The 43,551-nt window shown below is 71.3% G+C and carries 37 protein-coding genes, 2 tRNA genes and 1 pseudogene (1 of these 40 only partly in view); 24 read left to right on the forward strand and 16 right to left on the reverse strand.

Translation table 11 applies throughout. The annotated features are described in order from the left end of the window. Positions 1-132 precede the first annotated feature (132 nt). The 3 genes from MFF64_RS23805 to MFF64_RS23815 form a co-directional block, all read right to left on the reverse strand. A complete protein-coding gene (locus MFF64_RS23805; RefSeq protein ID WP_238192588.1) occupies positions 133-672 on the reverse strand; it encodes a hypothetical protein in 540 nt (179 codons plus the stop codon). Between the two features lie 7 nt (positions 673-679). Further along, a complete protein-coding gene (locus MFF64_RS23810) occupies positions 680-982 on the reverse strand; it encodes a Pam3-gp28 family putative phage holin (RefSeq protein WP_099900233.1) in 303 nt (100 codons plus the stop codon). 74 nt (positions 983-1,056) lie between these two features. After that, entirely contained in the window at positions 1,057-1,632 is a 576-nt protein-coding gene (locus MFF64_RS23815) for a glycoside hydrolase family 108 protein (protein ID WP_099900235.1), read from the reverse strand. 392 nt (positions 1,633-2,024) lie between these two features. On the opposite strand from MFF64_RS23815, the pseudogene MFF64_RS38180 reads away from it, so the two are divergent. The 4 genes and pseudogenes from MFF64_RS38180 to MFF64_RS23840 all read left to right on the forward strand — a co-directional run bounded on the left by MFF64_RS38180 (position 2,025) and on the right by MFF64_RS23840 (position 6,493). Further along, a pseudogene (locus MFF64_RS38180) lies at positions 2,025-2,964 on the forward strand (PGN_0703 family putative restriction endonuclease). Between the two features lie 1,153 nt (positions 2,965-4,117). Continuing rightward, entirely contained in the window at positions 4,118-4,711 is a 594-nt protein-coding gene (locus MFF64_RS23830) for a carboxymuconolactone decarboxylase family protein (protein ID WP_238192591.1), read from the forward strand. Beyond that, on the forward strand, positions 4,708-5,769 hold the full coding sequence (locus tag MFF64_RS23835) for an MBL fold metallo-hydrolase (protein ID WP_238192592.1): 1,062 nt from the start codon (positions 4,708-4,710) through the stop codon (positions 5,767-5,769). Before MFF64_RS23830 ends, MFF64_RS23835 begins: the two co-directional genes overlap by 4 nt. A gap of 64 nt (positions 5,770-5,833) precedes the next feature. After that, complete coding sequence (locus MFF64_RS23840) at positions 5,834-6,493, forward strand: hypothetical protein (protein WP_238192593.1); 660 nt, start codon at positions 5,834-5,836, stop codon at positions 6,491-6,493. Between the two features lie 7 nt (positions 6,494-6,500). Here the strand turns inward: MFF64_RS23840 and MFF64_RS23845 are convergent, their stop codons facing one another. The 3 genes from MFF64_RS23845 to MFF64_RS23855 form a co-directional block, all read right to left on the reverse strand. Continuing rightward, entirely contained in the window at positions 6,501-7,124 is a 624-nt protein-coding gene (locus MFF64_RS23845) for a response regulator transcription factor (protein ID WP_238192594.1), read from the reverse strand. Between the two features lie 87 nt (positions 7,125-7,211). After that, positions 7,212-7,595 carry a response regulator gene (locus tag MFF64_RS23850; RefSeq protein ID WP_238192595.1) on the reverse strand — a complete coding sequence of 128 codons (384 nt, stop codon included), beginning with the start codon at positions 7,593-7,595 and terminating at the stop codon, positions 7,212-7,214. Then, a complete protein-coding gene (locus MFF64_RS23855; RefSeq protein ID WP_238192596.1) occupies positions 7,577-9,118 on the reverse strand; it encodes a sensor histidine kinase in 1,542 nt (513 codons plus the stop codon). The genes MFF64_RS23850 and MFF64_RS23855 overlap by 19 nt, the downstream gene beginning before the upstream one ends. A 191-nt stretch (positions 9,119-9,309) precedes the next feature. Between MFF64_RS23855 and MFF64_RS23860 the strand changes: the two genes are divergently transcribed. After that, a complete protein-coding gene (locus MFF64_RS23860) occupies positions 9,310-10,206 on the forward strand; it encodes a helix-turn-helix domain-containing protein (RefSeq protein WP_238192597.1) in 897 nt (298 codons plus the stop codon). A gap of 167 nt (positions 10,207-10,373) precedes the next feature. After that, positions 10,374-11,291, forward strand: a complete 918-nt coding sequence (locus MFF64_RS23865) for a helix-turn-helix domain-containing protein (protein WP_238192598.1) — start codon at positions 10,374-10,376, stop codon at positions 11,289-11,291. Positions 11,292-11,331: 40 nt separating this feature from the next. Here the strand turns inward: MFF64_RS23865 and MFF64_RS23870 are convergent, their stop codons facing one another. Then, positions 11,332-12,207, reverse strand: a complete 876-nt coding sequence (locus MFF64_RS23870) for a LysR family transcriptional regulator (protein WP_165795614.1) — start codon at positions 12,205-12,207, stop codon at positions 11,332-11,334. 120 nt (positions 12,208-12,327) lie between these two features. On the opposite strand from MFF64_RS23870, the gene MFF64_RS23875 reads away from it, so the two are divergent. From MFF64_RS23875 to MFF64_RS23900, 6 genes are all read left to right on the forward strand, one after another. Then, a complete protein-coding gene (locus MFF64_RS23875) occupies positions 12,328-13,512 on the forward strand; it encodes an MFS transporter (RefSeq protein WP_438823092.1) in 1,185 nt (394 codons plus the stop codon). An 89-nt stretch (positions 13,513-13,601) separates the two neighbouring features. Further along, complete coding sequence (locus MFF64_RS23880) at positions 13,602-14,930, forward strand: c-type cytochrome (RefSeq protein WP_099904370.1); 1,329 nt, start codon at positions 13,602-13,604, stop codon at positions 14,928-14,930. A gap of 7 nt (positions 14,931-14,937) precedes the next feature. Then, a complete protein-coding gene (locus tag MFF64_RS23885) occupies positions 14,938-15,423 on the forward strand; it encodes a (2Fe-2S)-binding protein (protein WP_099904372.1) in 486 nt (161 codons plus the stop codon). Beyond that, positions 15,420-17,633 (forward strand): xanthine dehydrogenase family protein molybdopterin-binding subunit, encoded by a 2,214-nt coding sequence (locus tag MFF64_RS23890; RefSeq protein WP_099904374.1) that lies wholly within the window; start codon positions 15,420-15,422, stop codon positions 17,631-17,633. The genes MFF64_RS23885 and MFF64_RS23890 overlap by 4 nt, the downstream gene beginning before the upstream one ends. A gap of 19 nt (positions 17,634-17,652) precedes the next feature. Beyond that, a complete protein-coding gene (locus MFF64_RS23895; RefSeq protein ID WP_238192599.1) occupies positions 17,653-18,771 on the forward strand; it encodes an alkene reductase in 1,119 nt (372 codons plus the stop codon). Further along, on the forward strand, positions 18,701-19,501 hold the full coding sequence (locus MFF64_RS23900) for an alpha/beta fold hydrolase (RefSeq protein ID WP_273557170.1): 801 nt from the start codon (positions 18,701-18,703) through the stop codon (positions 19,499-19,501). Before MFF64_RS23895 ends, MFF64_RS23900 begins: the two co-directional genes overlap by 71 nt. 35 nt (positions 19,502-19,536) lie before the next feature. Here the strand turns inward: MFF64_RS23900 and MFF64_RS23905 are convergent, their stop codons facing one another. Beyond that, positions 19,537-20,736, reverse strand: coding sequence for an adenylate/guanylate cyclase domain-containing protein (locus MFF64_RS23905; protein ID WP_238192601.1), 1,200 nt, complete (start codon positions 20,734-20,736; stop codon positions 19,537-19,539). A 302-nt stretch (positions 20,737-21,038) separates the two neighbouring features. On the opposite strand from MFF64_RS23905, the gene MFF64_RS23910 reads away from it, so the two are divergent. The 7 genes from MFF64_RS23910 (at position 21,039) to MFF64_RS23940 (ending at position 27,957) form a co-directional block, all read left to right on the forward strand. Further along, positions 21,039-21,689: a hydrolase gene (locus MFF64_RS23910; protein WP_238192624.1), complete on the forward strand. Its 651-nt coding sequence runs from the start codon at positions 21,039-21,041 to the stop codon at positions 21,687-21,689. Positions 21,690-21,722: 33 nt separating this feature from the next. After that, a complete protein-coding gene (locus MFF64_RS23915) occupies positions 21,723-21,956 on the forward strand; it encodes a DUF1427 family protein (protein WP_238192602.1) in 234 nt (77 codons plus the stop codon). Between the two features lie 45 nt (positions 21,957-22,001). Next, positions 22,002-23,891 carry an amidohydrolase gene (locus tag MFF64_RS23920; protein WP_238192603.1) on the forward strand — a complete coding sequence of 630 codons (1,890 nt, stop codon included), beginning with the start codon at positions 22,002-22,004 and terminating at the stop codon, positions 23,889-23,891. A gap of 98 nt (positions 23,892-23,989) precedes the next feature. Next, on the forward strand, positions 23,990-24,889 hold the full coding sequence (locus MFF64_RS23925) for a glyoxalase (RefSeq protein ID WP_238192604.1): 900 nt from the start codon (positions 23,990-23,992) through the stop codon (positions 24,887-24,889). After that, positions 24,886-26,289 carry an alginate export family protein gene (locus tag MFF64_RS23930; protein ID WP_438823093.1) on the forward strand — a complete coding sequence of 468 codons (1,404 nt, stop codon included), beginning with the start codon at positions 24,886-24,888 and terminating at the stop codon, positions 26,287-26,289. Before MFF64_RS23925 ends, MFF64_RS23930 begins: the two co-directional genes overlap by 4 nt. A 31-nt stretch (positions 26,290-26,320) precedes the next feature. Beyond that, positions 26,321-26,989 (forward strand): YoaK family protein, encoded by a 669-nt coding sequence (locus MFF64_RS23935; RefSeq protein ID WP_238192605.1) that lies wholly within the window; start codon positions 26,321-26,323, stop codon positions 26,987-26,989. A gap of 104 nt (positions 26,990-27,093) precedes the next feature. Then, positions 27,094-27,957, forward strand: a complete 864-nt coding sequence (locus MFF64_RS23940) for an alpha/beta fold hydrolase (protein WP_238192606.1) — start codon at positions 27,094-27,096, stop codon at positions 27,955-27,957. Between the two features lie 850 nt (positions 27,958-28,807). Here MFF64_RS23940 and MFF64_RS23945 read toward each other — a convergent pair. From MFF64_RS23945 to MFF64_RS23965, 5 genes are all read right to left on the reverse strand, one after another. Next, on the reverse strand, positions 28,808-29,512 hold the full coding sequence (locus MFF64_RS23945) for a transposase (RefSeq protein ID WP_238192607.1): 705 nt from the start codon (positions 29,510-29,512) through the stop codon (positions 28,808-28,810). 235 nt (positions 29,513-29,747) lie between these two features. Further along, positions 29,748-30,818, reverse strand: coding sequence for a patatin-like phospholipase family protein (locus tag MFF64_RS23950; protein WP_099899633.1), 1,071 nt, complete (start codon positions 30,816-30,818; stop codon positions 29,748-29,750). Positions 30,819-30,942: 124 nt separating this feature from the next. Further along, positions 30,943-31,509, reverse strand: coding sequence for a histidine phosphatase family protein (locus MFF64_RS23955; protein ID WP_099899635.1), 567 nt, complete (start codon positions 31,507-31,509; stop codon positions 30,943-30,945). Between the two features lie 23 nt (positions 31,510-31,532). Then, positions 31,533-33,302: a hypothetical protein gene (locus MFF64_RS23960; protein WP_238192608.1), complete on the reverse strand. Its 1,770-nt coding sequence runs from the start codon at positions 33,300-33,302 to the stop codon at positions 31,533-31,535. 200 nt (positions 33,303-33,502) lie between these two features. Further along, positions 33,503-36,505, reverse strand: coding sequence for a response regulator (locus MFF64_RS23965; RefSeq protein ID WP_099899637.1), 3,003 nt, complete (start codon positions 36,503-36,505; stop codon positions 33,503-33,505). A 268-nt stretch (positions 36,506-36,773) separates the two neighbouring features. On the opposite strand from MFF64_RS23965, the gene MFF64_RS23970 reads away from it, so the two are divergent. Next, positions 36,774-37,775, forward strand: a complete 1,002-nt coding sequence (locus MFF64_RS23970) for an SDR family oxidoreductase (protein WP_099899639.1) — start codon at positions 36,774-36,776, stop codon at positions 37,773-37,775. 123 nt (positions 37,776-37,898) lie between these two features. On the opposite strand, the gene MFF64_RS23975 is transcribed toward MFF64_RS23970, so the two are convergent. Then, complete coding sequence (locus MFF64_RS23975; RefSeq protein WP_238192609.1) at positions 37,899-39,215, reverse strand: MFS transporter; 1,317 nt, start codon at positions 39,213-39,215, stop codon at positions 37,899-37,901. 8 nt (positions 39,216-39,223) lie between these two features. Next, positions 39,224-39,418: an Rmf/CrpP family protein gene (locus tag MFF64_RS23980; protein WP_099902222.1), complete on the reverse strand. Its 195-nt coding sequence runs from the start codon at positions 39,416-39,418 to the stop codon at positions 39,224-39,226. Positions 39,419-39,582: 164 nt separating this feature from the next. Between MFF64_RS23980 and MFF64_RS23985 the strand changes: the two genes are divergently transcribed. Beyond that, positions 39,583-40,893: a PLP-dependent transferase gene (locus MFF64_RS23985; protein WP_165795687.1), complete on the forward strand. Its 1,311-nt coding sequence runs from the start codon at positions 39,583-39,585 to the stop codon at positions 40,891-40,893. 6 nt (positions 40,894-40,899) lie between these two features. On the opposite strand, the gene MFF64_RS23990 is transcribed toward MFF64_RS23985, so the two are convergent. Further along, positions 40,900-41,229: a hypothetical protein gene (locus tag MFF64_RS23990; RefSeq protein ID WP_238192610.1), complete on the reverse strand. Its 330-nt coding sequence runs from the start codon at positions 41,227-41,229 to the stop codon at positions 40,900-40,902. 384 nt (positions 41,230-41,613) lie between these two features. On the opposite strand from MFF64_RS23990, the gene MFF64_RS23995 reads away from it, so the two are divergent. The 3 genes from MFF64_RS23995 to MFF64_RS24005 form a co-directional block, all read left to right on the forward strand. Beyond that, positions 41,614-43,185: a 2-isopropylmalate synthase gene (locus tag MFF64_RS23995; protein ID WP_099902077.1), complete on the forward strand. Its 1,572-nt coding sequence runs from the start codon at positions 41,614-41,616 to the stop codon at positions 43,183-43,185. 127 nt (positions 43,186-43,312) lie between these two features. Further along, positions 43,313-43,388, forward strand: a tRNA-Lys gene (locus MFF64_RS24000). 103 nt (positions 43,389-43,491) lie between these two features. Then, positions 43,492-43,551: transfer RNA gene (locus MFF64_RS24005), tRNA-Lys, on the forward strand; it runs 116 nt beyond the window's last position.

Here is a 43,551-nt window from a genome sequence, read left to right on the forward strand (position 1 = left end):
GGCGCATCAGCGCCGGCGCCCGTTCGGGCTTGCCTTGCACCTTCGAACGCGTCCGTTCGAAGGCGCGGCGGTATGAGAGGGACAAGGGCACCGGCCACCGCGGCGGTGATGCCGACGGCGATGGCAGGCCAGCTATCGAACGTTGCCAACGGGTCCGCCACGCGCCCGCCTCCTCTTCTCGGCTTCCTCCTCAGCGGCAGCGCGGCGCCTCTTCCGCAGCCCGAACGTGTCCTCCGCCGCCATGTCGGAGGCGGCCCGGCCGGAGGAGTGCAGCTCCGAGATGGCGTAGATGCTGAACAAGCCCAGTCCCAGGTTGAGCGGCGGCAGGGCGAGCGCGAACCCGATCGCGCAAGCAAGCCAGAAGAAGAATCCGCCTATGCACCCGAGCGTTCGGATCAGGGACGTCTCCCTCCCTCGACGACCATTGATGATGAGGGCTGCAATCTGCGCGGCCCCGACGGTAATCGAGATCGAGCCGGCCTGGCCTTCGGTCACGAGGCGAGCGATCACTCGCCATTGAGGGCCGACGAAGGTCGGCTCGGGATAGAGCAAGATGGCCCCGACCACGACCATGGTGGCAGAGTTCCACACCTCGGCCCACCGCGTCTGGCCATAGCGGACAGCGCGGCGGATCCGCTCGTTGATCGCCGGATCGGGATCGTAGACCTTCATGGCGGACCTACTGCGCCGTCACCTTGGGGCTCGGCACGGCATCCGCCAGCGGAGCGGCCGAGGGAGTGACAGTGATCCTGGAGACCTGCGGCAGCGATGCGGCCGCGTCCATCAGGCCCGCCGGACGACGCGCCCAGAGGCCGTAGGCGAAGCTGGCGATCGCCATGACGGCGCCGACGACGGCGGTCAGGGTGCTTGCGTCAGTCAGGTTTGAGATCTGCTCGGCGGTGAGCCAGCCCTTGGCGACGAGGATGCCGCCGACGAAGATGAGGAGCGCGCGGAAGGCGCTCGCGACCTGGATCGCGTTCATGGTGGTGTCCTGGTTGTGGGATCCGGCTGGCCCGGCCGGCGCGGGTGAACTGCCGCAAAATCTGCGGGGGTTGGTCAGGCCGCCAGCGACTTGCCGCAGGCCGGGCACTTGGCGGGCTCCATCGGAGCGCTGGGCTCGGCCGTCATGGCGAGCGCCGCCTTGCGGACATCTTCGACGCGCCGCGACCAGCCCTTACCGAACCGCGGCCATATCGACAGAGCCCGGAGGAACGCCAGCCGGCCGTCGCACAGGGCATCGATCAGGTCGGCCGGCTTATGTTTCGCGACTGCCGCCAGGGTAATCGGCCCCAGCGCGCCGTCGTCGGCGATCTTGAGGGCCCGCTGCAGCCCGATCACCGCCCGCTTCTTCCCGCTGTTCACCGCGAAGTCGAACAGCGCGTAGCCCAGGCCGGGCGGCAGTTCGTCGGTCCGGATAGCGTCCCAGTAGTTTCGGCGGTAGATCGGCGCCACGACCGCGACCGTCAGCGCCTTCACCTCCGCCTTCGTCGCCGGCCGGCCGAGCCACAGGCTCAGTGTGCAGATCGTCACCCCGAGGTTGGTGGCGCCGCCGGGGTCTCGCGGATCGTCGACCCAGCCCCCTTCGTGTTTCAGGACGAGCGTCAGCGCACGCTCGAACGTGCTCGCGGTCATGGGATCTCCGGGTTGTCAGGGGTGGGCAGGTCCGCAATGGTCCGGGGCCACTGCGCTGCAGCGGCCATCATGTGATCACAACCAATGGTTGTCCGCGGCGGACTAAGAGCTTATTACACGCTGGCCTAGTATTCTGCTCCGAGTTCGCAATCGTTCCGGTGTGAGTGCAGGCAGCGGTAGCGAGCGCATCGACACTCGTTGCCGCTTGGTGGTCAGCCGGCAGCGTCTCGATGGGCGCTCCGAGCTGACCTCCTCTGCCCTGAGGGACCCCGGATTGTCAGGATTTGGCGCGGGGGCCGGATCAGGTCGGGCGGTCAGCGCGGCGATCACTGTCGCTCGTAGGTGCCGGACAGCGTGATGGTGATCCCAGCGGCCTCGGTCCGATCGACCGCATGCCTCTCATCCCCGAGGCAGCCCGCCGCCGACACCGCGCCTTCGTCCCCGCCGACCACCGCTTCAAGGCCGCCGCCCGCTTCCTCCAAGCACTCTGGCGCGAAGACCGCGGCCTCGCGATCGGCACCCACGTCAACCCTCGCGAGCCGGGCGCGGCCTACGACGTCGACCGCTTGAAGACCAACCTGCTGTCCTCCCAGCCGCTGGCCTTCAACCTGTTCGGCCCGCTCGCGGGCGACTCGCAACTTGCCACCCGCTTCGTCACGGAGTTCCTACCTGGGACACTGACGGAGGTCACGGACGTGTTGTTCGAGCACAGCCCGGGCCGCGGCGACCCGCGCTTCACGGCCGACCGCACCGCCTACGACGTCGTCATGCGCGGCCGGAACGCGACCGGCGCACGAGGCCTGATCTGCATCGAGATCAAGTACAGCGAGCCCGGCCACGAGCCCGCGCCCCCACCCGCAGCACACACAGATCGCGCACGCCACCCCGGGCCTGTTCGTGGACCCGGACGCCCCGACCCTGACAGGCGGCGCCTGCCAGCAACTCTACCGACAGCACTGCCTCGCGAGCGCCATGCTCACAGCCGGGCTCGCGGACACGGTGACCCTGGCCTTCATCGCCCCCACCCATAACCAGTCCGCGCACACGGCAGCAGCGACCTACCGGCGCCACCTCACGAACCCGCAGACAGGCCCAATACCGTTCGTGCCCACGACACTGGAGCACGCATTCGCGGCCATCGCGACCGCCGGCCTCCCGGACCACGCCCGCGCCCTTCATCGACGTTACACCGACTTCTGGCTCGTCGACGGTGAACTCGACCTCGCCGCAGCAGCCGCGACGCAGAAGCCAAACGAGGGCATGACGGCACTCGACACCGACGCCGCCTATCGGCACCGGATGGCTTCATCGCGCAGCCGCAAGGCCGCCTGAACGCGCCAACAGCCAGCACTTCATCAACACAATAAATTCGGGCTCAGCGGCGAACCAGCCGCTGAGCCCGGGCTCGTTGTGAGACCCACCCGGCGAACAAGCACAGCCCGACCACCAAACATGAACACCTGATAGCCAGACGACAATCCTGCGAAGGGGGCCTATATCCAACCCGGCCGACGCAGTGTAAAATACAAGCTGCCGATCGACAGCGCCGCACTAGCGTCGGCGGCAGGCACTACTTATCTATTCTGCACTTCCGTGCCTACCAACAGCAGGCACTACTTCTCTGACACCCATACGCCCTCGCCCCGCAGCACTGGTGCGGCGTCCCACCCACCGGGCGCCACACAATGTTCACGCACCACCCCCATCCCGCACCCTTCGTCAGCTCTCTCACCACAAGCCGCCGAGTCGACGTCACGCCGCACGCGCTCGCACACGCGCTCGAGGCCGCAGTTCTGTCCATGCGCGCACCAGAGCGCGAGAGCCGACACCCGATCGCAATCGACCTCAACGTCGGCACTCAAGGTCGAGGCGCAGTCACCTTCTGCTGTCAAGAAACAGGCATCAGCGAACGTCGGCCTCTTCGAGCGCAACGCCGATCGTATTGGGAGCTAACAGTCGCAACGGAGGGTGACGGGCGCACTCACGGAGAGACTACAACTCCCGCCTTTGCGCTGACCGTGGCTATGACACCGCTCCTTCATCCAGGGCGATCCATCGCGACCCGCATCGGCATGTCCCTCCATCTCGTTCATGAACCTTGGTGGCCAGCCGACTTGACGGACACGCTCACGAGCCTCGCCAACACCTGGCATCGCTGCATCGCGGAACGCGCGCAATCGATGGCTTGAGCTAGCCGGGAGCAGTACGCGCGGCACCGACACCCGAGGCGGCACATCGCTGAAATCGCGCCCATCCACGCCCTGCCAAGTGCCTGAAACTTGGCACGTCTGACCACGCGACTTCTGCCGACATGCCGCCTCAGACGCACCCTACGACCTGTAGCTCGCCCCACACCGACGTCTCGGGCGTCTGGCATACATCAAAACGTCCAATCGAGCGCGATCTCGTACAAGTCAGCTCGGGGTAGCTCCGCTAGACAACGAGAACGGTCGCGCTCACGGCCGCTGACGAGAAGAGTCCACGGATGCGCCTCCCGCCGATCGCCCCCGCCGACCTTTCCCCGTTACAGCGGCCGCTCTACGACGCCATGAGGTCGGGCGTGAGCGCCAAGTACGACCTCTTCACCACCATGCGGACGGACGGCGCACTCCTCGGGCCCTGGAACGCGTGGCTGCACCAGCCCGAAGTCGGCGCGGCCTTCTGGACCGTCACCCAGGCCATGACCGCGTTCAAGATCTTGCCCGATGCGGTGCGGCAGGTCGCGATCCTGGCGGTCGGCGCGCGGTTCGGCGCGGCCTATGAGATCTACGCGCACGGAGCGGTCGCGCAGGCCCGCCACGCGATGAGCGACCAGCGCCTGTCGACACTGGCCGCGGGCGAGCGGCCGCCGGACCTCACGGACGAGGAGGCGACGGCGTTCGACGTCGCCCGCGCGCTCACCAGTGGCGGGATCCTGCCGGAGCCGACCTACTGGCGCGCCGTGGCGCTGTTCGGCCAGGCGGGCGCCAACGAACTGATCTACCTCGTCGGTCACTACTGCTTCGTCTCGGTAACCCTGAACGGCTTCGCGATCCCGGTTCCCGAGGAGGAACCGGCCGGTTCGGGAGAGCAGGCATGACCGGGCTTCGCCGCCAAGGCGCGTCGGCCGGCGGATTCCGGCGCCTCGGCGGCGCCTGCGCCCTGGCTCTCTGCCTGGTCTTGGCCGGACCGTCCGGCGGCCCGCGCGCGGCGGCGCCCCAAGTGGCAGAGCAGGCACCGGGCTTCTACCGCATGATGCTCGGGAGCTTCGAGTTGACGGCTCTCCTCGACGGCACCCACACGTTTCCGATCCCGACCGTGCTCCAGCGGCCCCGCGACGGCGGCCCACGCGCCCTCCTCTCCGAGGTCAGGCCGGGTGAGGCAGAGAGCCGGCTCGCGAGAGACTTCCTCGCCCTGCCCTTCGAGGGCTCGATCAATGCGTTTCTGATCAATACCGGCTCGCGGCTCGTCCTGATTGATGCGGGCGCGGGCGACCTCTATGGATCCTGCTGCGGCAGGCTCGTCGCGAACCTGCGCGCCGCCGGCTACGCGCCGGAGGCGGTCGACGAGGTGCTGCTGACCCACCTGCACGCCGATCACGTTGGCGGGGTCATGCACGACGGCAAGGCCGTCTTCCCGCATGCGACGATCCGGGTCAGCCGCCGCGACGCCGATTACTGGCTGGACCCGGCCAACGAGGCGGCGGCTCCACCCTTCCTGCTGCCGATGTTCCGGGGCGCCCAGGCCGCGCTCAAGCCCTACCGCGACGCCGGGCGGCTCATTCCCTTCGACGGCAAGGGCGAAGTCCTGCCGGGCTTCGTCGCGGTCGCGACCCCGGGCCACACGCCGGGGCACAGCTCCTACCGCGTGACGAGTGGAACTGAGACGCTGCTGGTCTGGGGCGACATCGTCCACGTGGCGCCGATCCAGTTCCCCGATCCGCAGGTCACGGTGACCTACGACACCGACGGCGCGGGCGCCGAGGCCCGGCGCGAGACGCTCTTCTCGGAGGCGGCCCGCACCGGCGCCTGGATCGGCGCCGCCCACATCTCCTTCCCGGGGCTCGGCCACATCCGGGCCGAGGACGGACGGTTCAGCTGGATCCCGGCCAACTACACCACCGTGTTCCATGCCCAACCGCCCGGAGACGCGCGGTGACGGTAGGCGAGTCCCCGCTCCCAGCATCGGTCCGGAGCCCCGGTTCGGTCGAGGAGGGACGGGCGTGACCGACCTCGCCTTCACGACGGTTCTGCTCTCCGCCGGGATCAGCATCGTCACCGGTTTCCTCGGCGCGCTGCTCAGCCAGGGCTGGGTCCGGCGCCAGGAGCGCCGCACCTACGGACTCGCCCTGCTGGCTGAGATCAAGTCAATCCAGCGCAGCCTGCTGCGCTACGAGGCACGCCTGAACCGGGCGGGGACCATCGTCGAGGGCCGGGAAGCCGCGGCCCTGCGCCTGTGGCGCCACGACCTCGCGGTCTTCGCCAACAACTCTGGGCGCATCGGGCTGTTCTCGTCGCGCACCGCGATCGAGCTCATCGAGTTCTACCACCAGGTCCGCTGGCTCGAGGAACGAGGAACCGAACTCGACGCCTCGATGGCACGGACGAACGGTCTGCCCGACTGGCTCGCCGGCCAGCGGGAGGCCATCCACCGCACCCGCTCCCGGACGCGGGCGCTCACACGGTCGCTGCGGCGGGAATTGCCGCCGACGCTCGCCGACGGCCTCCGAGGGCTGGGTCGCGGCGCAGGGCGGAGGCGCCGGGCCCGGGCTGCGGCGGGCAGTGTCCTTGCACGGGCAAGCGCTCGCGGAGATGGCCTCGACAGTTCCTGCCGGCCGAGTCATCACGGCCCTACTGCCGGGAGCCCGCGGGCCGCCGGATGAGGGCCGCTCAGCGCTGGCGCATCGCGTCGATGCCGAGCTCGCCCGCCATCCGCACGAGGTCGGCGAGCGACCGGGCTTCCATCTTCTCCATCACCCGCCGCTTATGCACCTTGGCGGTGATCTCCGAGACGCCGAGCTCGGCGGCGATCTGCTTGTTCATCAGGCCGCCGATCGCGAGGCCGAACACGTCGCGCTCGCGGCCCGTGAGGGAGGCGAGGCGGCCAGCGAGCGCCCCCCGGGCGGCCCCTGCCGCCAAGGACGCCGCGTCGAGGGCCAGCGCACGGTCGATGGCCGCGAGGATGTCGTCGTCCTCCGCGGGCTTCGTCAGGAACTCGACCGCGCCGCCCCGCATCGCCCGCACGGTCATCGGGATCGTGCCGTAGCCGGTCAGGAAGATGATCGGGATCGTGGTGCCCGACGCCTGGAACCGGGCCTGGACGTCGAGGCCATCGTCGTGCGTCAGCCGAACGTCCAGGAGGATGCAGGCCGGCCGCTCGACGTCGGGATTGGCGAGCAGGTGCGACGCGTCGGGGTGTCCGATGGCCTTGAGCCCGGCCGAGCCGCAGAGGCGGACGAGGGCCGTTCGCAGGGCCGCGTCGTCATCGACGATGTGAACAGTGCCGGTCTGCATCGGGATCGGGGTGAACGCGTCGCCGGCGGAGGGCCCGCCGATCGCGAACTCGCGCCGGAAGCGGAGCCGTCGGGGTCTAACACGAAATCAGGGCGTGTCGAACACGCGAGCGAGGCAGCGTTCCAGCTCCTCTGCCTCGAACGGCTTGGCGAGATACGCGAAGGCCCCGCAGGCGAGCGCGCGCCGGCGGTTCGCGTCGCTCGGATGGGCCGTGACGAGGATGACCCGCAGCCGGGGACGGTGCAGCCGCAACTGGCGCAGAAGGTCGAGGCCGGAGAGGCCCGGCATCTGCAGGTCGGTGACGACGCAGCCCGGTTCGACGGCACCGAGGGCGGCGAGCAGGTGGCCGCCGGTCTCGAACGGCATCGGGGCGTAGCCCAGGGACCCGACGAGCCGAGTCAGGGCAAGGCGGATCGCCGGGTCGTCGTCGACGATCGCGACGGAGCGGGGGGTCAGGCCGGAGACCGGCATGCGGTCGGAAGCCGGACGTGGAAGGCGGCCCCGCCACCCGGCGCGTCGTCGAGCCAGAGGTCGCCGCCATGGGCGTCGATGCAGCTGCGGCAGATCGCCAGTCCCATGCCCATGCCGCCGGGCTTCGTCGAGTGGAACGGCTCGAAGATGCGGGCCCGCTGCTCCGGGGGCACGCCCGGGCCGGTATCGCTCACCGTGACGCGCACCGCGCCGGGATCGCCCCGCACGGTGATCGCGACGTCACGGCGGCCGCTCGACCCCGCCATCGCCTGGGCGGCGTTGACGAGCAGGTTGACGAGCACCTGCTCGATCTGGACGAGGTCGCCGGTGACCGGCGGCAGGTCGGGATCGGCGGTGATGAGGACCGTGGCGCCGTTGGCGCGCAAGTCCCGCTCGGCAAGCAGCGTCGCCTCGCGCGCCACTTCGACGAGGTCGACGGGCGCGAGTGCGAGGGAGGCCGTTCCGAACAGCGAGCGGGTGCGGGCGACGACGTCGCGGGCCCGCCGTGCCTCGGAGACGACATCCTCCAGGGCAGCCGTCACCTCGGCGAGGTCCGGTTCCGGCCGCTTCAGCCAGCGTAAGGAAGCCTGGGCGTTGGCGGCGATCGCCGCGAGCGGCGTGTTGACCTCGTGGGCGATCGACGCGCTCACCGCCCCGACGGTGATCGAGCGGGCAGCCCGGGCGAGGTCGCCCTCGGCGGCAGCGAGCCGCGCCTGCGCCTGCTTGTAGGCCGTGATGTCGAGGGAGGTGATGAGGAGGTCGCAGAACTCGGCGCGCTCGCGCGGCAGCATGGCGGTGAACAGTACGTCGCTCTGCTGGCCGGCCGCCCGGACGATATGGGCCTCCGAGCGGAAGAAGCGGTCGCCGCGACCGAGCGCGACGAGCCATTGCACGAAGGTCTGGTCGGTCTCCGGCAGCAGCCGGTCGAGCGGGCCGACGAAGGCTGCCTTGTCCGGCGCGCCGGTCTCCTCCAGCGTGAAGGCGTTGACGTCCTTGATCAGCACCCGGCCGCAGAGCTCCCGCAGTTCGGAGGGCCGCGCCGCGAAGTAGCCCTCGATGTCGGTGACGCCGGCGAGGCGCAAGGCGGCAATGGCCTCGCCCACCGCGCTCCAGTCCTCGCGCCACATCGAGATCCCGGCGCGCTCGAAGATCGCGGAGAACTGCGCTTCGCTCGCCCGCAGGGCGCGCCGGAGCCGCGCGACGTGCAAGGTGCCGAGGAACGCAGCCAGGACGCCCGCGACGAGGAGGCCCGCCATCGCGACGGATGCCGGCGGCCCGGCGGCCAGACCCCACCCGACGAGGAGCACCGGGACCAGGACCGCCAGGACCGCCTTCGCGCCGTCCTCGACGAGGTCCGGCCAGCGGCGGCGGTGGGCCGAGAGCATCCAGGCCGGCAGCGCGTCGGCGGCGGGGGAGCCGTCATTGGCGGAGGCGAGGCTCGGCCATCGCGAGAAGACCTGCCCCAGGCTTCCCCGCCTGAAGCCTTCCTGCCCCGAGCCTCCCTGCCCCAAGCCTTGACTCATGCGGTCCTCCGCCCGGGGCCCGGTTCCTGGGCCTCCTCCGATGCCGCTTCGGCGACGTCCGACCATCGTCGGCGCGCGCCGGCCCTCTTGTGGCGGTCATGAGTGGCGAGGCTCTAGGCGAACCCGGCGCCCGTGTCGCCGATACGGGTGTATAATAGCGTAGCCGTGCCGCGGCTTGGACATTGTCGCGCATGGATCTGCATCGGCACGGCGCGTTCAAGTTTCCCAATGCGGGCCTCGTCGCCGCCTCGCAGGGGCGGGGCTGGTCGGGCGTCGCGGCGGAGCTGCGCTGCCATCCGCCCGGAGAGCTGCCGGCGATCGTGCCGACGCAGATGGAGATCACCATCGCGACGCGGCGCAGCCCCGGCGCCTATGTCAGCCGCAAGGGGGCGGGCCAACGCCAGCGCACCGCCGTGGAGGCGGGAACCGTGTGGTTCTGCCCGGTCGGCGTGGCCGAGGACGACATCGGCATTTCCGGCGCCCTGCACGACATCCTGCACGTCTACCTGCCGGTCGAGCGCTTCGCCCACATGGCGGACCTCTACGGCGACCCGCGCATCCGCGCCGACGCGGTCCGGTACCTCGCCGATGTCGACGACGACCTGGTGCGCCAGCTCGGCCTCGCGATCGGCCGCGAGCTCCAGGCCGAGACCTCCGCCGGCCGGATGCTGGTCGAAGCGGCCTCGCTGTCGCTGGTGGCGCGGGTGGCGCAGATGTACGGGCACGACCGCCCGGAGCGGTCCGAGCCTGAAGCCGGCTCGACCTGCCAGGCTCGGATCCGCCGGGTGACCGAGTTCATCCGCGACAACCTCGACCGCGACCTCACGGTCGCCGAGCTCGCCGAGGTCGCCTGCCTGAGTCCGTTCCACTTCTCGCGGCTGTTCAAGGCGGTCACCGGGAGCACGCCGCACAGCTTCGTCAGCGCCGCGCGGCTCGAGGAAGCCCGGCGTCTCCTGTCCAGGACCACGACACCGCTCGGCGAGATCGCCCATCGATCGGGCTTCTCCGGACAATCCGCATTCAATATTGCATTCAAGCGAGCAACCGGCTGCACGCCCGGGGACTTTCGGCGCCAGCAGAGCGCGTAACAGCAAGCACCGCAAATACCACAGCAGGAATCGAAAAGACGGTCGTTCTCGCCTCTGGGATCATGCACCCGTAGCCTCCGGGTGCTGGAATGATTCTCGATTACGCTTCCTCATCATCTCGCGAGCCCACGCTGCCGCCGCGGACCGGGCGCGCGTCGCCTGGCCGGATGTCGGGCCTGAACGGCACGCGCATGGCCGACCATATCGGGGTTCGCGCGAGCGGGACGCTGACGGCCGCGCACCGGACCGGCAGTTCCCTGGTCGTCACCCGCCTCCAGGGCCTGCTCGCGCCCGGCACCGAGACCCCGCCGCTCAAGCAGGAGGCGGCCTACAGCATCGTGGTGCAGGTGCGACCGTTGCAGCACCACGCCTTCACCGTAGGTGGGCGGCAGGTCCATGCCGGGGCCGTGCCGGCCGACGCCGTTAGCGTCGTGAGCCTCGCCGACTCTCCGCGCTCGGTGATGAGCGGCCCCCTCGACGCGGTCCAGTTCTACGTGCCGCATGCCTTCGTCGACGCCGTTGCGCGGGAGAACGACGTCCTGCCGCCCTCGTACCTTGCCTGGCCGCGGGCGGACCGGGACCCGGTCGCGGCAGGCCTCGTCGCCCTGCTGCTGCCGGCGCTGGCCGAGCCCGATCCGGCGCGGGCGATGTTCGTCGAGCACACCGCGATGGCCTTCCTCGCCCACGCGCTCGCGCGCTACGGCGACGGCGCCCCCGCTGCGATGCGGCCGGTCCGCAGCGGCCTCTCGCCGTGGCAGGAGCGCCGCGCCCGGGAGATCCTGCACGCCCGGTTCGCCACGGCCCTGACGATCGCCGAGGTCGCCGAAGCCTGCCGGTTGTCGCCGAGCTACTTCGCGGCGGCCTTCCGGCGCAGCACCGGCCAGTCGCCGCACCGCTACCTGTCGGACCTCCGCATCGCCGAGGCGAAGCGCCTGATGCGCGGCGCTGCGCTGCCGTTGGCCGAGGTGGCGCTGCTCTGCGGCTTCGGCGACCAGAGCTATTTCACGCGGGCCTTCTCGCAGGCGGTGGGTACCAGCCCCGGGCAGTGGCGGCGGATGAACCGGGAGGGGGGCGGCGCACATTAGGCGACGCGCGAGGCAGATTCCGCGATGCCGGTCGTGTCGCTCACGCCTCCAGACGCTCAGCGAGGAACCGGATGAACAGTCGCACCTTGGCCGGGACCATCCGGCGCGTCGGGTAGACCGCCCAGATCGCCAGCGGCTCCGGCTCGCCCTCGGCGAGCCGCACCTCCGCGAGAAGCCCGCGCGCGACCTCGTCGGCCACATCCCAGCGCGACAGCATCGCGATCCCGAGACCGCCGAGGCAGGCCTGGTGCAGCCCCTCGATGGTGTTGGCGGTGAAGCGGCCCTCCGCCCGGACCGACGCCTGCTGCCCGGCCTCTCCGAGCGCCCAGTGGCCGGCACCCGCCAGCGCCAGGCATTCGTGGGAGGCGAGATCGGCCGCCTGCATCGGAGTGCCGGCGGCGGCGAGGTAGCCCGGCGTCGCGAAGAGGCCGCGCGGGCTCGCCCCCAAGCGGCGCGCCACCAGGCTCGACTCGCTCAACCGGGCGATGCGGATCCCGAGGTCGAGCCCCTCCCCGACCAGGTCGATGACGCTGTCGGTGAGGACAAGATCGACCCGGACCTCCGGGTGGCACTGCATGAACGCGACGAGCGCCGGGGCGACGACCTTGCGGCCGAACGCCGTCGAGGCGGTGAGGCGCAGCCGCCCGGTCGCGCCGGCTTCAGCCGGACGCACGCTGGCAAGCGCCGCCTCGCGCTCCTCGAGCAGGGCCTGAGCATGGGCGAGGAAGACCTGCCCCTCGTCGGTCAGGGAGAGCGAGCGGGTCGTGCGGTGCAGGAGGCGCACCCCGAGCTCGCGCTCGAGGCCCGACAGGCTGCGGGTCGCGGCCATCGGGGTGATGTGCAGGCGCCGCGCCGCCGCCGCAAGGCTGCCGGCGCCGACCGCCTCGGTCAGGACGGAGAGAGCGAGAAAGTCCAAAATAACGCGCCACGTTACAATCGCATATCGTGCGACGCTACTACACCGTGCGGCGTGACGGAATAACTTGTCGGCGGACCGGCACCGGCGAACGGATCGGCCGGCCGATGGAGAAGGACCATGTCCGCTCAAGCCGCGGCCGAGAGGCCGGCGACTCATGTGACGCCCCGGGCGCGCACCTTCGCGATGGCGGCCGCCGCCGGCCTCGCGGTCGCCAATATCTACTACAACCAGCCGATGCTGGCGCTGATCGAGCGCGACCTGCCGGGCGAGGCGACGGCCTTGATCCCGACCGCGACGCAGCTCGGCTACGCGGCGGGGCTTTTCCTGCTCGTGCCCCTCGGAGACGTCGTCGAACGGCGCCGGCTCATCGTCGGCCAGTTCGGCGTGCTGGCGGCGGCGCTCGCCCTCGCCGCGGCGGCGCCGAGCGCGGGGCTCGTCGTGCTGGCCTCCCTGGCCGTCGGGCTATCGGCGACAGTGGCGCAGCAGATCGTACCCCTCGCCGCGCATCTTAGCCCGCCCGAGCGACGCGGCGCCACGGTCGGCACGATCCTGTCGGGGATTCTCACCGGCATCCTGCTCAGCCGCACGCTCGCCGGCTTCGTCGCCACCCATGCCGGCTGGCGCGAGATGTTCTGGCTCGGCGTGCCGCTCTCCCTCGCCGCCGGCGCCTTGATGGCGGCGACCCTGCCGCAGAGCCGGCCCGAGGCGACCCTGCGCTACGGGCAGCTGCTCGCCTCCCTCGCCGGGCTGTGGCGGGACTTTCCGGCGCTGAGGCTCGCCGCGGTCACGCAGGCCCTGATCTTCTCCGCCTTCACGGTGTTCTGGACCGTCCTGGCGTTCCGTCTCGCCGGCCCGCCTTACGGCTACGGCGCCGACATCGCGGGCCTGTTCGGGATCGTGGGCGCCGTCGGCATCGCCGCCGCGCCGCTCGCCGGGCGCGTCGCCGATCGCAGCGGCCCGGCACGAATCGTCGCGACCGGAGCGGTCCTGACGCTCGTCTCATGGGCGGTCCTCGGGCTCTCGCCTTCGCTCATCGCCCTCGTGGCCGGGGTGATCCTGCTCGATTTCGCCATGCAGGCGGCACTCGTCGCGAACCAGCACGTCGTCTTCGCCCTCAAGCCGGAGGCGAGAGCGCGACTCAACACGATCCTGATGGGCGCGATGTTCCTCGGCGGCTCCGCCGGCTCGGCGTCCGGCACTGCCGCCTGGCAGGCGGGCGGCTGGCCGGCGGTGGCGGGTCTGGGCCTCCTCCTCGGGGCTCTGGCGAGCGCGATCCAGGTCGTCGCGCTGCGGCGGCGCTGAGGAAGCGGGCGAATGTCCAAAAGCTTCCGCGATCCGACAAGCCCGGCCGCTCCGGACCGTGCTCCGATCCCCCGCCAGGAGGTGACGCCATGCGCACGAGACGCGTGATTGCCGGAATCGGGATTTTCGGCCTCGCCGCGGCCGGAGCGGCGCTCGCGCTCGCCTGGCAGCCCGAGATCGCGCCGGTCCCGCCACCGGCGCCCGCCTCCTTCGACCCGGCGCTGGTGCGGCGCGGGGCCGACCTCGCCCTGGTCGGCGATTGCCGCACCTGCCACACGGCGCCGAATGGTGCCGCCTTCACCGGCGGCCTGCCCCTGCCGACGCCGTTCGGGACGCTGTACTCGACCAACATCACCCCGGATCCGGAAACCGGGATCGGGCGCTGGTCCGAGGCCGCGTTCGCCCGCGCCCTGCGCAAGGGGGTCGACCGCGAGGGCCGCCACCTCTACCCGGCGTTCCCTTACGACCATTACAGCGCCACCAGCGACGACGACGTGCGGGCCCTCTACGCGTTCTTCATGACCCGCCCGGCAATCGCCGCGACGCCGCCGCCGAACGAACTCCCCTTCCCGCTCAACATCCGCCTGACGCTCGCCGGCTGGAAGCTGCTGTTCCTGCGTCCCCGGGACCTCGCGCCCGATCCGACGAAGGACGCGGTCTGGCATCGCGGCCGCTACCTGGTCGAAGGTCTCGGCCATTGCGGCGCCTGCCACTCGCCGCGCAATCTCCTGGGGGCCGAGGTCGTATCGCGCGCCTACGAGGGTGGCGAGGCCGAGGGCTGGCGGGCCTACGCGCTCGGCGCCGCCTCCCGCGCGCCGGTGCCGTGGGACGAGGCGGCGCTGACGCAGTACCTGCGCGAGGGCTTCCACCCGTTGCACGGCGTCGCCCGCGGGCCGATGGCGCCGGTGGTCGAGAACCTGGCCGAGGTGCCGCGGGAGGAGGTCGTGGCGATGGCGCGCTATCTCGCCTCCCTGGGCGCCGGCTCGGGCACGGCCACGCCACCTCTCGCCCCCTCCTCCGGTCCGGGCCAGGCGCCGCAATCGGCCGGAATACAGGCCGCGATCGAAGGGGCCGGCACCGACCTCTACGCGGCCACCTGCGCGGCCTGCCATGAGGGCGGGCGGCCGCCGCCCTTCGGCGGGGTCTCGCTGGCGCTCTCGACCGCGATCTCCGGCGAGAGCCCGCGCAACCTGGTCAACGTGATCCTGGAGGGCCTGCCGGCGCGGGGCGGAACGGGCCAGCCGATCATGCCGGGCTTCGGCGCGGTGCTGACCGACGCCCAGGTGGCGAGCCTCGCGGCCGGCTTGCGCCGGCGCTTCGGCGGCGGCGCCCCCTGGCCCGATCTCGAACCCGCGATCCGCGAGGCCCGGGCCGCCCGCCGCCTCGCGGCGCGCCCGGCGGCGTCGATGACGCGATGAGGCCAACATGACGAGCATGATCCTCAACGGCGAGCGGCGCGCGGTGCGCGCGGCGCCGGACACCCCCCTCCTCTACGTGCTGCGCGAGGAGTTCGGGCTCAACGCAGCCAAGTACGGCTGCGGGCTCGGCCAGTGCGGCGCCTGCACGGTGGTGATCGACGGCGAGGCGGTCTTCTCCTGCGTCACGCCGGTCATGCTGGCCGAGAACCGCCAGGTCACGACGCTCGAAGGGCTCGGCACGGCGGAGGCGCCGGGCCCGCTGCAGCGCGCCTTCATCGACGCGCAGGCGGCCCAGTGCGGCTACTGCATCCCCGGCATGATGATGCGGGCCCACGCCCTCCTCACGCGCGACCCGGATGCGTCCGACGCCGCGATCCGGGCCGAGCTCGAGCCGCATCTGTGCCGGTGCGGCACCCACATGCGCATCCTGCGTGCCATCCGCCGGGCGGCAGACGCGATGCGGCCGCGCTCGACCGCGGAGGCCGGACGATGACCCTGTCGCGACGCACGGTGCTCGCCGGCACCGGTGCCCTTGTGCTCGCCTTCTCCCTCGCGCCCGCGCGCGCCCAGACCGAGACCGGAAAGGGCGAGGGGCCGAGGAAGCGCGGCCTGCCCGGCAGCCTCGACGACACCCCGCGCCTCGATTCCTGGATCCGCGTCGGGCCCGACGGCGCGGTCACGGTCCTGACCGGCAAGGCCGAGCTCGGCCAGGGCTTGAAGACGGCGCTGCTCCAGATCGCCGCCGAGGAGCTGAAAGCTCCCCTCACCCGCCTGTCGCTCGTGACCGCCGATACCGGCCGCACCGCCGACGAGGGCTACACGGCGGCGAGCCACTCGGTCCAGGACTCCGGGACCGCGATCCGCCACGCCGCCGCCCAGGTCCGGGCCCTGCTGATCGCCGAGGCGGCCGGGCGGCTCGGCGTCCCGGCCGAGCGGCTGCGGGCCGAGGACGGGGCGGTCCTCGGGCCCGGCGGCGCCCGAATCGGCTACGGCGACCTCGTGACCGACGCGCTCCTCACCGCGGAGGCGCAAACCGCCTCGTCCCTCACGCCCGCGGCCGAGTACGCGGTGCTCGGGCGGCCGGTGCCCCGCATCGACATCCCCGCCAAGGTGACGGGCGGCGCGGCGTACATCCAGGACCTGCGCCCGCCCGGCCTGCTGCATGCCCGCGTCGTGCGGCCTCCGAGTTATGGCGCCGTCCTGATCGAGGTCGATGCGGCGGCGGTCGAGCGGCTCCCGGGCGTGGTGAAGGTCGTCCGCGACGGGACCTTCCTCGGCGTCGTCGCCGAGGGCGAGTGGACCGCGATCAAGGCGATGCGCCGGCTCGCCGCCTCCGCCCGCTGGCGTGAGACGGCGTCCCTGCCGGATGCCGCAGCCCTGCCGGACGCCCTGCGCGCGCTGCCGAGCCGGGATTCAACCATCCTGGAGCGGGGCGCGGCCGGCGGAGCCGGCACGGTCGTCGAGGGGACCTTCACTCGCCCCTACCTCGCCCACGGTTCGATCGGGCCCTCCTGCGCCATCGCGGAGTGGCAGGACGGCGGCGTGACGGTCTGGAGCCACAGCCAGGGCGTCTTCCCGTTGCGCCGGGCGCTCGCCGGTCTCCTGCACCTGCCCCACGACAAGGTGCGGTGCATCCACGCCGAGGGGGCGGGCTGCTACGGCCAGAACGGCGCCGACGACGCGGCGGCCGATGCCGCGCTCCTGGCGCGCGCGGTGCCGGGCCGCCCGGTCCGGGTGCAGTGGATGCGCGAGCAGGAGCATGCCTGGGAGCCGTTCGGGCCCGGGATGGTGGCGAGCGTGCGCGCCGCCGTCACGCCGGACGGGCGCGTCGCCGACTGGACGCACGAGGTCTGGAGCCCGTCGCACATGATGCGGCCAGGACCGCCCGGCGCGCTGCTCGCAGCCCGGGAGATCGCCGAGCCGTTCCCGCCGGCCCCACCCGTGGCCCTCGCCCAGCCAGAGGGCGGCGGCGACCGCAATGCGATCCCGCTCTACGCCTTTCCGAACGCGAGGGTGGTGCACCACTTCCTGCCCGAGATGCCGCTGCGCGGCTCGTCGATGCGCTCGCTCGGCGGCTATCTGAACGTGATGGCCATCGAGAGCACGGTGGACGATCTCGCCCGCGCCGCCGGCTGGGACCCGGTCGCCTTCCGGCTCCGGCACCTGACGGATGCGCGGGCCGGCGCCGTCGTCGAGGCGGCGGCAAAGCGTTTCGGCTGGGGGCGCGGGCCGGCACGGGCCGGCCGCGGCTTCGCCTTCGCTCGCTACAAGAACCTCGAGGCCTATTGCGCCGTCGCGGTCGAGGTCGCGGTGGACCGCGAGACCGGCCGGGTCGGGATCGAGCGGGTCGTCGCCGCGGTCGATACCGGTGAGGTCGTCAATCCCGACGGAGTCGCCAACCAGATCGAGGGCGGCATCCTCCAGGCGGCGAGCTGGACCCTGTTCGAGCGCGTCGCGTTCGATCGCACCCGCGTGACCTCCGTCGACTGGTCCGCCTACCCGATCCTGCGCTTCAGCGCGGTGCCGCGCAGCGTCGAGGTCCACATCGTGGCGCAACCGGACCAGCCGTTCCTCGGCGTCGCTGAGGCGGCCCAGGGGCCGGCCGGCGCCGCGCTCGCCAACGCGATCCGGGACGCGACCGGCTACCGCCTGCGCGACCTGCCGCTCACGGCGGGCCGGATCAAGGCCGCACTCGGCGCCTGACGACGGAAGGAAAGATGCGATGGCAGACTTGTTCGACCCCGTCCGCCTCGGCGGCTTCACGCTCGCGAACCGCATCGTCATGGCCCCGATGACGCGCTCGCGCGCCGACGCACAGGGCGTCATCAACGCCTCGGCCGCGCGGTACTACGCCACGCGGGCCGGTGCCGGATTGATCGTCTCCGAGGGCGTGAACGTCGAACCTATGTCGAACGCCTTCGACCGTGCGCCGGGCCTGTGGACGCGCGCCCAGGTCGACGGCTGGCGGCCGGTCGTCGAGGCGGTGCACGCGGAGGGCGGCCTCATCGTGGCGCAGCTCTGGCACGGCGGCCGGGCGAGCGCGCGAGGCCTGCTCGGCGGCCACGAGCCCCTGTCTCCGTCGGGCGTGAACGACGACCTCGGCGCGCTGCAGGTCTGGGGGCTTCTGGCCAACGGCGCCTATGTGCGGATCGCGGCGACGCATTCCCGTGCCATGACGGCGTCTGAGATTACCGCGACGGTCGAGGCCTACCGCGTCGCAGCCGTCCATGCCCGCGAGGCCGGTTTCGACGGCGTGGAGATCCACGGCGCCAACGGCTACCTGATACCGCAATTCCTCTCGCCTACAACCAACCGGCGCACCGACGCGTATGGCGGCGATGCGCAGGGGCGCGCGCTTTTCCTGCGGGAGGTGGTCGCGGCGGTGACGGACGAGTTGCCGCCGGATCGCGTCGGTCTCCGGCTCTCGCCCTTTGCCACCTACAACGACGTCCGCGATCCGGATCCCGCCGATACCTACGGCTCGTTGGCGTTCTGGCTCGCCGGGGCCGGCCTCGCCTACCTGCACCTCGCGGACACCAACGCCTGGACCGGGGCCCCCGACTACGACCGGATGCTGGCGCTGTTTCGCCCGCTCTACCCGGGCCCGCTGATCGTCAATGGCGGCCTCACCCCGGAGCGCGCCGCCGCGATCGTGGCGGAGGGCGAGGCCGACGCCGTCGCGTTCGGGCGCCCGTTCCTGGCCAATCCCGATCTGCCCGCCCGCATCCGCGCCGGCGGTCCCTACAATGCCCCGCGTTCGATCGGCGTCTATGGCGGCGACGAAGCCGGCTACACCGACTATCCGACGCTCGCCGCCGGACAGGCGAGCCGCACACGATGACGCGATCCGGTGTGCGGACCGCCCCGGGGCTGCGGCCGGCGATCCCGCTACCCGATACCGCACGGTGGCGTTCGACCGGCGTGGCTTCGGCCGGTCGGGCCAGCCATGGGGCGGCTACGACTACGACACGATGGCCGACGACATCGCGGCACTGATCGAGGCTCTGGACCTGCGGGACGTCGTGCTGGTCGGCTTCTCGATGGGCGGCGGCGACGTGACCCGCTATATCGCCCGGCATGGCTCTGGACGGGTCGCCAAGCTCGCGCTCGTCAGCGCCATCACGCCGATCTTCGGCAAGACCGCTGACCATGACGGGCCGGACAAGTCCTTCTTCGATGCCCTGAAGGCCGGCATCGTCAAGGACCGGGCGCAGTTTCTCGACGATTTCAACCCGATCTTCTACGGCACCAACAAGGGCATGAGCGTCTCGCAAGGCGTCTTCAAGCAGACGCTGCAGATCGCCCTCATGGCCTCGATCAAGGCCACGGTCGACTGCGCCACGGCCTTCGCCGAAACCGACTTCCGGCCCGACATGCAGAAGATCGACATACCGACCCTGGTGGTCCACGGCGATGCCGATCAGGTCGTGCCGTTCGAGTCGACGGGCAAGCTCGCCGCCGAGATGATCCGCGGCGCGATGCTCAAGGTCTATCCGGGTGCGCCCCACGCCACCGCGACGACCCACGCCGACCGCCTCAACGCCGACCTCCTGGCCTTCATCGAGGGTTGACGGCGCCGGCGCGGCTTGTCACGCGCCGGGATCTCTTATTCGGCGAGCCGGTAGACCTCCAGCGGCTCGCCGACGCCGCGCAGCGGGAAGCTCCCGAGGCACGCCAGCGCCGTCGGCGCGTCGAGGAGCGCCGCGAAGGCGCCCGAGACCAGCACGTCGGCGTCGAGCGCCTTCGTCAGCCCCTCCAGCCGGGCGGCGACGTTGACGGCCGGGCCAATGACGGTGAAGTCGAGCCGGGTGCGCGAGCCGATGTTGCCGTACATCACCGCGCCCGCATGGACTCCGATCCCGTAGCCGAGAGGGTCGAGACCTCGGTCCGCGCGGAGCCGGTTGAGGTCGCGCATCGCCCGACGGGCCTCGTCGGCGGCCCGCAGGGTCGCGCCGCCCGCATCGGGCTGGTCGAGGGGAAAGATCGCCAGCAGGCCGTCGCCCATGAACTTCAGGATCTCGCCGCCGTTGCGCTCCACCGGGCAGCACACCGCGTCGAAATAGTCGTTGAGGAGCGCGATCACGTCGTCGCGCGGCCACAGCTCGGAGATCCGGGTGAAGCCGCGCAGGTCGACCACCATGATCGCCGCCTCGACGGTGACGCCGCTGCCTCGCCGCGTCGCGCCGTTCAGGATCATCTCGCCCGCATGCGGCCCGACATAGGTGTCCAGCAGGAGGCGCGTCAGGCGGTTCCGGTGGCGCACCTCGGTGACGACGGCCAGCGCCGGAAGAAGGTCCGTCAGGAGGGTGATCTCGGCCTGCGTGAACCCGCCCGGCCGGTCGCTCGCGAAGGAGGCCACGTGCCGCCGGCCCAGCGTATAGCGCATCGGCCATGCGGCGAGGTCGGTCAGTCCCTCCACGGCCATCAGTCCGGCGACTTCCGGATGCGCCTCCCCGCCCGTCTCGCCCCGGCGATGGCGTGCCATCTCGGCACCGGCGAGGATCCGCGCCGCCGGGCTGCCGCGAAACCCCACCGTCTCGAACAGCCCGTAATCGAGGTTGCGCGAGCGCGGCCCGTGGCAGTCCTTCCGCCACAGGATCTCGATGCCGAGCCATTGCGGATGGTTGGTGCGCAGGTGCAGCGTGGCATGCGCCACCGCGACGCCGTCGCGGCGCAGCCGGTCGCAGAAGCCCGCGAAGACGTCGTCGAGGAAGCGCTCGTCCACCGCATCGTGCAGCAACCAGCGCAGCAGCGCGTCGCGCAGGCCGGGCGCGGGTGCCTCGCCCGTGTCGTGATGCTCGATCATGGCGCTCCCGGTCGGCCCGCCCGCCGGGGCGGCGGGCGCGACCGAAGGATCGGGCGGTAAGCGGCCTCGGGTCTTGTCGATTCTCACGGCGTCGTGTCGGTCCGGGGGACCGCGCCCGGGCCGCGCTTCCCCGCAGCGCCTCGTTGTGTCGCCGCGACAGCGCATTCGTCCAAGCCGCACGCAAAGCCTCCAATCCGCGTGTCCGCGCCGGGACTAGAAACCGGGCACCGCCACCGACCCGAGAGCGGTGGCGCAACGATCACCGTCCGCCCGCACGAGCGCAAGGAGCCCGAATCATGGCCATCAAAGCGACGCCGACGCCCGGAAAGCGCCTCGTCTCGCCGCACGATCACACGCTGATCATGATCGACTTCCAGTCGCAGATGTCCTTCGCGACGAAGTCCATCGACGCCGTGACCCTGCGCAACAACGTCGCCCTGGTCTCGCGGGCAGCCGCCGGATTCGGCGTGTCGACGGTGCTGACGACGGTGGCCGAGAAGAGCTTTTCCGGGCCGATGTTCGAGGAGATCACCTCGGCCTTCCCGGAGGAGAAGCTCCTCGACCGCACCTCGATGAACACCTGGGAGGATGCCGCCGTGGTGGCCCGGGTGTCGGAGATCGGCAAGGACCGCCTGGTTTTCGCCGGCCTGTGGACCTCGGTCTGCATCGTCGGCCCGACCCTCTCGGCCCTCGACCAGGGTTATGAGGTCTACGTCATCGCGGATGCGTGCGGCGATGTCTCGGACGAGGCGCATGAGCGCGCCATGCAGCGGATGATCCAGGCCGGCGTGCAGCCGATGACCTCGCTGCAATACATGCTCGAGCTGCAGCGCGACTGGGCCCGCACCGAGACCTACGAGATGACCACCGGCATCGCCAAGAAGTACGGCGGCGCCTACGGGCTCGGCATCATCTACGCCAAGTCGATGTTCGGCGCGTCCGAAGGCCACTGAGTCCAAGGTCATCGAATCAAGCCGGCGCGCGCGATGCTGCCGTACCTCCTCTCCCTCGGCGCCGGCCTCGCGGTCGGCGTCGCCTACGGGCTGATCGGCGTGAAGTCGCCTGCGCCGCCGATCATCGCCCTCGTCGGCCTCCTTGGCATCCTGGCCGGCGAGATGGCCGTCTCCTACTGGCGCGGCCACCCGGCCGTCCTGTCGAGCCTGCTCCACCGCAAGAGCTTCGCGGTCGAGCGGGAGGCTCCGAGACACCCGCCGGCCTGACTCAAGGCTGGCGGTTCCCCTTCACGTCCGACCGAGGAACTTCGATTGAGCGCTGTGGCTTACCCCGACCTCATCCTGCGCGGCGGCCTCGTCACCACGCTCGATCCGAGCAATCCTGCCGCCTCGGCGGTCGCGATGACGGACGGCGCCTTCACGGCGGTCGGGTCCGACCGTGAGGTCATGGCGCTCGCCGGCCCGCAGACGCGGGTGGTCGACCTCAAGGGCCGGCGGGTGCTGCCCGGCCTCATCGACAACCACCTGCACCTGATCCGTGGCGGGCTCAACTTCAACATGGAGCTGCGCTGGGACGGCGTGCGCTCGCTCGCCGACGCGATGGCGATGCTCAAGCGACAGGTAGCGGTGACGCCGCCGCCGCAATGGGTACGGGTCGTCGGCGGCTTCACCGAGCACCAGTTCGCCGAGAAGCGCCTGCCGACGCTCGAGGAGTTGAACGCCGTCGCCCCCGACACGCCGGTCTTCCTGCTCCACCTCTACGACCGGGCGCTCCTCAACGGCGCAGCTTTGCGGGCCGTCGGCTACACCAGGGATACGCCCGAGCCGCCCGGCGGCGCGATCCTGCGCGATGCCGCCGGCAACCCGACCGGGCTGCTCCTCGCCAAGCCCAACGCCGCGATCCTCTATGCCACCCTCGCCAAGGGGCCGAAGCTCCCCTTCGAGTACCAGGTCAACTCGACCCGCCACTTCATGCGCGAACTCAACCGGCTCGGCGTGACCGGCGCGATCGATGCCGGCGGCGGGTTCCAGAACTATCCAGAGGACTACCGGGTCGTCCAGACACTCGCCGAAGCCGGCCAGCTCACCGTGCGGCTCGCCTACAACCTGTTCACCCAGAAGCCGAAGGCCGAGAAGGAGGACTTCCTCGCCTGGACGAAATCGTCCCGCTACAAGCAGGGCGACGACTACTTCCGCCACAACGGTGCCGGCGAGATGCTGGTCTTCTCCGCCGCCGACTTCGAGGATTTCCGCCAGCCCCGGCCCGACATGGCGCCCGAGATGGAGGGCGAGCTCGAAGGCGTGGTGCGGGTGCTGGCCGAGAACCGCTGGCCCTGGCGTCTGCACGCCACCTACGACGAGACGATCTCCCGCGCCCTCGACGTGTTCGAGCGCGTCAACCAGGACATCCCGCTCCAGGGCCTGAACTGGTTCTTCGACCACGCCGAGACGATCTCGGAGGCCTCGATCGACCGTATCGCCGCGCTCGGCGGCGGCATCGCGATCCAGCACCGGATGGCCTACCAGGGCGAATACTTCGTCGAGCGCTACGGCCACGGCGCCGCCGCCGCGACCCCGCCGGTGGCGCGGATGCTGGAGAAGGGCGTGCCGGTCTCGGCCGGCACCGACGCGACGCGGGTCGCCTCCTACAATCCCTGGATCGCGATCTCCTGGCTCGTCACCGGCCGCACCGTCGGCGGGATGCAGCTCACGCCCCGCCGCAACTGCCTCGACCGCGAGACGGCGTTGCGGATGTGGACCGAGAACGTGACCTGGTTCTCGAACGAGGAGGGCAGGAAGGGGCGCATCGAGGTGGGCCAGCTCGCCGACCTGATCGTCCCGGACCGCGACGTACTGGCCTGCGCCGAGGCCGAGATCGCCGACACGGTGAGCGACCTGACGGTGGTGGGCGGCAAGGTGGTGTACGCCGCAGGCCACTTCGCGGCCCTCGACGACACTCCTCCACCGCCGGCGATGCCGGACTGGTCGCCGGTGCGCACCTTCAAGGGCTACGGCGCCTGGGGCGAGCGCCCGGTGCGGGCGGAGGCGGTGGTGGCACGGGAGGCGAGCGCGTCCTGCGGCTGCGCCATGTCGTGCGGATTGCACGGCCACGCCCACGCCACCGCTTGGTCGTCGCAGGCGCCGGTCTCGGACCTGAAGAGCTTCTGGGGCGCGCTGGGCTGCGCCTGCTGGGCGGTGTGAGGACCAGCACCGTCATCCTCCCCCGCAGAGGGGAGGGTTCAGGACGCCCCTCACAACTCGCGAAAATACTGTCTACGGCCAACAGCTTGGAGCCCCAGATGACGCGTACCTTCGCCGCCTTCCTCCTGGCGGCCGCTCTCCTCGCCGGACAGGCAGAGGCCCGGGACGCCGCGCACGATCACAAGGTTGCCGTCGCTCCGCAATACGACACCACCCACGTCTACGTCGCCCCCGAGGACGTCGACCGCTTCGTCGCGAGCTTCACCGCCACCTTCGGCGGCAAGAGCACCAAGCAGGTCGTCGCGACCGTCACGCCGACGCCGTCGAGCACCACCTCGCAGCTGATCCAGACCCCGGTCGGCACCGTCTCGCTGTTCGGCTTCAAGACGCCGATCCCCTACCCCTTCGGAGCCGAGCGCACCGGCTACCTCGTCACCGACATCGATGCGGCGGTGGCGGCCGCCCGCGCCGCCGGGGCCGCAGTGATCGTCCAGACCTTCCCGGACCCGATCGGCCGCGACGCCGTCATTCAGTGGCCGGGCGGCGTCAACATGCAGCTCTACTGGCACACCACGAAACCCGACTACGCGCCCTTCGCAACGGTGCCGGAGAACCGCGTCTACGTCTCGCCCGACAGCGTCGAGGCTTTCGTCGGGGGATTTCGCCGCTTCTCGCAAGGACGCGTGGTCTCGGACGAGCCCAGGGCTCCCGGCGTCGAGATCGGCCGGCCGGGCGACACCTACCGGCGCCTGCGCCTGACCTCGGAGTTCGGTCGCCTGACCGTGCTGGTGACCGACGGCCACCTGCCCTACCCCTACGGCCACGAGACCACCGGCTACGAGGTCGCCGACCTCGCCGACACCCTCGCCAAGGCGCAGGCCTCCGGCGCGAGCGTGCTGGTCGCGCCGTACTCCGCCGGCGACCGGAATGCCGCGATGGTGCGCTTCCCCGGCGGCTACGTCGCGGAGATCCACGCATCCGGCGCAGCGGCACAGTGAGCGGCATACGGCCGGGCGTGGTCGTCGCGCTCTGCGTGCTCCTCGGCGCGGGCGCGCGCGCCGAGGATGCGACGTCCGACGCGGTCACCCGTCCGGCGACGAAGACGAACCGCTGGGCCGAGGACTGGTCGGGGCTCGCCGACCCGGCCAAGCGCACCCAGCCTTTCGACGACCTGAAATACATCCCGCTCTTCGCGGCCGACCCGAAGAGCTACCTGTCGCTCGGCCTGACCCTGCGCGAGCGGTTCGAGAGCAACCGCACGCCCGCCTTCGGCATCGGCGGGCCGCGGGGCGACGCCTACCTGCTGCAGCGCCTGCAGATCCACCTCGACGCGCGCCTGAACGAGAACTGGCAGATCTTCGCGCAGATCGAGGACGTGCGGGCGCCCGGCAAACGCGTCATCACCTCAGTCGACGAGAACATCCTCGACCTGCGCCTCGCCTTCCTGTCCTACAGCCGGACGGCTGAGGCTGGAACCTTCAAGGCGCGGGCCGGGCGGCAGGACTTCGCCTTCGACCTGCAGCGCTTCGTGTCCTCGCGCGACGGGCCGAACGTGCGCCAGTCCTTCGACGCGCTCTGGGCCGACTGGGAATCCGGGCCGTGGCGGGTGCTCGGCTTCATCAGCCAGCCGGTGCAGTACCGCTTCGTCGAGCCCTTCGACGACATCTCCACGAAGGCCTTCGCTTTCAGCACCCTGCGGGTCGAGCGCAAGGTCTTCGGCGATCAGGAACTCTCGGCCTATTGGGGCCTCTACGAGCGCGACGGCGCCCGCTTCCTCGACGCCACCGGCAACGAGAGGCGCCACGTCCTTGACATCCGCTATGCGGGCAGCGCCGGCGGGTTCGACTGGGACCTCGAGGCGATGGGCCAGTTCGGCCGCGTCGGCCGCGACGACATCGCCGCCTGGGCCGTCGGCAGCCGCGTCGGCTACACGCTCGCGGATCTCCCCTGGCTGCCGCGCCTCGGCCTCCAGGGCGACGCCGCGTCGGGCGACCGCCGCCGCGACGATGGCGTCCTCGGCACCTTCAACCCGCTCTTCCCGAACGGCTACTACTTCACGCTGGCGGGTTACACGAGCTATGCCAACCTTCTCCACCTCAAGCCGTCGCTGACCGTGCGCCCGGCCGCCGGCCTCGCGGTCAGCGCGGCTCTGGGGCTGCAATGGCGCCAGACCACGTCCGACGCGATCTACGTCCAGCCGAGCAACCCGGTGCCGGGCACGGCCGGGCGCGGGCATCTGTGGAGCGGCGCCTACGGCCAGCTGCGGGCGGATTACGTCTTCGCTCCCGGCCTCACCGGTGCGGTCGAGGCGGTCCGCTTTGCCGCCGGCGATACGATCCGCCGGGCCGGGGGAAAGGACGGCACCTATCTCGGCGTCGAACTTCGCTATGCGTGGTGACGCGCCCTCCCCTCGAACGGATCACCCTTCCATGCGCCCGTCCCTCGCCCAGATCCTGAGCTTCGTCGGCGGCTACGTCGACACGCTCGGCTTCCTCGCCCTCCAGGGCCTGTTCACCGCCCACGTCACCGGCAACTTCGTGACCTTCGGCGCCGCGATGGTGCACGGCGCCACCGGTGCCTGGGCGAAGCTTCTGGTGCTGCCGGTCTTCTGCATCGCAGTTCTCCTGACCCGCCTGGCGAGCCGCCGCCTGGACGAGACGGGCCGGCCGGCCCTGCGTGTGCTGCTCGCCGCCCAATGCACCTTCTTGTTCCTCGGAGCGGTCCTCGCTGTGGCTCTCGGACCCTTCGCTGATGCCGATCGTCCGGCGGCGCTCCTTACCGGCATGGTGCTGGTCGCCGCGATGGCGGTCCAGAACGCTGCGCACCGGGCGCATCTGCCTGAGGCTCCGCCCTCGACCCTGATGACCGGGACGACGACGCAGATCATGATCGATCTCGCGGACCTCTTGCGGGGCGTACCCGCCGAGCACGCGGCAAGGAGCCGGATCGCTCGAATGAGCGCCGCCGTCGCGGCCTTCGCTCTCGGCTGCGGGCTTGCGGCTCTGCTCTACTACCTCGTGGGGCTCGCAGCTCTCGCCCTCGCCCCTGCGCTGATCCTCGTCGCCGCCACGGATCCCGCTTCAGCAAAGGCTACGTGATCCAGCGCCGGCGATACGTCTAAAACACCGGGCAATTCTGAAAGACCGCAGCCTGTGCCGTGCCATGCTGGCTGCACGCTGCGAAATATAAAGAGGGACGGAGCATGACGTCGATCACGCATCACACCATCCGGGCAAACGGCATCCGGCAGCACTACCTCGAGGCTGGGTCGGGCCCCCCCGTCGTGCTGCTGCACGGCTTCCCGGAAACGAGCTACGCCTGGCGCTACCAGATCCCGCCGCTCAGCCGACACTACCGCGTCATCGCACCAGATCTACGGGGCTACGGCGAGACCGACAAGCCGGCGAGTGGGTACGACAAGCGTACGATGGCGCAGGACATCGTCGCCCTCCTCGACGCTCTCGGGATCGACAGAATCGCCCTCGTTGGGCATGACCGTGGTGCCCGCGTCGCCACGCGATTCGCCAAGGACCATCCTGGTCGCCTCGACCGCCTGGTCGTGATGGACAACGTGCCGACCCGAATCGTGGCACGCAGCATGAACGCTCAGGTCGCCCGTGCCTACTGGTTCTTCCTGTTCCATCTCGTGCCCGACCTACCAGAGGCGCTGATCGCGGGCCGCGAAGACATTTGGCTACGCCACTTCTTCTCGGACTGGTGCTTCAACCCGCATGCCATCTCAGGCCCTGACTTCGATGCATACGTCGCCGCCTACAAGGCGCCCGGGGCCGTGCGTGGCGCAATGGCGGATTACCGCGCCAACCAGGAGGACACGGCGCAAGATCTCGTCGACGCCGATGTGAAGATCGCCTGCCCGGTGCTGTCGCTGTGGGGCGCCGATTTCGGCGCCGTCGGCAAGACCTTCGACATGGCGGCCGTGTGGGCCGAGATGGCGAGCGACCTGCGCACCGCGGCAATCGCGCGCTGCGGCCACCTCCCCCACGAAGAGCAGCCCGAGGAGGTCAACCAACTGCTCCTCGATTTTCTGGCGGGCTGGGAGAAGTAAAGCTGCCACGCCGTTAGACGGCCTTAGTGACGGCACGAGGCAAGCTCGGACTGGGCCAGAGCATTATCGTGCTGCAGCGTGCCGGAGGATGCGATCGAAGCCTCCTAATATAGGAATAGCTTAGGCCGTAGCGGGCGATCACTGCCACTTCATTGTCCGAAAGCGACGCCAAGGCGAGCACCGCCGGATGGCGGTCGGGGAGCAAATCGACGAAGTCGCGCCCATCCACGCCCCGCCAAGTGCCTGAAACTTGGCACGTCTGACCACGCGACTTCTGCCAACATGCCGCTTCAGGCGCACCCCACGAGCTGCAGCTCGTTCCACAGTGGTGACCGCGCTCTGCGGATCATGCCGCCGTCGGCCGAACGGACGCCGCACGCCGGGTATCAGGGTCCGGGCTGCCTACCGACTCTGGTCTCTGGCGTGGCGGAAACCCGCATCGCGCGGCCAAGTGGGAAATGGGCTACGACACGCTGATGTTGTGTCTGAGGCGAACGGAACATACCAACTAAAACCGTCCTCCGCCTGCACGATGTAGCGCAGAGCTTCTTCTCAGCTTAAAGAAAGAGCCACGCTCCCTACGAGCCCCGAGCCTCCACCGCTAGCCATGCGGGACGGGGACCGCCGGGTAACACGCCGAAGGGCTGAACCGCAGACGCAAACCCCAGCAACGCGGCCCGCGGGCGACCCAGGCGGCCGACCTCGCTGTGCAGCACCCGCTCCAGGCGCAGGAACAGGCCCTCGATCCGCCAGCGCCGCCGATACACCTGCGCGATCTGTGCCGCGCTGACGCTCGGAGGCAGGTCGCTCCACAGCCAGATCCTCCGATCACCTTCCGTCGTCGGCGTCGTCAGGCTGAGCGCGATGCGCCGCCAGGGATCTGGCTCCCCTCCAGGGTGATGCTCTGCTCGCGCAACGTGCCAGTCTCACAGGAGCCGCACGCCTGCCACTCCCCCTGCGCGCCCAGGCGGGGATGATTGCCGTGCTGGCGCACCACGAAGTGGCTGCCCGCCGCGACCAGACCCTCCAGCCAGGTCCGGACACAGAAGTGCCGGTCGGCGACCCAGACCTGGCCGGGCGCGGCAGCGTCCAGGAGAGCCCGGGCCAGCGTCCGCTCGTCGGCATAGGCCTCTTCGGCTGCCACCAGGTCGACGGCCAGGCCGGTGTCAGGATCGTAGACGACCAGGGTCAGCCCCGGTAGGGCGGCGCCGCGATGCGCACGCAGAGGCTTCAGACGCTTCTCGCTGCCGGGCAGGTGGTTGCCGTCCAGCACGCGCATCGCAAACCCCGGCAGGGTCGGATGGCCGGTTCCTGCCGGGGTCATGACCGGCGCCAGTCGAGCCGCGCTGCCGCGCACGAAGGCGCGCAGCAGCGCGGGTTCGGTGCGGTTGACCTTGTCGTAGAGGGCGGGAAGCGAGACGGTCAGGTCTTCGGCTTCGCGGGCTGCCGCATGCAGGGACGAGCGCAGGCCGAGCGCCACAAGCATCATCAGCCTGATGACGGTGGAGAACTGCAACTCCCGCGTGTACTGCCACTGTCGATGCTGCTCGAACACCTCGTCGATCCAGCCGGCCGGCAGCGCGTGTCCAGCACCGTGCGGGCCATCAGGCTCGTCGGCGCATACTTCTCAAACCGTTCGATGACGGCAGACCAGAGTGGATCGGACCCCTGCAATGCTTCAGACATTGCAGGGATATAATGACGAGAACTGAACCTTAAAAGGCATGGCTCTCAGACTCGCACGCCTCACGCCTCACGCCTCTTGTGAATCCTTTGAATGCGTCAGTACACTAAAGCCTGGCATAGGCGAAGCGTCGGTCGCCCGGCGCGTGGCCGGCGAGCCAGTCGGCGCCGTGGCCTGCGTCGCGGCTGCCCGCCTGCCAGCGGTCGCGGATCGAGGAGGGCGAGAAGTCGAAGCTCTTGGCCGCGAGCTGGTCCGCCTCGGCCCGGTAGACGAGGTGCAGGAGCGTGACCGCCGGCCCGTGCGGGTCGAGCTGCTGGCGCAAGGCGTATTCGCGCTCCAGGCTCGCGATGGCCCGGCGGCCGGCGCTGGCGAAGATCAGGTCGTTCGCCCGCTCCAGGACGGCGTCGAGGGAGCCCGGGCGGGGCGCCCGGAGCCCGAACAGGTCGAGGGCGATGCAGAGGAGGTCCCGCGGCGGCTCGGCGGCGAAGACCGGATCGAGGGGCAGGTTGTTGGTATAGCCGGCATCGCAGAGCAGCCGTCCGTCCACTTCCACCGGCGCGAAGGCCGGGATGATCGCGGTCGACGCCAGGATGTGCTCGGGACGCACGATCTGGTGCGCGGTGTCGAAGTAGATCTCCTCGCCGGTGGTGACGTCGACGCACCCGATCGTGACGCGGATGTCGCCCCGGTTCAGCCGCTCGAAGTCGACGAGGCGCGTCAGGGTGTTCAGCAGGGGCGAGTGGTCGAACAGGGCCACGTCGTTCGGCACCCACGGCAGCGCCGACCACAGGCCGGGCAGGCGGTGCCGGAAGATGTTGGGGCGGCCCCAGGCCAGGGTCAGGAGGGCGTGCAGGCCGTTATAGACCTGGCGCGGCTTGAGGAGGTCGGTGGCGCTCGGCGCGGTGTGCTGGGTCGCCTCGTCCCAGAATTGCCGCAGCCGCTCGACCCGGTGCTCCGGCGCGTTGCCGGCGATGATGGCCGCCGTGACCGCGCCGATCGAGGCGCCGACGATCCAGCCAGGCTGGATCCCGCGCGCCTGCAGCATCTCGTAGCCGCCGGCGTGATAGGCCCCGAGGGCATTGCCCCCGGCCAGCACGAGGGCGATGTCGCGCGGCCGCGCATCAGGGCGTGCGTCCTGGGGCGGGGCCGATCGGTCGGGTGAGGGGGATTCGGTCATGCTGTCCGGGTGAGAGGCGTCCGAGGCGGGCCCTGCCCGCACCGGCATCATCCCCGATGCGCCGCCGCGGTTCCCGGCCCGCGTGGCGGATGCGGGAACGGGCGCCTCACCGCCTTGACCCAGGTTAACGATCGACCGCCACCAGCCGCCCGGCCTCGTCCATCCGGCAGCGGACCCACTCGCCGTTGGCAAGGCTGCAGCCGGTGACCGCCATGATGAACCCCCAGTGGCACACGACCAGGGTGTGGGCCCAATCCGGATCCTCGGCCATCCCGGCCCCGAAGGCGGCGGTGCGCGCCGCGAAGAGGTGATCCGGCTCGTGGTCCTCCTCGTCGTCGGCCTCGCGCCACCAGACCTCGTCCATGTGGCTCAGATCGAGATCCGGCCAGGCGCGGGCGAGGTCGGTCCGGCAGGTGCCGATGTCGCAGCTCGCCCCCCGGCGCTCCCGCACCGCCGGCGTGACCAGGATGGGCAGATCCAGGCGGGCGGCGACCGGGGCGGCGGTCTGGAGCGCGCGGGTGAGCGGCGAGCACAGGATGCGCCGCAACCCCTCCCCCGCCAGGGCGCGGGAGGCGGCCTCCGCCTGCTCGTGGCCGAGCGGCGTCAGGGGCGCGTCGACGATGCCGGGATCGACACCCGTGGCGTGGTGGTGGAGGTTGAACTGGCTCTGGCCGTGGCGAAGCAGGATCATGGCGGGGAAGGTAGGGCGCGTCCTTAGCTCGGGCTTGCATCTGGGCTCGCGACGCGGAGCCGCGCCGCGAGATGGCGGCGGTAGCGCTCGGCCTCGGCCTGGAGCCGCGCTTGCTCCTCCGCATCGGCGGAATGGCCGGCCATCGTCGCCGCACCGAGCTGGAACGCGGCGTAGGCGATCTCCAGCCAGGCGACGAGATCCGGATCCGGCGCCCGGCCGGTCCGCCGGGCGACGACCGCGCTCAGGTGCCGCCCGGCCGCGCCCTCCAGCCCGAACTCGATGGCGGCTCCCGCGACGTCCCAGGCGATGTCCTGGCAGCCGACGAGGTCGTGGGCGGCGTGGTGGTCGACCGCGTCGGTCTTCAGGATCGTGCCGTCGCGCAGGACGAGCCATTCCCAAGGGTGCACACGGTTGTCGGTCTCGACCGGCTGCATCCCCGCGGCGAAGGCCGGGAGCGCGGCGCGCCAGCCGTCGACGGCCCGCGCCGCCGCGTCGCCCAGAGCCTCGGCCGCGTTGTGGCGCGCCATCTCCCACAAAGCGTGAAGGGAGGCGCCGCGTCCGGGACCGCAGGCGAAGGACGTGGCGCGAAACCCGAGATAGTCACCGACCCGTTCGGCGAGGCGGAGGGGATCGAGGCGGGTGCGGTCGAGCGGCGTCGCCGCCTCGATCCAGCGTTCCACCAGGAAGCCATGGCGGAACCCGGCCACCTCCGGGGTGAACCCGGCCGCGTGCAGCGCCCGGGCACGCCCGACCTTCCGCTCGCCCTCCGCCCCGAGGCCGACGAACTTGGCGAGCCAGGTCCCATGCGTGGTCCGCGCCAGGAACTTGCGGCGCTCCTGCATCGGGTTGGCCGGCGGCCAGGCGGCGCGGTCGTCGGAGCGGTGCCGCCGCCAGGCGCCCCCCGAGATCTCCTCGAGCGGCGCGGTGAGCGGCCCGACGAGCGGGGCGAGCCAGGCCTCCAGCCGGTGCTCCGGCCGCTCCGCCCGGAGAACGAGGTCGTCGAAGGTCAGGACGTGGCGCCGGGCCTGGCCGTAACGCCGGCGGGTCTCCTCGGCCGCCTGGTGCCCCGGCGCCCCGGCATGGCTCGGGAACAGCGCGACGCGATCCGCCGGGATCCCTCGGCTTTCGAGCATGCCGAGCACCGCCCCGAAGGAGCTGCCCGACAGCCCCGGCCCCTCGTCGGCGATGGCGACATCGCGGGTCGGGTCGAACCGGTCGCGCAGAGCGTCCGACAGGCGCAGCTCGCGCCGGAACGGGTGGCCGGTCGGCCGGACGGTCACCAGATCGCCGTCGAGGCCGGCCGCGACCATCGCGCCGAGGCTCGTCCCGATGCTGCGCAGGCCGATCACCGTCGCGCCAGCATCGAACCCGGAGGCAGCGGCCGCGGTCGCGTAAGCCTCCGGATAGACGGCGTAGAAGGCGAAACCCTCGGGCAGGCGGATTTCCAGGGGAGTAGAGGCCAGCCCGGCGCAGGCCCGCGCGATCTCGGCCCGGTCCGGGATCGCACCCGCCGCAAATCCGCTCCGCCACGACGCCCAGACGGCACCGGCGAGCCGCACCAGCACCCCAGTCAGCCGCGCCGTCGCACCGTCATGCGCGTCCCGGCCGGTCTCCCGGAACGCCGCATCCGCCACACCCTGCACGAGTTCGCCCGCAGCGATCAGCGCGCCCACGAGCGCGGCGTGGCGTGCGAGGCCGGGCCTGAGCCCGCCTGCTGCCTCGACGGCCTCCTGGAGGCGGGCGACCTCGTCGCGGGAATCGGCCTGGCGTCGAACGTCGCCGTAGACGAGCATGAGCGAAACACGCCTCGGGGTCGAGAGTTGCAGAAGTCCGGGAGACTGCCCGATTGTCTCCCAAGCGAATCCCATCCACGACCTCATCCTGAGGTCGTGGATGGGATAACGCCTGTTTGGCCGCGCGATTCTCCTGTTTGCCGTTTTGGAGTTCTGGCCAGAGAGAACGCCATATCGTCCGCCGACCGGTCACAGCACCCTCACGGCGCCGCCGCCCGATCCGGCGCGTCCGCCGCCTCACTCGCCACACCCGGGCTCATCAGCCCGCGCAGGGTCGCCGCCAGGTCGGCCATGCCGAGGCCCGCCTTCGGCAGGATGCGGTCGGCCTGGCCGGCGAGGCGGCGGCGGTCCTCCGCGGTGACGTCCTTGGCGGTCAGGACGACGACCGGGATGTCGCGCCAGTCCGGCCGGTCGCGCAGGGCGCGCAGGAAGCCGAACCCGTCCAGCTCCGGCATCATCAGGTCGAGGAGGATCAGCCCCGGCTTGCGCACGCCGACGGCCTCCAGGCCGGCCAGGCCGTTCTCGGCGCTCGCCACCCGCCAGCCCTCGCGGGTCAGCATGGTCGTCATGCGCTCGCGCACGTCCGGGTCGTCGTCGACCACCAGCACCGGCCCCTCGTGGATGGCGGGCCGGAAGCGCTCCATCGCGTCCTTCAACGCGCCCCACTCGACCGGCTTGTGCAGGTAGTCGGTGGCGCCGAGCGAGAAGGCGAGGTTCTGCTCGTCGAGCACCGTCACCATGATGACCGGCGTCGCGCCGAAATCGGGATCGGCGCGCAGTGCGCGCAGCACCGCCCAGCCATCCATGCGCGGCATCGTCACGTCGAGGAGGACGACGCGGGGGCGCAGAAGCCGCGCCTGCTCCAGGCCGGCGCGGCCGTCCGGGGCGGTCGCGACCGTGAACCCGTCCCGGCGCAGGAAGCGGGCGAGGAGGTCGCGGGTCGCCGGGTCATCGTCGACGACGAGGACGAGGTTGGAGCCGGTGTCGGGCCGAGGCCCCCCGGCGGTCGACACCTCGGGCACGATCTGGCCGGCGGGCTCGGCCGGGTCACGCTCCTCGTAGAGCGCCGGCAGTTCCAGGGTGAAGGTGGTGCCCTCTCCGAGCCGGCTCTCGACGGAGATCTCGCCGCCGAGCATCTGCGCGAAGGCGCGGGTGATGGCGAGCCCCAGCCCCGTGCCGCCGAAGCGGCGGGTGGTCGAGGCATCCGCCTGGGTGAAGCGCTGGAACAGCCGGGCCTGCTGCTCCTCGCTCATGCCGATGCCGGTATCGGCGACGATGAAGCGCAGCCGGTCGCCACCCTCCCGGTGCTCCCGCTCCGCGGTGAGCGTGATGGTGCCGCCCTCGGTGAACTTGGCGGCGTTGCTGAGCAGGTTGATCAGGCACTGCCGGAGCTTCGTCGCGTCGGTATGCGCGCGCCCGAGGCCGTCGCCGAGGGTCAGGCTCAGGGTATTGCCCTTCTTGACCACCAGGGCGTCGACCGTGGTGGCGACCTCCCGGACCGTCTCGGCGACGTCGAGATCCTCGGCGTAGACCTCCATCCGCTCGGCCTCGATCTTCGAGAGGTCGAGCACGTCGTTGATGAGGCCGAGCAGGTGACGGGCATTCGCCTCGATCTTGCGCATGTCGGCGAGCAGGCTCTCCTCGCCGAGTTCCTCCATCTCCTCCTGCAGCATCTCCGCGTAGCCGATCACCGCCGAGAGCGGCGTGCGCAATTCGTGGCTCATGTTGGCGAGGAACTGGCTCTTGGCGCGGTTGGCCTCCTCGGCCGCCTCCTTGGCCGCCTCGAGCTGCAGTTCGGCCTCCTTGCGGGCGGTGACGTCGGCATGCGCGCCGACCCATTCGCGCACGCGCCCGTCCTCCTCCAGGATCGGAACCCCGCGCCCCTCCATGTGGCGCCAGACGCCGTCTTGGCGGCGCAGGCGGTGCTCGATGGCGTAGAGCGTGCGCGACGCGACCGCCCGTTCCCAGGCGTCCCGCGTCGCCTCGCGGTCGTCGGGATGGACCGCCTCCAGGAAGCCTTGGCCCGCGGCCTCGGCGGGCGTCTGGCCGGTGAAGCGGGTCCATTCCGAGGTGACCTGCCGGAAGGCCCCGTCCGGCGTGGTGGTCCAGACGATGGCCGAGGTGGCCTCGGTGAGGGAGCGGAACCGCTCCTCGCTGTCGACCAGGCGGCGCTCGGCGAGCTTGGCGAGGGTCACGTCGTCCATGACGATGCCGACGCCGTCGGCCCGCTCGCCCTCAGGGCCGCGGCCGCGGCGGCGCAAGGGGAAGAAGCTCGCCTCGAAGTGGCGGATCCCACCCGGCGCGCTCGGGGCCGGCACCCCGACCTCGACATTGGCGGTGACGAGCCCGCTGTCGCGCGCCGCCGCGAGCTTCGGCCCGAGCGCGTCGCGCAAGGAGGGCAGGAGCGCCCAGATCGGCGCGCCGAGATCGGCGCCGAAGCCGCGCTCGCTCATGTTGCCGAGCGCCCGGTTCATGTGCTGGAGGTTGAGGTCGCGGTCGAGGAAGCCCAGACCGACGGGTGCGTTCTCCAGGACGCTCTCCAGCAGGTCGGCCATGCGCTGGCTCTCGCGGCGGCGCACCAGGGCGAGGCGCGCCAGCAGGCCGACCGCCGCGAGCGCGGCGGCGAGCGTGACGAGGGGCAGGAGCGGCGAGCGCAAGGCATCGGCCTCGGCGAGGCGGCGCAGGTCGGTGGCCGCCCGGTCCTGGACCTCCCGCGTCAGGTCGCGCACCGCGTCCATGACGCGCTTGCCCTCCCCGGTCTGGATCAGCGCCAAGGCGGCGTCCTGGCCGCCCGCCCGGCGCGCGGCGACGACCCGGGCGGCGTAATCCATCTCGGCCGCGATCACGCTCCGGCGCCGCTCCCGCAGGGTCCGGTCGAGCGTCACCGCGTCGAGGGCGGAGAGCTCGCCGTCGATCCGGATGAGCGCCGCCTCGTAGGGTTCGAGGTAATCCTCGCGGCCGGTCAGGACGTAGCCGCGCTGACCGGTCTCGAGGTCCTTCATGCTCGAGAGCACGTGCTCGCTCAGGACCATCACACGTCCGAGCCGCTCGGCCTCGGCCCGGCTGCGGGCCCCCGCGACGTAGTTCCAGCCGCCGGCCGCGACCGCGACGACGAGGAGGAGGAAGGCCAGCGGCGAACCCGGCAGGCGCCGGCCGGGGGCGAGGAAGCGCCAGCGATGCGTGGAGGCGGTCTTGCTGCTCATGTCACCTTGCTCTCGCGCCCCCGGCGGGATCCGCGTGTCCCTCATGAAACTCGCGACTCCCGGCATCGCCCCGTGCCGGCAACGCTGCGGCGGAGATTTCTTGAGGCGCATTGCGCGACCGGAGCCGGGGCTCGGGCCGAAACTTGGCGCGAGCGCGACGCGACCGGCCCGGCTCCGGATGCCGGACGGGTGCGCGAAAGCCGCACAGGGTGAAACATTGTCCCGCCTCGCACGTCACCCCGGGGTCGCCGGAACGAGGAGGACGACGATGCGACACAAGCCGCTGCGCGAGCAGGTCATCGTGGTCACGGGCGCGTCGAGCGGCATCGGCCTTGCCACCGCCCGCATGGCCGCCGAGAACGGCGCCCGGGTGGTGCTGGCCGCCCGCAGCGGCGACGTGCTCGCCCGGCTGGCCGAGGAGTTCGGCGCCCGCGCGGTCGCCGTCACGGCGGATGTGGGCGACCGGGCGCAGGTCGAGGCGATCGCCGACAGGGCGGTCGCGACGTTCGGCGGCTTCGATACCTGGGTCAACGTCGCGGGGCTCACCGTCTACGGGCCCCTGCGCGAGATCACCCAGGACGACCACGAGCGGCTCATCCGCACCAATTTCTGGGGCACGGTGAACGGCTCCCTGGTCGCCGCCGAGCATCTGCGCCGGCGCGGCGGTGCGCTGATCAATGTCGGCAGCATCGCCTCCGACCTCGCCTTCCCGTTTCAGGGCCTCTACGCCGCCTCCAAACACGCGGTGAAGGGCTTCACCGATACGCTGCGCATGGAGCTGATCGCCGAGGGCGCCCCGGTCTCGGTGACGCTGGTCAAGCCCGCCTCCGTCGACACGCCGCTGCCGAACCGGGCGCGCAACTACATGGACCGCCAGCCGACGCTGCCGCCGCCGATCTACCCGCCGGAGGAAGTCGCCAACGCCATCCTGCACGCTGCGGTGCATCCGCAGCGCGACATCTTCGTCGGCGGCGGCGGCAAGCTGTTCGTGATGGGCAAGGAATTCGCCCCCGGCGCCTATGACGAGCTCGCCCCCGCGATCATCGCCCTGCAGAAGCGCGCGGAGCCGCCCCGCGACCCGGCGGGCGCCCTCCACGCCCCGGCACGAGCCGGCGAGGAGCGCGGCGACCCGCCGACTTACGTCATGCGTACCAGCGCTTATACCCGGGCGAGCCTGCACCCGCTGGCGAGCGCCGGCGTCGCCGCGGGGCTGGCCGCGACGGCGGCCCTGCTGCTCGGCGGCCTCGCGGGCGGGCGGCGGCGGTTGTGAGGGTCTGGTCGAGAGCCTCGACGGAACTGAGAATCGCCCTGTGAGTCCGGGGCCACGCAGCGGAGACCGGAATGACCCGGAGGTGTCAATTCGGCCAGTGACATCGACGATGATCCCGCGAGCTCACCCCGCCCGCGGTCGAACCCCCTCCCCCGCGTCGAGATCCCGCCCCCGCGTCTCCGGCAGCCTCCACGCCGCCACCGTGCCGATCAGGCTGAAGGCGGCGAGGTAGTAGGCCGGCGCCATCCGGTCGCCGGTAGCCGAGATCAGCCAGTTGATGACGTAGTTGGTGCTGCCGCCGAACACCGAGACCGACAGGGCGTAGACGATGGCGAGGCCGGAGCTGCGCACCGCGCGCGGCAGTGATTCCGGGATGCCCACGATGATCGCCGCCGCGTTGATCGAGGACAGGGCCGAGAGCAGGAAGGTCACGGCGTAGACGGCCAGCGGCCCCGGCGCCCGCAGGAGCCAGGCGAAGGCCGGGACCGCCAGGAGCAGGATCAGGGCGCGGGGCCAGATCATCACCGGCCGCCGGCCGTAGCGGTCGGCGAGGAACCCCCCGAGCAGCGGGAAGGCCACCGAGGCGAGGCCCAGCGCGATCGGCACCGCGGTCGCGACGGTCTCGGACAGGCCCAGGGTCGCGCCGGCATAGACCGGCATGTTGGTGCCGACCGCGTTCGAGACCGTCGAGGCGGCGACGGCCAGGAAGGTCAGCCCGAGCAGGCGGCCGTGCTCGCGCAGCAACCGGGCGATCACCGCCCCGGTCGAGGCCGAGGCGTCCGGATCCGCCTCGATGCCCCCGGTCTCCGGCAGGTGGCTGCGGATGACGAGGCCGACCGGCACGACGGCGAGGCCGACCAGGAACATCACCCGCCAGCCCCATTCCGCCATGGCGGCGTCGCCGACGACGAGCGCCAGGCCCGTCGCCAGCAGGCCGGCGAACAGGGCCGCGCAGCCCTGGCTGGCGATCTGCCAGCTGGTGACGAAGCCGCGGTGCTTCGGCGGCGCCGCCTCGAGCAGGTAGGCGGTCGAGGGTCCGACCTCGCCGCCGAGCGCCAGGCCCTGGATCAGCCGGCCGACGATGACGACCCCTTGTGCCCATCCTCCGATCTGCGCGGTGCCCGGACAGGCGGCGAGCATCAGCATGCCGAGCGCCATCAGCGCGATGGTGACCAGCATGGCGGGCTTGCGCCCGGCCCGGTCGGCCAGCGCCCCGATCAGGGCGCCGCCGATCGGCCGCATGACGTAGCCGACGCCGAACAGGGCGAGGGAGGCGAGCAGGCTGTGGCTCGTGTCGGAGGCGGGGAAGAACGCCTCGCCGATCGCCTTGGCGAAGAAGGCGTAGACGGTGAAGTCGTAGAATTCGAGGGCGTTGCCGAGCACCACGGCGCCGACTGCCTTGCGGTCGAGGCCGGCGCGGACAGGATTGCGTGCGTCCATCCCGAAGGTCAGCGGCCCGGTTCGCGCTTGAGGCCGCCGGTCACCGGCTCGGCTCCCTCAGCCACGGCGGCGTCGTAGCCGGCAAGCCAGCGCTCCCGGGCCTCCGTCCCCTCGGCATAGGGGCATGCCTCCCGGGCGAGGCCTTTTTCGGGGGCGGCGCGGCCGAGGGCGTGGGCGTCGAGATTGTCGGGCGGGGATTGCATCCGGGGTCGGGCTCCTGTCGGGCGTTGCGCAGCATCTAGGGCGCGGCCAGCAACCCGTCCCCCTGCGGCGTCTAGTGCGCGGCCGCTGCGAGCGCCGTCGCGCGTGGCCGGCGGCGCGGGACGGGCCTATAGGGCGTGATCCCGCCCGAGAAGGAGTCGCCGCCGTGCCGCATTCCCCGCCCGCCCCGTCATCGTGTGAGGTCGGCACCAAGGCCGAGCGGCGCGCGGCCTTCCTCACCGGGTGCCGGGCGGCGACGCGCCGGATCCACGCGCCGATCGTCGACCTCGCGGCGGCCAGAGGCCACCTCAACCCGCGCGGCCTCGGGCACGCCCGGGCCTTCTCCGATCTCGGCTCGCTCGGCCAGAGCAGCGTCGGCTTCGATACTCTCGGCGACTATGAGCAAGCCGACGCGATGGGCCGCGCGCCTTGGGGCGGCGCCGAGTACGGCGTCGTCCAGTCGCCGGAGGCCGACGCGGTCTGCGCGAAGTTCGCTCGGCTGCACGGGGGCGCCGGCGCGATCGTCTGCGCCTCCGGCCTCGCGGCGATCGCGATCGCGCTCGACGCCTTCGCCCCGAAGGCCGTGCTGATCCCCGACGGCCTCTACTTCCCGGCCTGGCGCTACCTGTCCGAGACCGGCCGGGCCGAACTCCTGACGTACCCGGCCGGCGCCTCGGGGGAGGAGGTCGGCGCCCTCATCCGGGAGGCGGGCCGGCGTTTCGCGCCCGCCGACACGATGGTCTATCTCGAGGCGCCGGCGAGCGGCACGTTCGAGATCCCGGACATCGCCGGCATCGTCGAGGAGGCGAGGCGGGCGGGTATCCGCACCGTGATGGACAATACCTGGGCGAGCCACGTACGCTTCCGGCCGCTCGACCACGGCATCGCGATCGCGGTCCAGGCGACGACGAAATACGAGGGCGGCTACGGCGACACGCCGAGCGGCATCGTGGTCGCGCGCGACGAGGGCGACATCGCCCGCCTGCGCCGACAGCTCCGAGTCACTGGCCACGGCGCGGTCTCGCCCCAGACCTGCACCCGCCTGTTCCACCGGGTCGACAGCGCGGAAACCCGCCTGGAGCGGCACGCGGCCACCGCCGCGGCGCTGATGGCATGGTTCGAGAGCCAGCCCTTCACGGCCGGGATCCTGAGCCCGGCCCGCGAGGGGAGCCCCTACCACGTCCGCTTCCGGCAGTATTTCGGCGCCGGCAACAGCCTGTTCACGGTCGCGTTCGACGGGGCGCTCCCGGCGGAGCGGGTCCACGCCTTCGTCGATGCTCTGCTCTTGTTTCGCGTCGCCGAGAGCTGGGGCGGCCACGTCTCGCTGGTGCTGCCGGTCCATCCGCGCCGCGACCCGGCGAGTTCATCCAAGGAATCTCTGCCGAAAGGCGCGATGTTCCGCTTCAATGCCGGCCTGGAAGAGGCCGACGACCTGGTCGCCGACCTCGCGCAGGCGTCGCGCGGGACGCTTCTTTAAGGCGTCCTACGGGTAACCGTAGCGGGCCTTCGCCGCTGCGAGGAGACGCAGGGCCTCGCCGTCCCGGCCGGCCGCGCAGGCGCTGGAAGCGTTGGCGAGGTCGGCCGAGAAGCGCTTGCCGACCGGGGCGTTGAGGTTGCCGGTGGCGACGTCGCTGTCGACGACGGCCTGCGTGCGGGCGATGGCCGGGCCGCAGCCGGTGCCTGGGGGCAGCGCCCCGGCGGGGAGCGCGGCGACCGGACCGAGCGCGGCGGCGGGTGGGGCGGCCGGCTTCGACTGGCAGGCGGCGAGGGCGAGGAGGGCCGCGAGGGCGAGCCCGGGCTTCCAATACGACACGGGGAGGCTCCAACCTGGATGAGCACGTGCGGCCAAGCTTGTGGCAAGCACGGAAGGGCCGGTCAATCATGGGACGACGCCGCGTCCGCCGCGGCTTGTCATCGCGCCCGCAGACCGATACATAGGCTGCCCTCGCACCGGGCTCATCACCCTTCAGGAGACGCGAGCCGTGGCTCATGCCGGCTCCCCGCTGACGCTTCCGACGACCGCCCTCTCGGCGGCGCGGTCGCGCGCGCTCCTCCTCGGCGGCCTTCTCCTCCTTACCAGCCCCTGAGGGCCGTCCGGGCGCGCGCCTGGGCCCTTGGGGGATCTGAGGACCGAGACACCTTCTGACATGCCGCGCCCGCGCGACCTCTGATCCCGGGCGAACCAGGATTCCAGACCATGACCGACACGTCTGCCCGCACCGCCTCCTCGTCCGAGCGCGTGCTGATCTTCGACACCACCCTGCGCGACGGCGAGCAGTGCCCCGGCGCCACCATGACGCTGGAGGAGAAGCTGGCGGTGGCCGAGATGCTCGACACGATGGGTGTCGACATCATCGAGGCCGGCTTCCCGATCGCCTCCAACGGCGATTTCGAGGCGGTGGCGGAGATCGCCCGCCGGTCGAAGTCGGCGGTGATCGCGGGCCTGGCTCGCGCCATCCCGGCCGACATCACCCGGGCTGGCGAGGCAGTGAAGTTCGCGCGTCGCGGGCGCATCCACACCTTCGTGTCGACCTCCCCGATCCATCTGGCCCACCAGATGCGCAAGACCGAGGACGAGGTCCTGGAGATCATCCTGAAGACGGTGGCGCAGGCCCGCGACCTCGTCGAGGACGTCGAGTGGTCGGCGATGGACGCGACCCGCACGCCGATCGACTACCTGTGCCGCTGCGTCGAGGCGGCGATCCGGGTCGGCGCCACCACCATCAACCTGCCCGACACGGTCGGCTACGCCACGCCCGAGGAGTACCGGGCGATGTTCCGCGCGGTGCGCGAGCGGGTGCCGAACTCGGACAAGGCGGTCTTTTCCGTCCATTGCCACAACGATTTAGGGTTGGCGGTGGCGAACTCGCTCGCCGGCATCGAGGGCGGCGCGCGGCAGGTCGAGTGCACCATCAACGGCATCGGCGAGCGGGCCGGCAACGCGGCGCTGGAGGAGATCGTGATGGCGATCAAGACCCGCGCCGATGTGCTGCCCTATGCGACGGGCATCGACACCACCCAGCTCGTGCGCGCCTCGAAGCTGGTGGCCGGCGCCACCCACTTCCCGGTGCAGTACAACAAGGCGATCGTCGGCCGGAACGCCTTCGCCCACGAGAGCGGCATCCACCAGGACGGGATGCTGAAGAACCAGACCACCTACGAGATCATGACGCCGGAATCGGTCGGCGTGCACAAGACCTCGCTGGTGATGGGCAAGCATTCGGGCCGGGCCGCCTTCCGCTCGAAGCTCGACGACATGGGCTACCGGTTGTCCGACAACCAGTTCCAGGACGCGTTCGAGCGGTTCAAGGCGCTGGCCGACCGCAAGAAGCACGTCTACGACGAGGACATCGAGGCCCTGGTCGACGAGAACCTGGCCACCGCGCACGACCGCATCCGGCTCGTCTCGCTGACGGTGGTCGCCGGCACCCGCGGCCCGCAGCGGGCAACGATGAAGCTCGCCATCGAGGGCCGCACCGTCACCGAGGAGGTCGACGGCAACGGCCCGGTCGACGCGGTGTTCAACGCCATTCAGGCCCTGGTACCGCACGAGGCCTCCCTGGAGCTCTACGACGTCCACGCGGTGACCGGGGGCAGCGACGCCCAGGCCGAGGTCTCGGTGCGCCTGCGCCAGGACGACCGCATCGTCACCGCCCGCGGCGCCGACCCGGACACCCTGGTCGCCTCGGCCAAGGCCTATCTCGCCGCGCTGAACAAGCTGATGGCGGGCGCCAGCCGCCTGCACGCCCAGCACGCCGCGGCGGAGTGAGCGGCGCGAGCCGGCAAAAAATCGATGGTCCGGCGGGATCGGGACTGGACAGCCCCCCGCCGGCCCATTAAACGACCCTCACCGCCGGGGCGGTTTGGTGGCTTCCCCGGGGCGCTCTTGTGAGCGCGGGCGCATAGCTCAGTTGGTAGAGCAGCTGACTCTTAATCAGCGGGTCCTAGGTTCGAGCCCTAGTGCGCCCACCAAAACCCCCAAGTTACTTTCGCGGTAACTTGAACCGGAGCCCTTCGGGTCGCCGGCACCACAGGAGCGGTTGGTGGCCGTTCCCCTTTCGCTCTCGCGAGCGACGGGCGCATAGCTCAGTTGGTAGAGCAGCTGACTCTTAATCAGCGGGTCCTAGGTTCGAGC

The sequence above is a fragment of the Methylobacterium frigidaeris genome, from assembly GCF_022179185.1.
Classification (GTDB): domain Bacteria; phylum Pseudomonadota; class Alphaproteobacteria; order Rhizobiales; family Beijerinckiaceae; genus Methylobacterium; species Methylobacterium frigidaeris.

Excerpts from the sequence above, each read along its gene's own strand:
- MFF64_RS23970 (WP_099899639.1), top strand. The coding sequence starts at position 36,774 with ATGCGACACAAGCCGCTGCGCGAGCAGGTCATCGTGGTCACGGGCGCG.
- MFF64_RS23855 (WP_238192596.1), bottom strand. The coding sequence starts at position 9,118 with ATGAGTCAAGGCTTGGGGCAGGGAGGCTCGGGGCAGGAAGGCTTCAGG.
- MFF64_RS23925 (WP_238192604.1), top strand. The coding sequence starts at position 23,990 with ATGACGCGTACCTTCGCCGCCTTCCTCCTGGCGGCCGCTCTCCTCGCC.
- MFF64_RS23960 (WP_238192608.1), bottom strand. The coding sequence starts at position 33,302 with ATGCTCGTCTACGGCGACGTTCGACGCCAGGCCGATTCCCGCGACGAG.
- MFF64_RS23905 (WP_238192601.1), bottom strand. The coding sequence starts at position 20,736 with ATGATCGAGCATCACGACACGGGCGAGGCACCCGCGCCCGGCCTGCGC.
- MFF64_RS23965 (WP_099899637.1), bottom strand. The coding sequence starts at position 36,505 with ATGAGCAGCAAGACCGCCTCCACGCATCGCTGGCGCTTCCTCGCCCCC.
- MFF64_RS23805 (WP_238192588.1), bottom strand. The coding sequence starts at position 672 with ATGAAGGTCTACGATCCCGATCCGGCGATCAACGAGCGGATCCGCCGC.
- MFF64_RS23950 (WP_099899633.1), bottom strand. The coding sequence starts at position 30,818 with ATGACCGAATCCCCCTCACCCGACCGATCGGCCCCGCCCCAGGACGCA.
- MFF64_RS23880 (WP_099904370.1), top strand. The coding sequence starts at position 13,602 with ATGCGCACGAGACGCGTGATTGCCGGAATCGGGATTTTCGGCCTCGCC.
- MFF64_RS23875 (WP_438823092.1), top strand. The coding sequence starts at position 12,328 with ATGTCCGCTCAAGCCGCGGCCGAGAGGCCGGCGACTCATGTGACGCCC.
- MFF64_RS23810 (WP_099900233.1), bottom strand. The coding sequence starts at position 982 with ATGAACGCGATCCAGGTCGCGAGCGCCTTCCGCGCGCTCCTCATCTTC.
- MFF64_RS23860 (WP_238192597.1), top strand. The coding sequence starts at position 9,310 with ATGGATCTGCATCGGCACGGCGCGTTCAAGTTTCCCAATGCGGGCCTC.
- MFF64_RS23865 (WP_238192598.1), top strand. The coding sequence starts at position 10,374 with ATGTCGGGCCTGAACGGCACGCGCATGGCCGACCATATCGGGGTTCGC.
- MFF64_RS23935 (WP_238192605.1), top strand. The coding sequence starts at position 26,321 with ATGCGCCCGTCCCTCGCCCAGATCCTGAGCTTCGTCGGCGGCTACGTC.
- MFF64_RS23885 (WP_099904372.1), top strand. The coding sequence starts at position 14,938 with ATGACGAGCATGATCCTCAACGGCGAGCGGCGCGCGGTGCGCGCGGCG.
- MFF64_RS23890 (WP_099904374.1), top strand. The coding sequence starts at position 15,420 with ATGACCCTGTCGCGACGCACGGTGCTCGCCGGCACCGGTGCCCTTGTG.
- MFF64_RS23995 (WP_099902077.1), top strand. The coding sequence starts at position 41,614 with ATGACCGACACGTCTGCCCGCACCGCCTCCTCGTCCGAGCGCGTGCTG.
- MFF64_RS23915 (WP_238192602.1), top strand. The coding sequence starts at position 21,723 with ATGCTGCCGTACCTCCTCTCCCTCGGCGCCGGCCTCGCGGTCGGCGTC.
- MFF64_RS23835 (WP_238192592.1), top strand. The coding sequence starts at position 4,708 with ATGACCGGGCTTCGCCGCCAAGGCGCGTCGGCCGGCGGATTCCGGCGC.
- MFF64_RS23900 (WP_273557170.1), top strand. The coding sequence starts at position 18,701 with ATGGCGGCGACGAAGCCGGCTACACCGACTATCCGACGCTCGCCGCCG.
- MFF64_RS23895 (WP_238192599.1), top strand. The coding sequence starts at position 17,653 with ATGGCAGACTTGTTCGACCCCGTCCGCCTCGGCGGCTTCACGCTCGCG.
- MFF64_RS23845 (WP_238192594.1), bottom strand. The coding sequence starts at position 7,124 with ATGCAGACCGGCACTGTTCACATCGTCGATGACGACGCGGCCCTGCGA.
- MFF64_RS23975 (WP_238192609.1), bottom strand. The coding sequence starts at position 39,215 with ATGGACGCACGCAATCCTGTCCGCGCCGGCCTCGACCGCAAGGCAGTC.
- MFF64_RS23815 (WP_099900235.1), bottom strand. The coding sequence starts at position 1,632 with ATGACCGCGAGCACGTTCGAGCGTGCGCTGACGCTCGTCCTGAAACAC.
- MFF64_RS23980 (WP_099902222.1), bottom strand. The coding sequence starts at position 39,418 with ATGCAATCCCCGCCCGACAATCTCGACGCCCACGCCCTCGGCCGCGCC.
- MFF64_RS23850 (WP_238192595.1), bottom strand. The coding sequence starts at position 7,595 with ATGCCGGTCTCCGGCCTGACCCCCCGCTCCGTCGCGATCGTCGACGAC.
- MFF64_RS23955 (WP_099899635.1), bottom strand. The coding sequence starts at position 31,509 with ATGATCCTGCTTCGCCACGGCCAGAGCCAGTTCAACCTCCACCACCAC.
- MFF64_RS23940 (WP_238192606.1), top strand. The coding sequence starts at position 27,094 with ATGACGTCGATCACGCATCACACCATCCGGGCAAACGGCATCCGGCAG.
- MFF64_RS23830 (WP_238192591.1), top strand. The coding sequence starts at position 4,118 with ATGCGCCTCCCGCCGATCGCCCCCGCCGACCTTTCCCCGTTACAGCGG.